Below are 55173 nucleotides of genomic sequence, written 5' to 3' on the forward strand. Positions count from 1 at the left end.
ATAAAAGCATTGATGACCTTGAATCCTTGACGGATAAACGCTGGGCTTATGATGCAAAAGATGAAGGTTGGTCGGATGTAATTGATTTTATCGAAGAAAAGAAATAACGGAGGAGATGATAATGCACTATATCGGAGAATTAACAACAGACGGTTACGGAATGGCTATTATTCCTATTGATTTGCTTACGGGATATCTTGCTTCAAAAAAATGCAGGGCGAAGAAGCTTTTAAGTTATCTGCAAAAGAACTTCGATCTTTTTCTGGAGCTTGTAGAAAAAGGCAAGCTTGTCCCATTTTATCGTATCAATTCTTTTGAGTATCATATATTCGCCTCTATAAATGAAGAGGCTGTCATACCTAAAGGATTTAAAGAAGTATGCAGGTTTGAAAAATTTTATCTTGAAGTGGGCGATTTAAATAAGATATGTTTTTCCTGCTTCGATGATTTGGACTATGATTTTGAAAACATTAAAAAAAATATTACAGAGCACACGGAATATATTAAAACCGGTCCGAAAGAAATTATGGAACCGTATAATTACCGTTTAGGTTTTGATATACCCAAAGGAAAATATGAATTCGACCTTATAGGCTTGGAAAAAATCGAGAAAACTGAAAGAGAAAGCAAAAACTACGGCTATGCCTTTGTGTTCAAAAAGAATGAAAATGCAGTAAATAATAATTTGACAAAATGTGATAATGAAGACGATACTTATAAATTTAATGTGCCGAGGGAGGAAAATATATGAATCAATTTCAGTTTAAAAGAGAGGTAATACTATGAAAGAAAAAAAATCAAATGGAGATGACAAGATTCTCAAACAGGATATGAGTCAAACTGCCGACCGTCCGGGTATGGTTTTTATGGTTCATTTACTTATGGAAGAAAAATGTGAAATGCCCGAAAAAGAGCATATACATAAAATTATGCGTGAACACTTAGGCGAAACGGATTGCTTTTGTTATGACGGTAATATGGCAGGTTTTGCTCCCCAAAAATATTCCGTGCACTATGAAAAGGAAAAACTAAATGTACCTCCGCAGCTCATTATTATGAACTGTTCTGAAATTGAAAAACCGATTATGGATGATGTTTCAGCAACACAATTATGGAATTGCCCGAACGGCGGTGAAATTCTGGAAACTTGTAAATATCAAGTAATGGCAACGGATATGTTGGCTGCCGGTTTAGATTATAAAGAAAGAGCGGAAATGCTGGTAAATTATGTTGAAGCATTAGTAAACATATATCCGTCTTGCAAAGCAGTAGTTTTTGAAATATCTAAAAAAATGCTAACGAGAGAAGATATTCTAAACTGTACTTTGCCCCAAGAAATGCGCTTCCTCCATTATGCAGTCAACATCCGTTTTTTTAATATTCAAGGAACAAACGATATGCTGGTCGATTCACTCGGTATGAGCACCTTATTTTTACCTGATGTTCAATATCATTTTCACGGCTTGAATCCGAATGATGTTGTAAACCACGCATATAATGTTTTATCCTACATTTATGATAATGATAATCCGATAGAAGACGGAAATACAATAGCAGGCCTTACGGACGGCAATATGAATTCAGATATAAAATGGAAAGTGCAATACGAAGATTCTCTCATACAGCCGATAAGAGAAGTCATAGACATTAATATGGGCGAATACGCTTCGGGAAATAGATAAGCAAGGATTTAAGTATGATAACAATCGGAAACATCGGAAGATTTGAATCTATACCGCAAATTTTAAATGATGTACTAAATGAAAACATTTCTGCATTAGAAGAACATCTATCAAAGGGATGGGAACTTAATAAAGAAATCAGAGTCGGCAAATACACCGCTCTCTCTCCTTTGGATTTTGCATTGATAATGGAAAAGTTTCAATCTATAAAATGGTTGACGGAAAAAGGAGCTACCCTCAATGCAAAGGAGCATCCAAGTTTTCTTCTCGCAGTGAGATATTGTAATGAAGAGGTAATAAGGTTTCTTGTTTCCCATGGTGCAAAGATAGATGTAGCGAACAACGTAGGTTCGGAAGCTTTTTTAGAAGCATACTATGGTAAACGCTTTGACAATTTTTCGATTATACAAGAACTTGGGCATACCGCAGCTAAATACGGCGGACAGCTCTTGCGTCACGCAGTTTCTGACCGTAATTATAAAGTTTTAGAATTTCTAATTGAACACGGAGCAGATATTAATTACAATAAGTCCGATATGGTATATTCCAGTCAATCGACTCCGTTGTGTGTAGCTGCAAGATATGTTGATTTGGAAATGTGTAAATTTTTAGTGAAGCATGGAGCGGACCTTACGATTGCCGAAAAAGACGGAATGCGTCCATATAGCATAGCTTTGGAAAAAGGCGATGAGGAAATGGCAGAATATTTTAAATCATTAGAGCCTCCTGAGTTTCATCAAATGCAAAATAAATTGGATGAATTAAAACTGTATAAATTGCCAAAGAAAATAATTGAATTTTTAACCGGTGAAAACCTACACTTTGATTTAGCGGATTCCGACTTTGGATATATTGACTTCTTCAAACTGATTGATACTATTCCGTTTAAATTCGGCAGACAAAAATTATTAAGACTTTCCCGCTCTCTCGGAGATTACAGTCATATTTATATTGTCTGGAACCCGAAAACAAAAAAGATTGCAAGCTATGATATGGAACATGGAGAGCTCATCGATTTGGCAGGCTTTGATGATTTTATAGAAGATATGACAAAGTATATGAACCGGATTTTTGAATAATAATTGATAAAAATATATCTGAAAAGGAGAATATAAGGAGACTATGGACAAAAGAATAATTGATAGAATCACTAAACTGGGCGGCAAATCTGCCTTTGAAAGCGAGAACTTGCTACGAAATATGGAAAGCATTAGCTTACCTAAGAGTTATCTTATGCAGGACTTTAGCGATTACTTAGAAAATGATTTACTCGATAGAATAAAGGCAGAAGGGATATTACCTGAATCGGAAATCCCATATCCAAGGATACAATACAAAACCAAAAAATTTACTCCTTTCACAAAAGGAACAGCCGACTATGATGAATACTCCGGGTTTATTCATAAAGAATATGTAAGCTCAGTAATTACTTGTAATGATTTAGAGTTTTTAATTATTGGCGAATCCAACTCTTATCCCAATTATTACTTTATATGCCTAAGCGATAAAGATATTAGCAATCCCAAAGTATACACTACAGATCACGAAGTATTCTTTAGAGAGATTGAAGAGCTTGGGCGTTTCTCTGACTTTCTTAATTTATTCGTATCTGAAGATGAGTATAAAGTAGAAATCAACAAGCTGAGAGAATAGAAAGACTATAAGAATAATTATGCGCAAAGATTGTGATGATGTAGATATAGCTTAAAAAACTAGCACAAAATTAAATAATGCGGTATAATATTTTACAGGGTTGCTATATGAATGAAAAACAATTTTCTACCCCTTACGGAGTAATTCATTATTGGAAAAATTCTTTTGATACCGGAAAAAAGACACTTGTATTTTTACCGGGATTAACTGCAACGCATATTCTATTTGATAAGCAAATTGAATTTTTTCAAGATAAATACAATGTATTAATCTGGGATGCTCCGGGACATGGAAATTCGAAACCATTTGAATTGAAATTCTCAATGGAAGATAAAGCGCGATATCTGCACGGCATTTTGGAAACGGAAAATATAATTAAACCAATATTGATTGGACAATCGATGGGAGGTTATGTAGCTCAGATGTTTATGGAATTATATCCCGGAGAAACAAGAGGTTTTATTTCCATTGATTCATGCAGTCTTAAACGAAAAACGGTTACATGGTTTGATATCCGGACGCTGCGGCATGTAGAGCCGATTTATCGTATGTACAAATGGGATAAGTTAATAAAAGCCGGAAGCAATGGTTGTGCAGAAAGTGAGTATGGCCGAACTCTTATGAAGGAAATGATGATGACCTTCGATAAAGATTGGTATTGTAAAGTAGCGGGGCACGGCTTCAAGATTTTAGCAGATGCTTTAGATTCAAAACGCAGATATGATATAGATTGCCCTGCAATTCTTCTTTGCGGAACTAAGGACAAGGCAGGTTCTGCTAAACGACACGATAAGAAGTGGACAAAATTGACCGGCTTACCTCTTATATGGATAGAAGGGGCCGGACATAATTCAAATACGGATAAGCCGGAAGAAGTTAATCAAATTATAGAAAATTTTGTTGACGGCTTGCAATAGACTAGAATAATTTAAGTTAAGCAAATTAAACTTATTGAGGTACAAATGGCATCAAGTAAAGAATATTTGGATTTTATTTTGGATCAGTTATCCGAATTAGAAGATATAAGCTATAGAGCGATGATGGGGGAATATATTTTATACTACAAAGGTAAGATTGTCGGCGGTATTTATGATGACAGATTACTTGTTAAACCTGTAAAATCTGCGATAGCCTATATGCCGAATGCCGGCTATGAGCTGCCGTATGACGGCGCAAAAGAAATGCTCTTAGTTGATGATGTAGACAGCAAAGGGTTTTTGACAGGTTTATTCAAAGCTATGTTTGATGAACGGCCTGCACCAAAACCTAAAAGGAAACAATAGGTTGGGAAGATTAATTTTTATTTTACTGCTTTCCGTTTCAGGACTTATTTTTTTAGCGGTTATCTTCGGAATGTATATTTATATGAAAAGAACCGTATCGGGCGGAAAATCACTAATGGAAGAACCGGTAAACGAACAGACAAATACTACAAAAATGAGGTTCAGTGAATTTTTGGTATATGCATCTGTCATACTTGGAGCGGTATTGTTTGTTTTACAGGTGATAAAAAAGGGAGGCTCCGGATTTTCTAATTTGGCAACAGCAATACTCTTACCTCCGGTTATGGCTCTCTTTAATGCACGGAAGCGTACCGGAAGAAGCCTTTTTATATTTATGGCTGTCGCAATATTTTCACTTTATATGTTTTTGGTATATATCATAATCAGCGTTCCGGTGAAAGCTCCGGTTTTTACGATTAACAATACAAAGATTACTATGGCACATACAACTGTTGCCGATATAGCCGCGGATGGATTCGATGTTTATGTAAAGCAGGATAATCCTTCCGGCAGGGATTATGAAAAACTGCTTTCTTGCGGTGCTTTTAAAAAATATCCCGTTGATCGGAGTATTCTTGTTGAAAAAGGATTCCGAAGAAATAATACTGCTATACCTTATGCTAATTATCTTCTTGTAAAAGACGGCGTTATAATCGGGAGCATCGGTCTTTACGGTCACAAAACAAAAGATACTGTATTGGAGGACTGTAAAATCATTCATTTTAAACTTGATGAATACTGCATTTCCGATGCAAGAGCAAATTCAATTCGTTATTGTCTTGATGATGTTGAGCTGCTCGTTCCATTGCAGCGAGAAACCTTGCAAAAAACATTCGATAAAAAACTGTGGTTAGTACCGCCGAGAAATACGAGAGACATAACTCAGCTGCACTACGGCATTAAATGGTCAACCGGAAGTGATCATCTTTTTTGGAATGAATACTTTGCTTATATTCATTTTAATGAAAGCAATGATATGACCGGCTTTGAGATTTCAACCGAAATAGCACGTGATTGGAATGAATGAGAGCGCTCAGTCATTATAATAAACCATGTATTTTATAATCTTACATCTCTTTTATATCATAGCTTTAACGCTGCGATAAATTCTTCTGCATCCATATCTCCTGTTTCAACAAAACCGAATGAGCTATATAGTTTACGTGCAACTTGATTTTCAGGTTCATAAGACAACCAACAATATTCAGCTTTTCCGCAAGGAAAAGTCTTAACAAAATCTAGAGCCAATTTAACTGCTTCTTTTCCAAATCCATTGTTTTGATACGCTTTATCAATCATCAGCCGCCAAAGATTATAATTCCCTTTTGCTATTTCAGGTGCATCAATCCAATAGTCATGAACATCAAAACCGATCATCAAAAATCCGACCGGTGTTTCATTGTCATATATCCCGAATGGAAATGCATAACCATTTGCGGTGATTGTAATATAGGCTTCAATGATGCTTATATCATTGGCAGCAACAAAGCTTTTCTGTGTTTCCGATACCTGCAGTTTCAGAATATCCCAAATGTTTTTCCCGTTTACTTTTTCCAAATGAAGCATAATATATCCTTTTTGACAAACTTTAGTTTTATCTTTCCATAAAATATGTAAATGCATGTTCTTCAATTTCGCCACATTTATTTAACAAGGTTCCTTTTTCGTCGTAGATTTTATATGATATTTGTTTACCGCCCAAAGAAGCCGCTCCATCTAATCCGAGAAGTAATGTATAATAAGCATCTGTCATAACCGAATCTATGAGTTTATATAAATCATCTTTACCGACTCCGGCTCGCATTAAATTCTTTACTTTTTTTGCAACTGCTGTGGAAGAACTTTCGCTAAAATATTCATTCAAAATAGTTTCTTTTTCTTTATAGCAAAGTTTTACAAATTCTTCTCCATTCATTTTTTAACTCCTACAAATTTAAAGTTTTTCTTTCCATATAAAACTTTTATTCTGCAATATTAATTCCTTTCTTGATAAGTTTTTTCTTTGCTTTTTCGGAAATATAAATAACGGTGCCGTCAATAAGTTTTAAGTTTGGAAACTGTGCCAACTCCTCATCAGAAATAGACTTAATATCAAATAGATTATCCTCGCCGTCCCATTGCGGAATAAGCTGCATATTAATTTCATTTCCGCCATCAAGAAACAGCTGTGTTACCTTTGGGGCCAATTCAGCAGGAATTTCCAATTGCTGAAACCAGCTTTTTACTTCAGGTATCATCTTATCGTAGTAATCATCGGGATCTATTTCTTTTTTTGCATAATCATTGCAAAAATCATATACATCAAATTTCGGTTTAAGCAGTTCTTGTTCATACATCAACTCTTGGATAACAGCAAGTTTAAAATTGAAGTTTGTAAATGTCAACACTTCACCTTCCGTCTTTGGCAGCGCCCATTTACCGCTTAACACCCTCGGCGGTTTATACCAAAAACTTATCTCCCGTATAGGTTCAGGTTCGGCACGTACCAAATCGGCTATCTCATCGGTTTTTGATTTTCTCAAACGCTCCTGAAAAGATATTGCATCCAGAACCGAGTTTAATTTACTCGACAATGAACAATTTATTTTCCAGTTTCCCACTTTCATTTCTAAAAATATATAAGCACCTCTCAATGTTTTTTGAGGTATAGCTTCCAAAATATTTTTACCGTTTATCGTAAAAATGCCGGGAAACACCTGCTTGGGATTTACATCGAAAAACGAAAATTTTACTTTTTTCTCCCATTCCTTATCTTCACATATTCTTATGTCTAGTTCGCTGATACGTCCTTTGGAAACAAAACTCTTTATTCCTATATTATCCCAGATATATATTTCCTCTAAATCATCTTTACTTATTGTTCCATCAGGCGGCTTACGCAATACTTTTCTATATTCACCGAATTTCTCCGCAAGAATATCTATTGATAGGTTTTCAATAAACTCATCATTAATATGCAAACCGTTTTTAGTTAAATTGATATGAAGTTTCTGTTGCGGCATAGCCGGCTGTTTATCCTGTTTGTTCGATTCCTTGCTTTTTATAATACTCATTTTATATCTCCTTAGCATATAATATTTCTTTCATAGCTCTATTGATACAATTTTGTCAGGGCTTATAATATATTGTTTTGAAATAGTCATAACTCGATCCTCTTCATCGGCAGATAGTGTAAAAGTAGTTAATATAAATATACAAAATGCAATTATTTGTTTCATTCTTTCCTTTATTACCGAGTGTTCACAATTTCAATCGTATTTTCAGATTGAAGCAGGCTGAACAGTTGTTTATAAGCACTTATAATTTTTTCTCTATTTTCTTTATCTGACAAACCTAAAATATAGCAATCGCTATTTGTGTCGATAAGATATAATACCTTGTCACTCATCGAAGCAAGCCTACGGAAAACTTCCGGCGGTTCAAATTCCGTATCTTTATCCAAGTGAAGCATATTCGCTTTTATCTTTTTTGCTAATAGATTGTAACCGTATACAATATCTCCCACATCCGCCTTCCAATCGAACATTGCCAAATAGTTCAAATCTATAAAATCGTTTATCAAAGAAACACAAATATTTTCTTGCTCCAATGCTGTATGGTATATTTTCTTGGCTTTTTGCGGAGATATGCCGAGTAATTTACAAAGCGATAAAAAAGTTTGTTCCGTATCGGCAGGTAAGCTTTTGTTCCGGCAAGCAAGTTTTTCTTTTTCCTCCCAAATACGTCTGTCTTCTTCTTCAAGTATTTTTATTTGTAGTTGTCCGTATTGCGTTAAAACCGTTTTTATATTCTCAATGATTTTTTTATCAAAAATAGGCTTGTTCTTTCCTATAAAATTGAACCACTCTTGTCCCTCATCGCCTGTGATGTCATAATCATAAGAAACAATTTCACAACGATCTCCGATTCTCACAACGGCAAAGATTTCATCTTCACAATAATCAACCATACAGATACTTTCGGGTATAAATGCTCTATGGCCGCCATTTTCGTAAAAGCGATTGGTGTATTTTGAGCTTTTGAGTGAAATACAATCAAAAATATTTTGTTCTTTAATTTGTGTCTCTATCATTTCTTTAGCTTGATTCGAAAACTTTGCGTTGTTTTCCAATATCTGCCGAAAGAGTTGTATATCAAATGCCGACCCGCCTATGAGTTTTTCGTCTTTGTAGTACACCCACGATACAGTTCGTCCGATATTTTTTCCGTTCATATTCCATTCCTTTTTTTATTCGTGCGGAGGGTTTAATACCCCGACGCTTGCGTCGGGGTTGTTGATTTATGAATTTATATTGCATAATGCTATTTCTTTTAGTCCTCTATCGTAAAACGAGGTAAGGCATATTTCGCCTGAGATGTTTTCGAGTTTGTGTTTGGACATTCCTCTTGGAAAGGTAATATCGGAATATTCACGTGTGTTGAGTGAAAAAACTTTTTGCTTGCCTTTCCAATCATCGGTTTTAAAAAGAGGAGTCATTATCACATATTGAGAATCCGTAAAGCATCCGTTGATACCTCCTTTTTTACCGTCTTTTTTTAAGTCATCTGATTCGATAAATTTTTTGATTACTTTCCCATCTTCGGAAATACTTGCAAGGGCATAATAATTCATTCCCCACTTATTAACCGATGTTTGGCTGTCGCCCGGAGTAAAGGCATAGATTTCTTTATCCGATATTTTAATGCTGTCTATTTTAGGTGCGTCTACGCATCTGTCATCTTGATGTGTAAATGCCTTTTTATCTATTGTAGAAAAACATTTCCATTCGGCAGATTTTGCAGCAGCATCAAATTCCAAAAGAGCAAAATATCTTGCGTCCCCGCAATAAAATTCATTTTCAAAGCAAACGGGAATTGTCTTGCTGTCGGATATATTTTGAAAACACCTCTGTTGAGCTTTTTCCGGTACAATGCTTCCTCTTAGCCGTGAATTATTTTTTATCGGAATTATTTCCGGAGAGAAATGAATGCCGGAGTAATACCGCACTTCTTTTGCCGAAATGATGAGTCCGAAACTTGCACCATATCGAAAAAGCACAGGATAATCTCTGCCTGATGTTTCCGCATATTCAATCGGAATCTTTTTTATGCCATCGGCAGAAAGCACAAGGAGGTAAAATTTACCCCAATCGCTCTTCTCGCCTGTAGTCAGAATTATAGCAGTTCCATCCGGCAACAAAACAGAGCCATGCACAAACGAAAGCTCACTATCCAATTCCCATTTTTTCAATAAACTTAATTTTAGGTTATTCATATTTTTATCTCCTTATTTGTTTCAATATACCTAATCCTTTCAGCCGATATTCTTCACCAATTAATCCTTATTTTTTCATATCCTAATTATATCATTTTTCCTTATTGTTTTTAAGGGGGAAAGATGAAAATCTGACAGTAGAAAAAATACCTTAAAAAGAGTATAATGGTATCAAATATGTAATGAAATGAGAATTGTGAACGGAGAGATGATAAATGGCAATAGACGGTGTAAAAATTATAGACAGTGACAGTGGGTATGATATTTACAATACCATGGAGAATATATACGAAGAAATTACCGCTGATAAAAAAGTGCGGTATAGTTACAACAAGAACATAGAGGAATAATTATGAATTACTATAATTGGAATGCAAAATGGGCAGGAAATTCTATTACAGAATTAAAAGATTATAAGGGAGAAGAAATTCTAAAATTATATTGCTATGGATTATCTGAAGAAAAATATCCCTTAAAAAAAGACAGGGACAATATTTTAAAAAGTTGGATAGATTATTTTAACAATACAAAAACAAACATTAAAAAACTATTAGTAACGGGTATTGTAAATCAGAAGTTATTGGAAGCGATATGTAATCAAACATCACTTGAAGAACTTGTTATATTTCAGGGCAATTTCTCGGATATACAGTGTATTGCAAAATTAAAAAACTTAAAGGCACTTTCAATATATGCTTCATCAAGAGTAAAAAGTTTGCAGCCCATAGGCGAAATGCAAAATTTAGAAGTGCTTATATTATCTAACTTTACCGGCGTAACGGATTATTCGCCATTAGACAAACTAAAAAATCTTAAACAACTGGGAATTCATAGTTCTATGGGAAATGTAATTAAAGTAGATTCTTTTGATTTTTTAAAAAGTCTTAAGAATATTAAAAATCTTCATACAACAGGATTTAGGCTATTGAACGGAGATTATTCGCCTGTTTTGGAACTTGAAAAATTAGAATTCCTATCTGTTAATATGCCTGCTCAGGACTACAAAATATGGAATGATAGGTTTGCAGAAAAGTTTAAAAATATTCCACAAAATAAACATCTTCATTAGTTCATACTGTAATAAAATTATTATACCCTTTAAAAAGATTTGTACAAATGGATATTCTCAGATTAGCATCTCTGGAACCTGCTGTTCGTCGGACTGAATATTTCCGTCAAAAAGTTTTATACATCGATCCGTACTTGCTCCGATTCCCGGGTCGTGAGTAACAATAACAATTGTCGTTCCGCTTTCATTTATTTTTTTAAAGAGGTTAAGAACCTGAGCTCCTGTTTTGCTGTCCAAAGCACCGGTCGGCTCATCGGCTAAGATAATGTGCGGTTTTGTTACCATTGCACGTGCAATGGCGACACGCTGCTTTTGACCGCCGGAAAGTTCGTTAGGACCGTGGGAAAGTCTATCGCCCATATCGACATGCTCCAAAGCTTCTTTTGCAAGTGCAATGCGTTTTGTTCTTTCCACACCCTGATAGCGTAACGGAAGCATAACGTTTTCTAAAACCGTCATATTTGGAAGCAAATGATACTGCTGAAACACAAAGCCGATCGTTTTATTACGCAGTACAGCAAGTTCTTTTTCCGTCATCTTTGCCGTTTCTTTTCCGCCGATTTCCAATATACCGCTTGTCGGACGGTCAAGACAGCCTATCATATTCATACAGGTAGACTTTCCCGAACCGGACGGACCCATTATCGAAACAAATTCTCCCTGATCTATACTGAAGCTTATGCCTCGCAGGGCATGCACGACGCTTTCACCCATTTCATATAATTTTGTAACGTTTTCCATACGGATAATAGTTTCGCCCATTTTTACATCTCCTTTTATTTAATCCTTACTTAAAAATCGCACAGCAGATTTGCGAGCCTTTTCTATTTTTACCGCATCTTCATTTTCAACAGTTATAGACGATATCCATTTTTTACCGAATAAACTCTGCGCCGACTCTATCATTACGCCGCATGCAAAAGGGTCTTTTTCCGCAGCGATTGCTTGTCTAAAAACATCTTTTACTTTCGGCAGTATTGTTTGACTATGCAGTCTGTTACATGATAATTGCCATAGCCCCGAAGCCGACCATGCACGGCAAAGGCTATCCTCATCGTGGAGCATTCTGTCATTAAAAATACCGATCTCTTGTGCTGTCCCAATCCACCCGACAGCTATCAGCACTTTGCGTCTCAGAACACAGTCCTTCGTATTTATATGCGAAACAAGTATCGGCACAAGACGCTTGCATGCAGCAGTATAAAAATCGCGATGTTTCGACCTCACAAGAATTTCGGCAATGAGATAGGCGGTGAATACCCGTATTTTTTCGGTTGAAGCTTTGTTTATAGCCGCAAAAAGAAAATCAATCCCCGCTAAATCGTGTTTATCGAAACTGTTATCCAAATGCAACGGATCATCTCGCTCCCAGTCTTTGCAAATCAATTTGTAATGATAAGCGAGCTGATTACTGCCGCCTAAATCGGCTATAAAACCGATACATTCGCTAAGAGGAAAACCGGTTCTTTGTAACTCGGCATACTTTTTTTGTAAATCTTCTTTTGTAAGATTTTGACGGCGTAACCGCTCCGCTTCAAGTTCTTGCAAAATCTTTTCCATTGAATTCGACATTAATCTATTCCTTTTTTAAAACCATGAAGAAAGTATTTTTGCTCTTACTGCAAATTCCGTATCTCTTAATTTAACAAATTCTTCACGATATATTTTTAATACCTCAAAAGAATAATAATAAAAACTGTAAAAAAGATCATCGGGAAAAACATTCTCATCTTCATACCTGAGATAATCATCATCTTCATTATAAACTTCAGACCATAAATATTCTTCTTCATTTAATTTTTAGTTTTATCTTTTGCCACGCCGTCTATAAGACGTAAAAAATCGATTGCGTTTTTTGAATTAATTATGGGTTTTCCGGTTTCTTTTTCTATTTCTTTTCGTGTATTTCCTGCGATGCTTCCGCCGCGTCGTGCCGTTTTTTTATTTTCTTCAAGCCCCTTAGGGTTAGTAGTATTGGTTAATTCGGTAACGGTAGCCTCTGCAAGCATATTAAGAACAAGTTCAAGTGTCGACATATTGTCTCTTAGATTTTCTTTTTTGAGGTTCTTAAAATCCTTATATTGTCTAACGGTCATACCGCTCCATGCTTTAGATATTTCATTTGTCAAAATAGCATATTCTCTGCCTTCTTTTACACCATGGTCTTGCCATGCATCGGTAAGTTCTTTTCTTACCTGAATAGCTTGCAAGCGCTGATTTATCCATTCCCTAGTATAGCCTTTTTTAAGATAGGTTTCTAAAGCTCTATCAATTGTCAATTCCGGATCTATGATTTCATCAACTCTTTCTTTTCCCACCTCGGCAAGCCACATCTTAAAGGGCTCCGCCTTAGGTGACGGAATAGATTGGATAATTCTAAATATGCCTTGCATATCGGCTGCATCGGTTTTATACATTTTCCCATCTTTGGGAGATTTCATTTTCAGTTGGTTACAGATTGTAACCAACTCATTTCCTTCATCTTTCAACCTTTTTTTTAAAACTTTCCAATAATTATTGGGATTAGGGCTATCCGTTAAGGCTCCCACAACATCCACAACACTAAAATACCACTCTTCTTTTTCGTTATCCCAAACGGAGCGTATTTTATTATCTTCAAATAACTTTACTTCGTTATCCACGATATCGTCCTCCTTAGCATCCGCCGCTTTTACAGCTTATATTTTTCAATCAGCTCCATCAGCACAGATGCGGTATCAATTTCTTCTGAAAGTAAATCGTCAAACTCTTCTTCAAGCTCATCCTGCCTGTCGCAAATCCATGATAAAAATTCTTTTGCTTTTTCATAGTTTTGATGAATAAAATAATATTCACCTAAAATACATTTCGCAGATGTAACACTGGCAAGATCATCATCGAGTTCGATTACCTTATTCAAAGTCTCCAATGCTTCATCATACAATTTTTTGTTTAGTTGAAAAAGACCCTTTTTTAGATATAATTCTCCATTCATATTTTATCTCCTATAATGTTTATTTTATCATTTTTTTACCGTTTTTGTAAGTGCTGTAATTATATTGTCCAGTGTTTCAGATACGGAATTAAAGCCGGCTTTTTTTGCAGCCTTAGGAGTTTTTTCCAATAAAAATAATACGGCTTCTTTTAAAGCTTCTGCATCCTTTAGTGAAATAAGATTTTCTTTTGCCACAGCATTCCCAAACGAGTCTGTAATAATTTTATCATCATTCAAAAGTGAATAACAATTGTGAATCATTATGCCGATATGAGAAAGTGTTATATAATCCCGTTTTTTCTGCATAAGCTCTATGATTACAGGCCAAACTTCGGAAGTTTTCTTTAAATACCAAAGCAGGCTTGTTGCAGCTTGCCGTACAGAGGCATCCTGATGCACTAAAAACAATTTTCCGAGCTCACAAGCCTTTATTTTGAATTCTGTGTTTTCTTTTTTTGCGATAAAGTTTTGAGAATCTTTTACCAAATAAGCTAAATCAATATAACGCTCACAATATGTTTTAATCAAAAATAAATATTCCCATAACAGTTTCGGATCTTTTTCTGATTTTACTATTTTAAAAAGCTTTGTGTAATTTGTAGTTTCAGAAAACCAATCTCTTATCGGATAGGTATTCTTCGTACCCGTTTCCAAACAAGAGGCTTGTCTTAAAAACTTTATCCCTTTTCTTCTCATGCTAATATCATTGCTTTGCGCTTGCAGCAATGCTTCATCTAATGCTTCTTTTGAATACTTTGTCATATCGTTACTCCATAGATAATTCAAAATAATACTTTGTAAATACTTTGAAAACGCTGTCAAAAAAATAAAGAGAAAAAATAACAATAATGGGAATGATGATAAGTTCAATGTAGTATACTTTAGCCGAAATTGTATTTTGTTGAAAAATTTTTATTTTTCTTGTGAGCTGACTAATAGCTAAAAACAAATTCGTTATTATAAACGATACTAAAAATCTATACCCCTCGATAACAATATCAAAAGAAAATTTAAGAGTTCCGGTAAAAACTCCTGTCTTTGGGAAATAGTACCCGATGATATACACCGCAATATTTAGCATGATGTAGTTCAAAAAAGTTTTAAGATATTTATTTTCAATTTTCGAAAACAAATCGGGAAGCCCGCCCCAAAGAGGAGCCAAATCATTATATCTTCTTTGTTTTATCAGTGTGAAAAATCTTGTGATTAACACTATATCGGCTGTAAAAATTAAAAGAGTAAAAATTACCATTACTGTTGTAGTTACAATTTTATTCATGTTAATTTCTAAAGATATGCGGAAAATTTACTGTGAAAACTTCCTGTTCTTTGGGAGAAAGATTCTCGAAATCTTTATTTATCCTTGCAAATATCTTTTTTGCAAATTCATTTTCAGAATCCTCGGCTAAGTGAGTAATCGTTAAAATAGTTGCGCCGTCCAAATAATTCGGAAACATTATTTATCCTAAAAATCCCGTGTCGTATCAAAAATTTCCAAGAGCTTTTCTTTATTGATAGATAGAGAAGGCGATATTAAATCTAAAAGTTCTGTAAGAGCACAATAGATATCCTCTCTTTCTACTGTTTCAATAAAATATTTGCGTTTGTCCATCTTATTAAAGGTTTCGGTGTATGTCCTAACCAAAGCTTCGGCAGTCCGTGCTGCTTCGAGCGGCGAGCTTTGTTCTAATTTGAGGATTTCAGCTCTTGTTTTTTTGTATAAATCGGCTGCTTTCTTGGCATTCGCTGCGGAAATATTTTCTTGTCCGTCCCATGAGCGGAACGGATTGTCAAGGTTCTGCGCCAACCATTCCGGTTTTCGCGGCTTTTGTATCCAAAGATCAAGCCCTTCTTCTTTTCTCTTTTTATAAAGCTGTTTAGCTTTTTTGGCTGCATTTTCCGGCAGGCTGCTCATCCAAAACCAATGTAAGTTAGGTAAACATTCCGGCTCCGGAATATCTTCGGCAGAAAAACCGAATAAATCAACCGTGGTAAAGCCCTCCAATTTTGTAAATTGGGATAGCATAGAAAGGTTAGAAAGAATACCGGGTTTGCCCCATAGCCGCAATTCCTTCAGCATCGGGTATGCTTCTAGAATCTCGGCTACATCAAGTTCTGTAATCTCTGAGCAATGCAGTTTGCCCAAGTCTTTTAGCCCCTGTATTTTAGGCACTATTTTAGTTGCTGTTAAAAGTAATAAAGCTCCGTTTTCAACAGCATGTATTTTACAGTTATTTGTTACTTCACCTAACAGAATAAGTTCTTCCAATTCGTTATTCAGATAAAGGTCTTCCACGCCGTTCATATCAATAGAAAGTTTGTGCAAATGCGCATTGGAAAAATCCAATTTTTTTTGCTGATGATTTTCAAGTACCAGCTCATCTAAAAACGGACATGATTGTAAATATTCATATAAACCGGTATGCCATTTTTTACATGCTAAATAGGATAAGCATGGAAAGACTTTTAATTCCAGCGCATTTTCAAAAGGAACATCATCATGTATGCGATGTTTGGAAACCGCTCTTTCTTTTCCGGCAAATATAATTTTTTCCTTACTGCTCTCCGCTTTTTTAAAAGCATCTCTTTGCTCTTTAGGAATCTCCTGCCATTTAAGTTGACGATATACTTCGTATCCGTTTCCCGAAGACCTTGCATAGGTATTTGTACTTTCATCGGTTAATGGCTGCATGTTACCGATTAACATATGGTTCGCAGGCACCATGACATCAACATTACAAAGATGCAGACCACGTTTCCAGTACATAAAGTCCTGATAAAGCGGCTTTAGTAAAGGTAATTCTTCCTCTTTGAGAGGCTGTTCACCCGACCAATCTAACCAGAGCAGCACTGCTTTCGGCTTTTTATCACCTTCCTCTATCTTGGTTATTTGGCACGCAGTATATTTTTTTAAATATGAATTATACACACAGTATACATCTCCGCTTTTAGCTTTCATAATTTATCCTTTTTTTTAATTATATCACAGTTTTTGTTCTTTGATAAGTCTATCTAAATATAATTTATCTGCGCTGATCCATTCAATGCTTTCTTTCCCATTCTTATAATTGCGATATTGGAATATCATCTCATCCCTTGTTTGAAATAATGCATTCACAGTCCAATTTTTTTCTAAATCACCTGTTTTACAATCAATAATAAGCTCATCAATTAATTCAAGTGTAGATAAATTAAATACATAGCACTTCCCTTCAGTGGTACAAAATATTCCAAAACTATCATTGATTTTCTGTACATTGGATAATGAATCTTCTTTAAATAAAGAATATGTCTTTTCAGCAATCGGCGTAAAATCCGAGGAAAAAATTTTAAAAAAAGCTGAATTGTAAAAATCAGCAAGCAAAGCATACTTATCGAAGCTAAACATATACGATAAGTTTTTAGGAAACTTATATATTATTTTCAGCTCATTTTGAGTTAATTCTATGCAATAATCTTGAGAGCCGTCCTGTCCTGCTGGAAAGGATACTACTATGCGATTTTCTTCATTTAAACTTGTAAAAGCTATATCTGAATCGCTCAATTCATCTTCCATTTTTATAGAAGCAATTTTGTTTGCAGCTTTATCGAATACCATTATGCGTACACAATTTTCGTCCAACCGTTTTGCAGCCCAAATAATCTTATTTGTATAAGGAGATTGATAGATAATGTCAGCGTCGCAGCTTATTATTTTTTCAATCTCGGCACTTGGTTTTCTGTTGATGTCCTCTAAAAAACAATCTTTAGTTTTGCTATAGAATTTAATATAAATCACAGTTTGTTCTTTCCTTAAAAATAATGGTTTAATTTTTTATCGGGGCTGTTGATTTGAAAAACCTGAAAAAGTATTAGGCAATGCATTTTCATAGACAAAACGGCTCAAATCATTTTCAATAAATAAGTTAAATGATTTATTTATAATATGTATTTGATTTTTCCCTATATCATGAAAATATACAGAAGCTTCATATGGCCTGATATATAACTCATCCCCATCACTATTCAACCACAATTCCCCCAATTTAATATATTCCTCCCGTAATTCTAACATATCAAAATCAATAAGAATACCTTCCATTTTTAATTGCGAAATACAATAAAAAAATGTAATCACATCACTATGTAATAATTTATAAAAGAATGATGAGGTTAATTTTTCTTCGGTTAAATTATTTTCCACAACATCACTTTTCAATAAGTGTTTTTTTATTACGGCAAACAAGTTAGGGTAACTTTGCTTCAATTTGGTAAATTTCAAGTCAAAATCAATAATATCAACTTTGTCACAGTTCAAGGAGATATCATCTATTTGCTTTCTCCATCCTTCCATATAATTGACTTGTGAATTTTCGTTATAAGATTGATTTATAGATTTTAAGTATTCACGAGCCGAATTTTGAGATATTAGTGCGGCACCCATTAAACCTTGTGACATCTTAGGTTTTATCTTTAAATACCACCGTGGCGACAAAAATTGTTTTGCAAATTTTTCATTTTGTTTCCACCAATCAATCCATTCTTCGGGTAGGAATAGTCCTTCCGATAAATGTTTTAGTCCGTTTATTATATTGTTCGTTTCCATAATGACTTCTACCGTCAGATTTTCATTTATAAAATCTCCAAGGTATCAATACAATTTTGGATATTTCAAAAGAGGTTTGTCTTGATTTATTTTATTTCTACATTTTTTATCAAGGTTTGTTTATTATAATCTTTTCCCGAGATTTTTTCTGTAATTTCGCCTATTGTAATATTGTCATCTACCTTTATTTCGCATGTAAATAAGACGGTATTTTCCCATTTTATATTTGCTTCAATAAATATTTTATAGATATCTTTTTCTACCGGTTCCCCGTTTTCATTTTTGATATCCCATTGCAATTGAATCTTTCCGGATTTAGGAGTCGCACTGCTTATTCCATCTATGTCGGCATCTTTTACGGCTTTTCTCCATGAAGGCAAACTTTCAGGTCTTTTTTTCCAACCTTTTCCTGCTGTAAAATCGGTAACAAATAAATTTTTTACGAGCATTCCGTTTTCGTTTTCGACCCATACAGCAAATTGATTACTCGCAAGTCTTAATTTTTTACTAAAATCAAAACTAATGCTTATGGTATTTTTCTGGATATTCAGTTCCTCTGCAGATATATTTACAGAAAAGGATGTAAATATAATTAAAATAGTCAATATTATTTTTTTCATGTTACACCTACCTTATTTTATTTATTATACATCAAAAAGCGGAATTTTGCAAACCTAGTAATTAAATAATATTAACTTTCCCAATCAATGGAAATAATTTTTGCATCTTCGCCGAATTTTACACAGAGTATTTCATCGCTTTCATCAGGTGCAATCATAAAATCCATTGTGATGTGCGGCTTTTCAGTGTCAATCCATAAGCCTACATTTGTTATCGTCATTTTACTTACAAACTCGGTAATATCACTCGGCAAATCTTCGAGTCCGCATTCTTCAATATGAAAATCAATATAGTAACTGTCATCTTTTAAATATGCTATAAGTGCTTTTCTTGCTTCTTTTATTTTATCGTCTATGCTCTCAAGAAACCGTGCATAAAAGTCGAGTATGCCGGTAGATGGTTCTACATTTTTTCCGAGCCAAAGCCATGTGTCTATCCCCTGAATCTCTTTTTCCCAAATTACTTCCACATCATCTGTTGCCTCAAGATTCAACTGACCGAAGTATTGATGTTCTATTTTTTTCATAGTTTAATCTCCTATTATTCAGTATATCAAAAAATTAGATTTTTTCTATGGACATATACACTGATAAATAATATACTATTCAATAATTATTATGTATCCATCGAAATATCGAACCAATCGCTTTCTTCGGAAATAAGCCATTCAAGTCCGCACCTTCGTTCCATTAAAACATCGGGATTTAAGTCTTTGATTTCCGTTTCGGGGCGGAGCCGCTTTTCTTCCGTTGCCCAATGATAACGATAGTGAAGATCAAGCATATCCAGTATTTCCTCTATCCCTCGTAACCTGCATTGTGCTTTAAACGCAGTTTTTCCATCTGTATCGCCGACCAGTTTTATCGCTCGCTCCACATCACAGATGTCATTAGGATACGAAATATCTTCGACCAAACCCAAAGCCCACAGAAGCGACCAATAAGCTTCATAAGTCCAACAGACATCGATGACATCCTGTTCACTGTATGTTCCGTCAAAAAGCCGTTTTTCTTTTTCCAAAAGGCAGTCCGATACTTCGTATTTTTCAAGCAAACTTAAAAAAAGCTCCTTCGATTCTTCATACCCTTGTTCATTATGAATGTCTTCGGCCAATTGAATCGACAAAAGACATGCGACGGCTCTGTCGCAGATTTCTTCAAGGCTTTTAAGCTTCGCCTCTTTTGATGATTCCCGCAAAGGCAGTTCTTCCATACAGGCAATGCCCATTCCCTTTATTTTTGCATTCGATTTTTCACGCCGATCTTCAGGTTTTATGTACATAATAATTCTCCTATAAAAACTTTTTGCAGCAAATATCAATTTGCGAAAAAAGTTTTTTCAAGTGTGTGCCGAAAAGCACACACATATAATAATGCGATGTTTTGTGCAAAGCACAAAACTCGTCAGATAAACAGTGAGGCTGAATTTCTGCCGAACTGTTTATCATATCTCCTTTATTTACCGGTACTATTATATCAAAAAAAGAGATTGTTGATAACCTGTAGAAAAAACACTATAAAAAATAGTATAATTTTAATACGCTTCGGATTAATCAACATACTCCGGCGCAGAGCATAGACGAGGAACATCAGTGGTTAAATCCTCCGAGCAAATAAAATTAGGAACAAAAAAGTTAGGAGAAAGTTATGCAACTAATTGACAAGATTAAACAGATAGAAAAGTATATATGTGAGCATTTTGAAGAATGGGATTTGGATGATCCTGTCGAAGAAGAATATCTGGACGACTATCAGGAAATTTCCGGAGCTTCAGAGGAAGAGCTATCAGTATTTGAGAAGAAGTTCAGTATAACCCTTCCGGAAGACTTCAAAGAACTTTACCGATATAAAAATGGAAGCAAATATTTAAGCATTTTTCCCTGCGTTATAGATGAAATAGAAATGCCGTTTAATCTGATGAGCTTACAGGCTGTAACAAACACAAAAGAACATTTTCAAAACAGAGATGCGCTCTTAACGGAATTTACGGATTATTTTACAAACGAAGATATTGAAAATATGAAGGACAGCAGGATTAAACCCTATCTCTTTAATAAAAAATGGATTCCCTTTGCAGAGTACTGTGACAGCTGCTTTTTGATGTTGGATTTTGATCCGGATACAACGGGAAAAGAAGGTCAGATTATCTGCTATATCCATGATCCTGATAAAGTGGTTTATACAGCGCCGAGTATTACGGAATTGATTGATGGGATAATTGCAGAAATTGATTAAAACAAGCTAACCTTATGATTTGAAAATAGTTGAAAGGAAAATGTCAAATGTTAAAAATAGGAAAATGATTTTATGGAGGAGAATTAAAATGGATAAACTACAATATATCAGAGAAAATGAGCAGTTAAATATTCTGCTTATGAATGAGTGTGATATTTATTTTTATAAGGAAACAGGAGATACTCAGTTTTTGGAAAATAATGAAGAATACTCTCTTGGATGTAAGTCATTTGCACAAGATGGCAGCGGAGGAGAATATGTTTTTCTTGAAGATGGAAGTATAGGTTTTATCGGAAGTGAAGGTGAAGTTGGGCGAGCGGCAGAAAGCTTAGATGACTTATTGACATTTTTAATCCATACCGGCTGTATTTCCGATTTTAGTTGTAAACATATTTATAAAAATAAAGAGCTGTTAAAAACTTATTGTAATGGATATATATCAAAAATACGGGAGAGATATAAGGCTCAAAATAAGGATTGGGACAAGGTGCGAAGCGATATTGCAAACAGTCTGTCGCTTGTTTTTTCTCCTGATAAATTAGAGAATATCACAATGAAATTTTATAAAGCAGCAACAAGAGAACCGATATTTTCCTGTAAGTATCTTGACGGTAAAGAAGAGTATATTTGTGATTCTATACTTTCGGATATTGTAGGAGTATGGACAATGGAGCTTGTGGGGATGAGCAGAGAAGAAATTGAAAATTACAATCAACAACCCTCCGCACGAATAAATAATACAGACAGAAGGCAGGGGTAAGGCAATAAACGATTAACAGACAAACCATTAGATATGTAAGAATTTTGGAGGAACTATGAACGAGATTGAGAAATATAGAATATTGAGTGCAGGAAAAGCATTTGGTCACCGTGCCCAAATTGCTTTGTTGTTGCTTGATAGCAGCACAGCCTATGAAGAACTTAAAGAGGAAGCGGCACAAACTTCAGTTGCCGGAAGTTACGGTTGTACCGGAGGTTTTCCATCCGAAATACTTGAAAGAATAATAACAGAATTGATATGCCGCGATACCCGTAATAGTTGGTATCTGCCAGACAATGTAAAATTTTGGGACAGGCGTTTCGGCAGTCTGTTTGAGACCAAGTTTTTTTGCTATGATGATGATGTAGAAACTTGGAGTAAGATACTTTACAAATTCTTTGTAAAACTCAAGTGGATGCCGAAAAGAGAAGATTATACTTCAACAAAAAGCTATAATAATGTTTGGGGATATTTTGCAGAACTTTTAGCGGTTGTAAAACAAAATAATAATCCCGAATTTGATAAGTATTATGAAATTGCAATCAAAAACGGAATGAATGCAGTGATTTTGGAAAGAAAATTAAAAGAGCTGTCTGAAATAAAACAGTCCTTCATCGGAGTTTAAATCAATGAAAGAAAAAACTTTGGTTACTCTTAAAGATGAAATATCTTTGGAATATCCGTTTTCTGATGACATGCCTATGGTTTACTTAGGCGAGATAGCTAATATGCCGGAACATGGAATTTTTATAGGTCAATCCGGAAAATGTTATTTTGGGTATCATATTTCAAATTTTAGAGAATTAAGCGAAGATGAGATATAAAAATATTAAGACAGAAAATAGTTGGAGAAGTTTACAATGAATAATCAGATGGATTTTGATTAGGGTGTAAATGATGACGAGAGTAAGGAATATAAGGATGATTTAAGTTTTTTGAATAGTATGAAAGAGTATAAACTTAGAGGTTATAACCGGATTAAAAGATTTATTATTGACATGATTATATTTTTGCTAAGAGATGCAATACCGATATTTGGAGCGGTTATGGCAATGTCGGCAGTTATTGGAGGAAAATAATGGAATTAATTGAATACATGCGGCTAAGAAATAAAATGACACAAAAAGAATGGGAAGACTCTTTTGAGAAAAAGGAAAAAGAGATTATTGTTCTAAGACACGAAGGCGGCGGCGGAAGTTTGAGAAACGGTTTTTGGGACTGGGCTGCTTATTTCTTAGCTTATGTGGACTGTGAAACAGGTGAACTGCATAAAGAAGAAGGGCGTATAGTATTTCCTGTCACAGATAAAGAAAATTTGCCATATCAATTTGAAGACGAAACCATTTACAAATTAAAGGTGCGTGCAAAGCTTCCTGAGGAAGTTCCAAACGGTGCACTACCGGCAAAAAAACATTTTTTAGTTGTGGAAGTTCTTGAAAAAAATGCGGCTTGTAAGGAATTGAAAGAAATACTTGCAGAGTATAGAAAACCTATAATTTTACAAGATGATATATTAGGTGAACTAATTTATGATAAACAAATTAAAAGTTTTCAAGGAAGTATTATTTGGCAGGATAGAAAAATAAATATTACATTAGATGTAGATAAGGATAATAAGGGTGAAATAACAAAGGCTAAAAAAGCTCTGAAAACAATGGTGTCAGAACAGGCAAAATGGGATGCAGACCTGCGTAGTTTTGCTGCAAAAAAGCTTACTAAACTCGCCTGCGAATGGGCAGAATCTGATGATGAAACTTCTGAAATTACAGAAGAAAGTTTTGCAAAAAGAATTAGCCTCAGTTCAATTTGTATGACATCAGGCGGTTCATTTTCTGCCTATTTTGATGATGACGACCTTTTCTTCGGACATAGCATAACAGTTTGCGGCAGCCCTAAGAAGGGGATTGTGTCAGCCGATATGGAAGGGTAAGAAAATATAAGGAGAAGAAAAATGGCAAAAAAAAGAGTGACCTTACCTAAAAATTTTGATGAACTGATTACAGCAGGAGATGTTGAAGCACTTAAAGCCGTCTATGATAAATGTGAGCTTACCGCTCATAACGGCAGATACAGCCTCAATACGGCGCTTCATTATGGCGGTGTTCCTGATGAACTTGTGATCTGGCTCGTAGAACAGGGCTTAGATGTAAATACACTCGATTATTATGGGCGTACACCATTATATAAACATGCCACTCTGGGCAGAGATACTGTAAAACTGCTGTATGAATTAGGAGGAGATATACAAAAACCTGATATATATGGGAGTACACCTCTGCATACGGCAGCAGGGTTTTTCCGACCTAAGATAGTAAGTTTTTTGATTGAAAAAGGTGCAGATATTAATGCAAAAGATGATATGGGACGAACTCCGCTAGCCGAAGCCCTTGCTACTTGCAGAAATATTAATATTGCACAGGCGGCAGAAATTGCAGAAATATTAATAAAGGCAGGTGCTGAGGTAACGACTGAAATGGCGGAAAGAGTTGAAATAATCGGTAAGGATTTTGAATTTCACAGAGAAAACTTTAATAAAGATTACTTGGCTGAAACAGAAGCGGGATTTGAGAAACTCTATACACTATTTGATGTAAAGCCTGCTCCAAAACGCAAGACACATGACGGCGTTTCTCCCATTATTGTAAAGACGGGTTCTTGGAGAGAACAATACGATGAACTCTGGGAGATGCTGATTCCTTCAACCGGAGCTGCAAAAACAGTACAGGGAGAAGTTATCCGTATAACAGGCAGGGTGCAGGATGAGCTATATCGAAATGGCGGAGTAAACTGGGATAAAGATTATAGAAATATGCTTAATTCTCTGCCAAATCATTTTGCTTCAGGTACACCGCTTTCTGAGGAAGAACTGAAAGAGACCAAAGAGCTGATTTCAAGCATACGTGCAAACGGTGAGGATGAAGAAGTTATAACAGAGCGTTTGCGTGAACTTTCGGTTCTCTGGGTGCTTTCAAATCCGACACCAATTCCTTTAGACAAAATAAATTATAACAGATGATTGAGAATATAAACTTATAAAAAATAGTTCTTTGAGTCGGCAAAATGAGCGGAGAAATCTCATACAAGTATTTTTTGTTCTCTTATAAATAAGCAATAGGAAAAGATGGAATAAGCCGTATTATCTTATTGAAAAACAAGAGAAAGAAAACAACTTTGATGCGAACATAAAAGGAGAATGTATATGAATATTTTTAAACCAATAGTCATTTTATTATGTATTGTGTGCAGTGTAATTTTTTTAAATGCCTGTTCTCATATTAAAGAAGATAGTGAAATTATAATCAAATATTTGGATAATAGATTTGGTAAGGATGCATACACCATTAAGAAAGATAAATATTATCGCCGCTGGCTTGTGACATTAAATGAATATCCCGATCTCATCATTTTTTATACTGTTTCCCGTGATCCTCTTTCCATGACATCACCATCTATAAAAACGAATTTTGATGAGATTTTCGGCGAGTATATCATTGAGGAATACAAAAAAAATTATGAACTTGGTAATGATGAGATTTTTTGGGAAATCCCTATAAATTTTATATACTATACGAAAATACATTCACTTGAAGAATTGAAAGTTCCTTATGATAGAGCGATGGAATTTATTGCATTCGTTTCTGAAAAACATCCGATGCTTATTGATGAGAGATTACTAAACATACGAATGGATATTGACGGCATCAGACTGAAAGGTGCAGCTGATGATGATAGCATGATATATCTTGATATATCTGAAGTAAAAAACGATGGACTTAGTATTGCGGCATACGAAGACATTTGTAAAGAACTAACTCCAAAGTTAAAAACGCATTCGGATAATCCGAATGGATTTACATTTCATGCAGATATTGGAAGGTCTTTTATTTTAGGCAGTGATACATTTGAAGATTGTTTCTTTAAAAATCTTATTTTAAAACAAGGAACGATTGAAGAATTAAAAAACATCATTTTGCAACCGGGGGAAATAAGTAAGGCTTATGTTTTTAAAAGTGATAATCAATATGAGTTTACAAATATAACTTTACAAGCTAAAAACTTATCGGATTCACCATGTTCTTTGCTTGAGGCAACGATTATCAAAGCAATTATAGATGATGCAAAAGAAATATATATCGAACCGGTATGGATTGATCTTGTTTTTGATAAACGGAGAGAATGGAAAGAACCTTATGAAATACTAGGAGTTGCTCCTCCAAAAACAGAGAAAGAGAATATGGAAGGTGTACAATATAAAAATATTAAGATTTTATTTGAAATGAATCAATATTACAAAGAAGTTAAAAGGATTACATTAACCTTTCTATAAGTAAGCAAAACTAAATAAGCAGCACTTGTTAAGAAATGTATTAGAATTGTGAACGGAGAGATGATAAATGGCAATAGACGGTGTAAAAATTATAGACAGTGACTATGGGTATGATAATGATTACTGAATGGATAGAAAGAATAAAGAGAAAACGCAATTGTAAAGCACATTTTGGGAGTGATAGCTTTCAAATGAAAGACTGTATAGTAGCTCCGGTCCATCTGATTCCGGAGGAGATTTATGATAATCAAGAGTTTGATTTCTATGTTAAAACAAAATATGATGTTTACCTGCTCCGTATTATAAATAATGAATCTAAGAGCGGGATTATTTATCCGGCAAAACTTAGCGGTATTATATATATTATAAGCAATTTACCTATTAGCAAAAACAATATAACCGAATCTATTCAAAAAACTCTAAATCGATTAGAGGAATATGGCTTTCCAAATTTAAAGAACTCAAAATGCAACATCGCATTTCAAATAGAGTGATAAATAGATAATGACGATAAGAGGCTCTTTCTATATTGAATTTTGGGGAGCATAATAGTATAATAATCATGATAAATGCTCCCCAAAGGAGAAAAGATAATGCCGACAAAATATATGGATATGAATCAATACTTGCAAGAAACTGCAATGCTGGATTTTTCAAATCCGGACATTCAAAAATTAATAGAAGTGAAACATTGGAAGGAACAAAATAAATTTGACTGCCTTAAAGCTATTTATAACTTTGTAAGAGATGATATCGCATTCGGGTATAATACAGATGATGGTATCAGCGCATCTAAAGTTCTTAAGGACGGATACGGTCAATGCAATACAAAAGGAACTCTCTTCATGGCTTTGTTGCGTGCCTGCGAAATTCCTTGTCGAGTTCATGGTTTTACCATAGACAAACAATTACAGAAAGGAGTGATGAGCGGATTTGTTTATAAAAATGCACCGCAGAATATATTTCACAGTTGGGTTGAAGTGTATTTTGAAGATAAGTGGTATGAACTTGAAGCCTTTATACTGGACCAAAAGTATTTATCAAAACTGCAAAAACAATTTGCAAGCTGCAACGGTTCTTTCTGCGGTTATGGTGTCGCGGTAAAAGATTTCCGGCATCCGATAATTGATTTTGACAGGAACAACACGTACATACAAAGCGAAGGAATTACTCAGGATTTTGGAGTATGGGATTCTCCGGATGAATTGTTGAAACATCATCATCAGGAAGTGTCAGGAATAAAAGCCTTTGCTTACAAACATTTAGGAAGGCATTTGATGAACTGCAATGTAAATAAAATAAGAGCGGGCGCTACTCTCTGACGTTTGATCTGACTTGATAAATAGAATTGGAATATGATATAATTTTATTCAAATCAATTTGAATAAAATTAATTTGAATCAAACTATTAATGAGGATATACATATGTTCATTGGAAGAGAAAAAGAATTATCATATCTAAATGAATTTTATCAAAAACCCGGAGTCGGAATGACTGTTATATACGGGCGCAGACGTATCGGTAAATCTACCCTTATTTCGGAATTTGTGAAAGATAAAAAGGTAATTTTTTATACAGCAACTAAAGTGGGCAAAGAAAGAAATCTGGAGTTATTCTCAAAACAGGTAACGGATGTATTTTTAGCCGGTATTGAAGATATAAGCTTTCGTACAATCGAGGCTGTGTTTGATTTTATTGAAAAAAATATGTCAGATGAAAAAATTTTGCTTGTAATAGACGAACTACCATACTGGGCAGAAAAAGATGAAGCGCTGCTTTCAGTATTGCAAAAGTATATTGATACCGTTTGGAAAAATAAAAACCTGAAAATCATTCTATGCGGTTCGGCCTTAAGCTTTATGGAAAATAAGGTGCTTAGTGAAAAAAGCCCCTTATTTGGAAGGCGTGATTCTCAGATAAAACTAGAGGCTTTTGACTATTTAGATTCAGCAAAATTTGTACCGGAGTATTCTTATGAGGATAAAGCAATCTGCTATGGAATTACCGGCGGTGTCGCAAAATATCTGTCAATAATTGATCCGGCAAAAACTCTTGATGAAAATATTGTAAGGTTATTTTTTCGGACAGACGGATACTTATATGACGAACCCAAAAACCTTCTGACACAGGAATTTGCAGACATAACATTGGTTAATAACATAATTGAGCAGATTGCCTCAGGTAAAAATACAGTCAATGTTATAGCTAACAAAATAAATGAAAAAGAGCCGACCATTCTCTATTCTATTGAAAAATTAATAAGTGTAGGATTGGTGGAAAAGAAAAAATGTATCACAGAGGAAAAGAATAAGAAAAAAACACAGTACGTTTTAAAAGACCATATGTTTAAGTTTTGGTATGAATTTATTCCAAAGGCAACCAGTGTAATAGAAATGGGACAGGGTGAACTGTATTATAAAAAAGCAGTAAAACCGATTTTAAATTCTTTTATGGGAACAGTATTTGAGGATATGTGCAGATATTATACCTTGAAACAAGGAATTCTTGGAAAATTTAATTGTTTTATTACAGCTGTTGGTACATGGTGGGGAACTGAAACTATCTTGAATAGTAATGAGGAAAAGATAGTTCAATCTGCTGATATTGACATAGTTGCATTATCAGAAATAGAAAAAAAAGCAGTCATAGGTGAGTGTAAATTTAAAAATGAAAAGGTCGATAAGGGAATATATGAAACTTTGATACGACGGGCAAATGTAATATCACCGACATTCGACATAATAACGTATATTTTGTTTTCACTGTCAGGTTATACAAAATGGTTTGATACTTTACAGGATGAAAAAGTGATATTAGTATCGCTTAAAGAAATGTATGAGCAGTAACAAAATTGATTGAGAGTTTATATGATGGAGCCGATGGATGAGGTGAAAGAGAGGTTTTAAAAATGGAAATAGGAAAGACCTACCTTGTTAAAAAAGATATTTTTAGTTTTAAGGCAGGAGAGCTTTGGACACTGAAAGATAAAGGCTATCAATTTTATTATGGTGAACATAACTTCGTATTTGCTGATAAAGAAAAACATAATAAGTTTTTAGTGTTGCGTGATGTAGATGATGAAGACATGAAAATATATTACCATTTAGAAGAGTATTTTGCAGAAATTACTTGAATAATACTAAGAAAGAGACAATAGAGCAGCTTGAATATATAGAGAATTTTATCACTGAAAAGCGGATAATGTATACGGAATAAAGCGTTAGAGATAATTGAAAAAGGAGTTGTAAATTATGAGAAGAATAACATTTCAATGCAATAAATATTCACCCGGTGTATTGTATATTATGGTGTTATTCGGAGTAACTCTTGGGCTTTTGACTTTTTATGCATTTCTTGTGTTTTCCGGTATTGAAAAAGGACCGGAACATGGACCGGTATATTTCAGAGAACATCCCATGCATGCTGTTTATTTGATATTCGGCTTAATTTCTATTGCTATGTCGCTGCCGGCATGGATTGCCGCAAAATGTTGGAGCCGCAAGGAGGAAGAAGCTCTGCTTGACCTATATGAAGATCATGCCGTTTTATATTGGAAAAATAAAGAATTACACATCAAAAAGGGAACGTTAAATATTAAGATTCCCAAACCGCAGCCTTATTGGTATAAAACTTACATATTAAAAATACCGGGACACAGAGTAGTTTTAGTCGGCTCCGTAAAAGAAACAAAAGAAAAGAGAAGAAGGCAGCTTTCTTTGGATATTGCAATAGAGGAACTGTCAGCTTACAAAAAAGTAAAAAGCCGTGTACATAATGTAGACAGGATGCAGAAATATTAACTCTTTTAAAATACACCCTATCGGGTATATAATTACCTCTGATTAAATAATTATACCTGTTAGGGTGTATTTATATACTAATTACTTGACATTATACCCTAAAGGGTGTATATTATTCTTATAATAACTTCAAAAGAGGCAATATGAATAGGATAGCGGAATTCATTAAGACCAGCAGAAAATCTGCCGGTTTGACACAAGAAGATTTTGCGATGAGAGCCGGTCTTGGACTTCGCTTTGTCCGTGAATTAGAGCAAGGAAAAGAAACCGTACGCATGGATAAAGTGAATGTTGCACTGGCGATGTTCGGTATGGAGGCCGTCCCGGGAAAAAAGGAAGGAATATAAATGAAAAACATATTCAGAACTGCGGATGTCTATGTATATAATAACTTTGCCGGAAAACTGAGCGAGACTGATGAAGGATATTCTTTTTCTTACGATAAAACCTATATAGCAAGAGCAGATAATCATCCGGTTTCATTGACACTTCCGATACGTGAAGAACCTTATAAATCAAAAACATTATTTTCTTTTTTTGACGGACTGATTCCTGAAGGCTGGCTTCTTGATATTGTAAGCCGTAATTGGAAGATAGATACTAAGGACAGATTTGCATTGCTTTTAGTTGCTTGTAAAGACCCTATCGGAAACGTCAGTATCAGAGAGGAAAAGATATGAACTGTCTGTGTTGCGGAAAGCCGATAAAAGACAATAATGAAAGCAGCGGCTGGCATAAAACATGTATAAAAAAATTTTTCACAACAGCCGTTATTCCGGAAATTGAAATAACAGATTCAGTGCTGGAAGAACTTGCAAAAGAAAGCACCAATAAAGGCTATACTATTCCGGGGGTTCAGAAAAAACTTTCATTACATCTTTCAAAGGAAGTTTATCCCAGATTGACTGTTGTGAATTACCCGACGGGATATATTTTAAAACCTCAAGTAAAAGAATTTCGTGCATTGCCGGAGGCTGAACATATTGTTATGTCTATGGCAGATAAAGCTAAGATTAGAACCGTTCCTCACGCTCTTGTAAAAAGCAAAGACTCTTATGCGTATATTACAAAAAGAATCGATCGCGTTTTTTCAAAAGATTCCAATGTAAAGCTGTTTGCAATGGAAGATTTTTGTCAGCTTGATTTAAGATTGACTCAAGATAAATATAAAGGATCTTACGAACGGTGCGGAAATATAATTAAAAAGTATTCGTCCCGTTCAGGTCTTGATATGAGCGAACTATTTTATCGGCTGGTATTTTCGTTTATTGTTGGAAATTCCGATATGCATTTAAAGAATTTTTCCTTGATTGAATCGGAATCGGGCTCAGGAGAATATCATCTTTCCCCTGCATATGATTTGCTTCCGGTAAATGTAATTATGCCTGAAGACAAAGAAGAATTTGCTCTGCCGATAAATGGAAAGAAAAGAAATATTCATCGTAAAGATTTTCTTATCTTTGCAGCCGGTTGTGGAATAGCAAAACTTGCAGCAGAGAAAATGATCGAACAATTAGTATCTATGACGCCTGTTTTTATTGAAATGTGCCGTAATTCTCTAATGCCTCAAGATATGAAAGAAGCCTTTATAGAATTAGTCGATAAAAGAGTATCAGCTCTGAGGTAGATTGGGATATGGTAAAGTTTGTAATTTTTTACTTGACACAAGACTATTCTAGAACTATAATATAATTATGAAAACATCATTAACGGAAGAATTAATATTAGGAATTCTTGCAGAGCATTCAGCGCATGGATACAATATTGAGAAAATTATTGAAATGCGAGGTATGAGAAAGTGGACTGATATAGGTTTTTCATCAATATATTATGTACTGGATAAACTTGAGAAGAAAGGCTTGGCTTTCAGTAAAAGAACCAGAGGAAAAGAGAAAAAGGAATTCTCAATAACAAAACAGGGCTTAAATGTATTAAAAGAGGAAACAAAGAAACGCATTGAAGAACGAATGCCGTCAAATACTCATTTTATGACAGGACTGGCAAATAGCTCTATATTAAATAATGCCGAAACCTTGCAATCATTAATTAAAAGAAAAATACAATTAGAACAGGATTTAGCGGATCTTAAAGAAAAGATAAATAAAGAAAACTCACCCTCTCTTCCTGCTACACGATTATTTCATTTAAGTGAAAAGTTAATTTTATCGGAACTTGAATGGTTAAATAAAGAAATAGGAGAACTGAAAAAATGAAATTAAATATTAAACCTTTTATAGGACAGCATTGCGAATCAACCGCAACAGGAACTCTTCTAAATCAGCTTGGAGTAGAATTGAGCGAACCTATGCTATTCGGACTTGGAGAAGGACTGGGATTTATTATATGGAAAATGAAATCTATGAATATACCTTTTATAGGAGGAAGAATTAAACCTGATTTATTAACACAAAATATAGTAAAAAATCTGGGATTAAGACTTGATGTCAAGGAAACATCTTCAAAAAGTAAAGCTTGGAAATCTGTAAAAGAATTATTGGATAAAGGAAAAGCAGTCGGCTTAAAATTAGATTGTTATCATTTAGAATACTTTACAAATCCAATTCACTTTGCAGGGCATTATGTTGCCATAATCGGTTATGATGATAAAAATGCATTCTTAGTTGATACTGCTCAGCAAGGATGTGAAGTGAGCAGTTCGCTAAAGAGTTTAGAACTAGCACGAAATGCAAAAGGCTCTATGTCATCAAAAAACTTGTTTTATGTAATTGAAAAAGATAATAAACCGATACCTATCAAAAAAGCCGTAATGACAGCCATACACAATAATGCAGCAATATATTTAAATCCTCCGATAAAGAATTTAACATATAAGGGAATTTACCGGGCAAGCGAAGAGATCATCAAATGGTTTGACAGTTCAAAAACTATTGAAGAAGATTTTGGAATGACTGCCATGCTCATGGAAAAGGCGGGAACAGGAGGCGCTCTATTTAGAAATTTATATCGTGATTTTCTAAAAGAAGCATACACCTTAACAAACAATGATAATATTAAAACAGCTTACGTATCATTTGTAACAATTGCTAAAAATTGGTCGGAAGTTATTGTATTATTAAAAAAAACATCTGAAATCAAAGAAAGGAAATATATTTTGAAAGCCTCAGAAAAGATGAAAGAGATTTCAGTAAAAGAAAAAGAAGTAATGCAGTTATTAGCAAATGCATAATTCAAAAAAATTATATATCCGATAGTTGGAGCAAAAGAAACATACGCATGGATAAGGTGAATGTTGCATTGGCGATGTTCGGTATGGAGGCCGTCCCGGGAAAAAGGAAGGTGGAACTTCGGCAACCAAATAAGATTGCCTCGTTAACTTCCGCACTTAAAATTCCGGAATGAAACCATCATAGTTATCAGCTTTTCCGATTAAAGGGCCCTTTGCTCCCATGGTAAATGCAATGTTGCTGCTTCGGATAGAAAGTAAGTACATTCCGTGTTTTATGTCAAGAAAATCCATCATCTCTTTTGTCAAATGAATACTTCCGGTTTCGGATATATCAATCCAACAATAGGAGCGTCCTTTGTATTTGATGAACTCACCGCAGCCGGATGTGTAGTTTTGCAGGTTTGGGTTATCAGTTAAAATATGCCCAAGTGTTGAAGGCTCAAGCAAGCCTTTTCGGGTGATACAAAATCCGCCTGTCTTCTTGCTGCCTGTAAAAAGATAGATTTTTGTATCGGCGGTAATGTTGTATTCTTTTATTGCCTGAGCTGGCAGCTGAACGGTTCCATCTTGCCTTATAAGCGATTTCCCAAAAACAAACTTTCCGCCTTTAGTCATTTGCGGCATACAGCCTCCTTTTATGCTATTTTCAGGTATATTCCGACCAGATTATGTCATCATAAAATCTTTAATATACATTACACATACTCCGCAAACTCCGGATAAGTCATCTCTAAAACTTTAGTTTTCATTTGAGCATATTGCTCATAGGACCTAAGCATCTCCTATATACTTTATTATATCACAAATATACATTTTTGTATCGACTTATTATCGGAATTCCTGAATGAAACCGTCATAGCTATCCTCGTAATTATCGAATCATTTATAACCTACTGCCGCCGTGCAATTTATATTAAAAATGTATAAAATCAGTTTTCTTTTGATACCCATATCATTAGAATATTACAAAGCGCATTATATAAGGATGAAATGATGAAAAAACTCATTAAGACTAAATCACTGGCCTGCGATGAATAAAGTGTGGCCCGGATATGACTATACCGAGCACAACTTTTTGATTTTTTATCTGGATGAAGAAAGTGATGTAAAAGAGGCAAAGCTTTTGAATATCAATGAAAACAGAGCCTTAAAAAAGACGGAATACGAGAACATTACTCCTCCGAATCCGGAAAGTTATGATCAGATACAATTCCAAGGTAAACCGTCTATTGTTATGAACGTAGATGACGATGTTATGCAAGCAGAAAATTCCGTCAATGAATTATACAAAACCGCAACGCATGAAATGGTACATTTTTATTATCAAAAAGATGTGCAAGCGTCGGCAGAATCGAGCAGAAGTCAAATCTATCCCATAGAAGATACTCCGAGAATTCTTCGAAGGATGCTCTATACACGATTGATACAGGCATTTGAAAATCCTGACAAGCAAGATGAATATTTGGGCAAGGCAAAATTCCGGCTGGATAAATACAATGATGAATTTAAGAGTGAGGCTGACAGCATCAGAGCGACGGATATTGCGGAGGCTACGGCACGCTATAAGGAAAATCTTGGCATGTTTATCGGAAAGAATTTATCTAAAGAAGATGTAAGAAAAGAAGCGGACAAGTATATAAGAAAAGAGCAAATTTTTATAGCTGCCGACAGGGAAAGGTATTCCGGAAGTATTGCTTGAAAATACAACCCCTATTTCCGATAAACCGGACAAGAAGATTGTAGATAAAATTACAAAAGAGGTTGACAGTACAAATAAAGCTGCAAAAGATAAGCTGAAGGATATAATTGCAGCTAAAGATAATACCGGTATCCCGTTGCTCCATTTGGATATTTCCCAAGTTTCCAAAAGCTTTTATGCAGAAAGTATGTTTAAATATAAAGATCTTTCCGTAATGGCAGGCTACAGCAGCAAATTTAATATAAACGGTAAAAGTATCGAAATTAAAAATACGGCAATTATCAGCGGATATGAAGAAGTAAAGCAGTATTTAAGGATACCTTTAACGATGAAATATGATATTAAAGACGGCATTCTGACCATTGATTCGGATCATTTAAAGGCTGACGGTATTTCAGTTAAGGCATCTAAAGAAGACGGACGAACAATTTATACTGTAGCGGCACAAGACTAAAGATAAAGAGTAATTTCCATGATTATAACGGGGTTGTTTGAAAACTGAAGTTTTTCAACAGCCTCCTTTTTTTGGTTATAATGCAGTCATATTACAAAATATGATTGTTGATAACAGGTTGAAAAACATCTTAAAAATGCTATAATTGTTAACAAAGGCTTAACTGTCTTAACGATATTTATAACTGTGTAAGAAAAATAAGGAAGGACTGAAAACTCATAGAATACCGGAGGTGTAAAATGGAAATATTACAGACAGAGATCGGCAGAGTATATGCGGATATAGTCGGAAAAACGGAAGCAGACAGATCCGTGTATTCCATATTGAGTGTGCCCTATGCACAGGGAAAAAGATTTGAATATGCAAAAATCCTTGATAAAAAAGACTATTCACCTGAAACAATAATTAACCGGACTGAAACACTATGCTTTCCGCAGAGAAAATACCCGCTATTTTTAAATGTTTTTATGAAACACCATATGCTGCGCATAGATAAAATGAATATACCCGTTACCGATGAAAATAAGGCAGCCGTTAGTACAATTCAAAAGGACTGGATACAGTTTATTAAATTCGGCAAGATAGATGGCCGTCCGCTTTTTAACGGAACCGGAGAAATTACGGAATATGATAAAGAGATCAAAAACATACCGTTTCCGCATGAAAATCTTATTCATCATATTCAAAAGAGCGGTATTGCCGATAAGCTCAGAAAAGAATATATACAGAACCGCAGATAAGTTTCAGTAAAACAGAGGCATTGGACAAGAAAACCTGCTATATGATATTATAAAATAATATTATAAAACATCCGGTAGTAAATCGGAATTCACGGAGGAAAAAATGAAAAAGCTTTTAATCGTAACAGGACACACGCACGCGAAAGATTCTGTCGGCAATAAAAAGATTGTCGCTCTTTTGCAAGAAAAATATCCGGATGCGGAATTCGATGATTTGAACGTACTCTATCCGGATTATGCCATTGATATTGCTGCAGAAAAAGAAAAACTGTTACGGGCGGACATGATTATTATTCAATCGCCCTTATTTTGGTATTCGATGACATCGTTGATAATGCGCTGGCTGGAAGAAGTTTTTGAACACGGATGGGCGTACGGAAGCAAGGGGCACGCACTTGACGGCAAAAAGATTATTATCGGCATTACCGCAGGCTCTACAAATGATGACTATGCTCCGGGCGGAAAGATGGGTATCTCGGTAGATGAAATTCTAAAGCCGTATAAAAAAACATTCGACTTTTGCAGAATGAACTATGCGGGAGCCGTTTTTACCGGCGGAATGCTTAACACGGGAAACAGTACATCGGAAGAAAAGGCTGCAATGGAAAAACTTGCAGAAAGGCATTATGAAAAAATTGTACAGCTCATAGAGTGCTGAGCAGGAACTTGTGCAGAACTTTGCCCCTGAAATAAAGACATTGAACAGAGCAGATGAATTGAGCCATAGTGAAACTCTGGCTGTGCTGAAGGAACAATATGCCGGCTATCTTTTTGCAAAAGCCGGAGAGGGCGTGTATAGTTGCTGATTGCACAGTACAAACAGCAGATATTGTGCACATCTTTGAGTTTAAGCTGAGCGGTACCGGCAGGGCGGAAGATGCGATCGCACAATAAACTGTATTGTGATTCCAGTATTCAAACTCTTTCAACATTTTATCTCCACACCTTCTAATTCTGCCTGTTTGGTTTCTATTTCTGATTTTATTTTTTGCAGATTTACTTTATTAGCTATAATGGTATCCTCTCTTTCTAATTTTGGGCAACAAAAAAACAGTAAATCACTTTAACTTACTGTTTAACGAATTACTATGTTGTGGCATTTTATTTAATTGTTAAGTTAGACAAACTGAGATTTATTAATCAATTCTATAGATTATTTCTCCTGTATTATAAATATTAATTATTCCACTCACAGGTTCTTTTCCTTCTTGCCAAAGCCATCCAGAATATATCGTACAATATCCATTATACCCTTCTGTTAGAATTTCAAATTCAGCGCTTGAATACTGTTCTACATACTCAGTTAAACTAATTGCTTTTCCTGAAAAATCTCCTTCATAAACTGTTTTATCAAAAATTAGTATATTGCAATCATCAATATCAATTTCTGTAAAATCAATTTCACCTGTATAAATGATTTCCTGTTCTTTTGTGTATTGAAATATCTTATCTAACTTTAATCTTAATACACCTTCTTGGTATTCAATATTTATAATGCGGCTATCGTGTAAACTAACTGGAATATTACTTCTTCTATTTCTTGTTAACTCTTTGCTCATACCATCCTCACAACTTCTAATTTGTCTATACTTACAAACAATGATTAAATATTCTTTTTAAACCAGTTATCTAAAAAATCCATTTGTTCATCTGTATGAAACCAATGTTCCCCATCTCTCATTATTGTCAGATTTGCATTTATTTTATTAGCAAAATTTGTCATTGTATTTACTGATGTTATATTGTCTTTATCCGCAAAAAGAATATTAGTAGGGATATCCCAGTTGATAGGATTATTTCTAATATAGGTTAAATATTCCCATGACAAAAGTTCTCCAAAGGATGTTTCAATTTCTTTTTTTAGCATAAGTTCATCTTCTGAAATATTTTCCCATTTCATCATATCTAAAATCAATCTTTCCATATCTACAATAGGAGAAAACAACATTGCCTTTTCGATAGGTTTATCTGATAAAGATATTAATGAGAAAAATGCACCTACAGTATTGGCGATTAGATAAATTTTATTATATTTAGGAATAATTGAATTAAAATAATTGCTAAACTCAATTTTTGCATCCCAGGGTTTGTCTGATTTATAATCAAATCCAATTATATCAAAACTATCATCGAAAAATTGTTTATAGTGATTAGCTTCTTCTACATTACCACCTTTACCATGAACATATATAACAACATTTTTCATTCAAATTCCCTCTACAAACTCCAATTTATCAGCCAATAAATTTCCCCGCCAACTTATACACTTGCTTTATTTCTTTATTTTCTAATTTCCAGTTATTGAGTTCAGCAAATGAACTCACCGCCCTTATCTTCAAATTTTGCTCTCTAAATATCTGCCGATATTATACCATTTTTTAGGCCGATTTTTCTACTGGCAGATTTTTCCCCTCAGGTTAGCGATGGTAGCTATGCCTAAGAATGTGCGTCCTTGCACATTCTTAGGCTTCGAGTTTAGGCGCTAGCCTAAACTCGCTTCTGATTCACATCACGGACATCCTTGTCCGTACAGAAACTAGGTGGAGGAATGGAGCGGCAGCGGAACAGCGGACGTAGCGACCCGAACGCAGTGAGGGGAACCCCCGTATAATTATTTATGTACCTTCCAGCTTGCAGCTTCGCGCCTCTCGCCGATAAAGTTTCGGTATATGCCGTCCTGCTCCATCAGTTCGGCATGTGTGCCCTGCTGCACAATCTTGCCGTGGTCTACGACGATAATCTGATCGGCTCTCTCTACGGTTTTCAGCCGATGAGCAATCATGATGACGGTCTTTTCGGCGGTGAGCGCGTGGATGGCGTGCATCAGTTCGTTTTCATTTTCGGGATCGACGTTGGCGGTTGCCTCATCCAAAAAGATGACCGGCGCATTTTTCATCATAGCGCGGGCAATGGAGATGCGCTGCTTTTCTCCGCCGGAAAGACTTGCGCCACCTTCACCGACAACCGTGTCGTATCCGTGGGGAAGGCTTGAGATAAAGTCATGGCAGCAGGCCTTTTTTGCCGCAGCGATCACATCCTCCATCGGAGCGCCGGGCTGACCAAAGCGGATATTGTTGGCGATGGTGTCGTGGAATAAATAAACCGATTGGAACACAAAGCTGAAATTCGCCATCAAGGAATCCATATCGTAATCCTTCACATCCCGGCCGCCCAGCATAACGGTTCCCCCGTCTACATCCCAGAACCGTGCAAGCAGATTTACCAAGGTGGTTTTTCCTCCGCCGGAAGGACCGACAATCGCCGTCGTGGTCTTTTCAGGAATATGCAATGAAATGCCGTCGATGATCTTTCGCTTCTCATACGAAAATGCGATATCCTGCGCAACAATATCACGCACTGCCGGTTCAATCGTTTCTCCGGATATATCCATCTGCGGCGTGTTCAGAATTTCCTGCGCCCGGTCAACACTCATATCAACTACGCGGAGCAGTGACGAATATTGTCCTGCCGTTTCCAGACTGGTATAGATGATAAATGCTGAGATTACCATGACAACAGCATTCAGCGCGTCCATGCTTCCGGCACAATAAAATACGCATGAAAAAGCTACCATTGCCACACCGGTAAGCTTGGTGATAAAACTCTGCAATGCTATGCGGGGAACCAGTGTCATTTCCATGTCGATATTGATCTTACTGTTTTCCGCGATGGCCTCATTTAATTCCCTGCTCTTAACTCCCGTCAATCGGTAAGCCTTAACCTCGGTCATCCCTTGCAGGTATTCCAGAACTTTTTCTACGAGCCTTTCATCTGCGCGTATCTTTTTTCCCGACACCTTCTCGGAAGTAATCCGGAGACGGCTGTTTGCAAAAAGAAACAGCGAAAAACCGCAGAGCAGCACACAGGCGATTCTCCAGTCGAAGAAAAACAGCATGACGACAATAAGCGAGGTTGTAAGCAAGCCGTCGCAGACAAGCATTACCACACGAGCCGCGATATTTTCAAGGCTTTCCATTATATTAGTTGTAACAGACGTAATCTGCCCGAGGCTGTTGGCGTTAAAGTATCCCATCTGAAGATACCGCATGTGCTCCGCAATCTCCACCCGTTTTTTCGCACAAGCGTCATAGCCCCCTTCGGTCTGCAACATAACAGCCTTTGATTTTAGCAATCCCGATCCGGCAATGCTGATCAGCATAATCCCTAACGAGAGTAGGATATCTTTTGTGTCTACCGTTCCTTTCATCAGCGCCCGAATCATCACCGCAATCGCCGGAATCTTTAGCGCCTCAAACAGAGCCTGAATAACATTGAGCCTAATGGAAGTGATGAATTTCCGGCGGTTTTCTTCACCGCAGAACGTAAAAAACTTTCTAATAACTTTAAGCATGATCTTTCACCTCTATATGTGCATTCCACATCGTTTCATATAACCCGTGATGAGACAAAAGCTCATCATGGGTTCCGCTGTCTGCAACGGCACCGTCTTTAATGACATAGATACAATCGGCAGCGGTAATCGTAGAAAGCCGGTGCGCAATCACGATGAGCGTCTTGCCCTCCGTCAGCTTAGAGATAGAGCGCTGAATGACCGCCTCGTTTTCAGGATCGGTGTAGGCGGTTGCCTCATCCAAAATGATAATGGGCGCCGCTTTCAGCATTGCTCTGGCAATGGAGATACGCTGCCGCTCGCCGCCGGAAAGATGCCCGCCGGAAGTGCCTACCACGGTATCGTAACCGTGCTCCAGCTCCGAAATGAATTCATGGCAACCGCTGCGTCTTGCCGCTTCTTCCACTTCCGCATCAGTTGCATCCGCCCGTCCGATGCGGATATTTTCCCTGACCGTCATGTTGAATAGATAATTGTCCTGCGAGACAAAGGCTATCTTATCCGAATAGGCCTCTTGCGGAATTTCACGAATGTCCGTATTCCCCAGCAAAATTGAGCCGCTGCTCACATCCCAAAGCGAAGCGATAAGGCGCGCAATGGTACTCTTTCCGCTGCCGGAAGGACCGACCAGCGCAATAAAGCTGCCCTCCGGGATTTCCATCGAAATGCCGTGAAGCACTTCCTTTTCCTTATACGAAAAATGAACATCTTGCAGTTTCAATGTGTTTTCTTTTGGAATAGCTCCGTCTAACGGGCGCTCCATTTCCGGCGCGTTCAGAATACTTTGAACTTCACCGAAGATGGTTCCCATGGTTCGAAAGTCGTCCGAATAACTCATCAAGGTTATAAGCGGTGTGATGATGCCGACAGACAGAATAATGATAGTTACCAGATTCTGCGGAGAAAGAGATCCTCCTTTTACCAAAAGACCGCCGATGGGGAGCACGGAAACCATTGTGGCGGGCATGATTACCATGGCGAATGTAAAGCTTAGAATGCAGGAGCGCATCCAATCGATATAGCTGTGAGCGGCTTCATACGCGTCATGCACGAAGCGGTCGTAGGAACTTTTTGTATTTCCGAAAACCTTGATGACTTGAATACCGCCGATATATTCAACCGCCGTATCATTGAGCGCCTTTGTGGCTGTAACCGTGCGTTGATAAAATTGAGGACTGCCCTTCATCATAAGACCGTAACAGAAAAAGCCCACCGGTATCGTTGTAAGAGAAGCCAGCCCCATACGCCAATCGATAGTAAAAATGTAGATCAAAATGATGACGGGGATCAGTAAATTTGCGGTGAACTCCGGAACGATATGCGCCAGTGTTGTTTCAATGCTGTCGATACGTTCGATGAGTATATTTTTGAGCGCCCCGGAACTTTGCTCCAGCACCGCACCCAGCGGCATTCTTGTCAGTTTTTCCGTGCAGCGTTTTCGGATTTCCCCGAGCACTGCAAACGTTGCCCTATGACTTGTCGATGTGCTGAGCGCATGAAACAGTACACGGCAAAACCAAAACGCTGCAATAATCAGACAACGTATCAGATAATACGAAAGGTCTTTGTTTCCACCCATCAAACCGTGTACGATGCCGGCAACAACAAAATACGGTGCGATGGAAAAGGCCACACCGATGACTGCGAGGATAACACTTAGAACATATTGTCCTTTGTGTTCCCCTGTTTGTCCCAACGCCCACGCGATAGGCGAAGGACTTTTTTCTTTTTCCTTCATAAGCAAACTTCCTTTTGTTAGCTAACAAACAATAGTTAGTATTAGCTAACATTTATATAAAGTCATCGCCCATTTTTATAAACAAAGACAGGCGGTGAGCCTTTATCCTAATTCAATTATGCAAGTTATTAAAACCCAAACAACTGCTTCCAACCCGGAACAAAGAATGCCTCCACAGCTTTCAGACAATGTAATGCTTCTTCCAAACTGTAATTATGGATAACCGGTTCAAAAAGAGCGGTCGTATATGCTGAAAGCAGAAGATGCAGCTCCTTTGAATCTATGTCTTTCACGGCGTATCCTTGCGTTTTCAGCAACGGCATGTATTTTAAAAGCTGCCCTTGCTGTTTCTCTGTAAGATCGTGGAGAAAATTCTCGTATTTGCTCCCCTGCGATTTTGCCAGCAATAGATGGTATTCTTCCATGTTCGGATAGACAATTTCGCGCATCATGTCTATTTCGGAATCCCGCCACTGGATGTGCTCCTTGTGATTCACTGCACCCACGTAACGGGCAACATGAGCATCCAGCCAAGCATTTATGCGGTCCACTGCAGGAGCGACAATTTGATCGAAGAGATCTTCTTTATCTACACAATGCCGATATATTCCCGCAGCCGTCATACCGCAGCGTTTGCTGATACTTCGCATGGAGGACTTATCAAAGCCCTTCTCCATAAATTCGGCTTTTGCTGCAGCCATAATTTTTATATGATTGGCGGTTTTGTCCCTCGGCATAAATCTCCTCTTTTTGTATACAGCGTTAGCTAACGGATGTAAAAATACAACCAATCGGCAGGGTTGTCAAGAGGTGAGGAAAGTTATGTAGGTCAAAGTGCCTGAAGAATAGAAAACCGCCGGTCTTTCAAGGGTATACCTAAAATTATCCTTAAATAAAATCAAGAAAAATGATAAAATAAAGTGTAGTAAATTAAAAATGAGGCTTTGCATTAAAATGAAAAACGCTGTTATATATATCCACGGAAGAGGCGGTTCCGCCGACGAAGCCCGTTATTATAAAAAATTTTTTAATGACGATTATGAAATCATCGGTTTCGATTATAAGGCGGAATTGCCGTGGCAGGCGAAAGAGGAATTTCAAAATTATTTCGACTCCCTTATTCCGAAATATACCGAAATCTTATTGATCGCAAACAGCATAGGAGCGTATTTTTCACTGCTGTCTTTATCTGAAAAGCCGATCAAAAAAGCGCTGTTTATTTCGCCCGTTGTCGATATGGAAAATGTAATCTTACATATGATGAAAAGAGCAAACATATCCGAAGACGAACTGAGAACAAAAAAAGTAATAAGCACTTCTTTCGGCGAAGTCTTATCGTGGGAATATCTTTGTTACGTCAGAAAAAATCTTATTACATGGAATATTCCTACCGCAATTCTTTGCGGCAAAAAAGACGATATAACCCCTTTGCAAACAATGACCTCGTTTGCACATAACATACACGCGGATTTAACGGTTTTTGATAGAGGCGAACATCGGTTTCACACGGAAGAACAAATGAATTTTCTGGATACATGGCTGAAAAGGAATTGGTGTCCAAATACCGATTGACTATGATGAATGGTATGATGATTGCGCATGGAAAAAAATACTATCAATGTTATAACTGATGTACAGCAAGCAAAGACAAATAGAAAAGTTATTGCAATATAGATACATTTCGGCTAAAATATAATCGGAATACAAATCAGCCGAGAGGAGATCGAATGAACTATATTTCAAGGAATTTGGAAGAGGTTGTTTTAGAAGTAACAAAGGAATATCCGGTAGTGCTTGTAACCGGTCCCAGACAGGTTGGGAAAACTACCATGTTACAAAAGCTCATGGAAGGAACAGACAGGGGGTATGTGTCTTTGGATGATTTAAATGAAAGAAATTAAAAAATCATCAAATCCGGGATCAGAGCTGGTTAAGGTATTCGGACTACTGGATAAAGCATCAATGATTCACTCTAAAGGTGCTGTAATATGTATGAAACCGGAGTTGTCAGCTATTGACAGGGACAACTATATCGTGCCGGTGTGGATGATTTAGAAAGAAAAATATAATGGATGAACAATTATTTAAAATCTTGAAAAAGATTTATAAATGGTAGAATAAAATATAATGATATATACATTGGTAAAAAGGAGATAACAAATGCTAAAGATCGGAAAAAATTATACGTTTGAAGATGACTGGAGCGGCAGGCAGAGTTGTCTGATGTATTTTAAAGAGGATGATTTTGCATCATGGTCAGTGGATATCGGATTTGCTAAAGGTAATTTTAAGGGTGAAACAATAGCAGCTTCTATTTGCATAAATCCGATAGACACAAATAAAAACTCGGTACAAGAATTAGCCGGAGAAGTTTTCTCTATAACAACAATTGAGGAAAGCGATAACAGAGAAGATTCATTTTACATTTATGAACATGAACCGATGGTTTCATACAAGTTAGAAGTTCTTGAAATAAGGAATAGTAAGGCTCATATCAAATGCAACGGAATCTTAATCGTGGATGGATATGCTGAACCCTATGAACAGGAAGAATTTAAAATCGACAGTTGGATACCTGTTATTGAATCGGTTCAGGACTGGGAAAAATTCGGATTATAAGAAAATTATTGAAGAAGAGGAACAGATGAATTTTGAGATAATCGGGATGACAGTATAAATCAGTTTGCAGCTGAAGATTAGAATCGGAATATAATTGACAACCTGTCAGGACAACCTGTTTTTGGGCATTGACTATGTATCCCTAATGATGTATCATCTTTCAGTGATGATTGCATTGTCTAAAATAAGCTTTCGTTTTTATGAGCCGGTATATATGAGTTGGGAGATATTGACAGATGAGTAAATTTATTTGTAAAAGCTCTATTTTCCCTGTTAATGCAAATGTGATATGGGAAAAATTGCAAAGTTTGGAATCGTTACAATATGTGGCAGCTCCTTTTGCAGCCTTTAAATTGATTGATGGTGAAAAAAATATACAATGGGAATGCGGAAAAACATTTCGATTGAATTTTAAACTCTTTGGCGTAATTCCGTTCGGTATCCATTCAATTTATATATGCACTTTAGATAAAGAAACATTAACAATATATTCTAATGAGAGTAATCCCCATGTACCGATATGGAATCATAGAATTCAATTGGAGCCCATTGATGACAATCGTACAAAGTATACTGATTGCATAGAAATTGAATCGGGTTGGAAAACAGGCATAATATGTATTTGGGCGAAAGCATTTTATGCACACAGACAAAGAAAGTGGAAGAAATTGCTCACAAAATTTAAAAATACTGAACTATAAAAACTGAAATAATAGAGCATAACTAATGAAAACATATCAGGATATAAATAAAGAAACTATAGATAGATGGGTTGAAGATACAAACGGTTTCGGAAGGCTTCATAAACTGAACATTAAAACATATATTGCGACTAAATCGGTAAAATTGTAGAGCGGAATAAATAACAATTTGTGAGGAGAGACAGCAATATGCTTCATTTAGAAAAAATAAATGGAAAAAATGTTTGGGATATTATTAAATTAAGCGTGGCAGAGTCACAAAAAGAATTCGTTGCAGCTAATGATGTAAGTATCATTGAAGCATACGTTACAATCACGGCAAATGGTTATGCCTTTCCGTTCGGGATATATGACAATGAAACACCTGTCGGGTTTTTGATGATTGGCTTTGATATTCATGACGAGTGGAATGACACACCTGAAATTGCAAGAGGAAATTATAATCTGTGGCGGTTAATGATTGATCAAACTTATCAGAACAAAGGATTCGGTAAACAAGCCGTTAAACTGGCTCTAGATTTTATTAAGACTTTCCCTTGCGGAAAAGCGGAATATTGCTTGCTGTCTTATGAACCTGAAAATACAGCTGCTCGTCAGTTATACCATTCATTCGGTTTTATTGAAAACGGTGATATGGATGGTAGTGAAATTATTGCTGTGTTAAAACTTTAAGACAAACTCAATGAATTAAACCCATTCAAACTGCCTAAAAGGATGGTTAATTTTTTGCAAAGTGATAAATTATACTTGAAATTACTCATAAAAAGATATACTATAAATTAAATCCGGAAACTGATGTTTCCTCCAAAAAAAATTTTTATTAGAGGTAAATTATGAAAATTCTATATGAAAAAACACCGCATTTTGATGAAAGCTTTTTAAAGGTCTCGGATATACACAGTATTTATTATGCCCAATACGGTAACCCTAAGGGAAAACCTGTAGTTTTTTTACACGGAGGCCCGGGAGGAGGCTGTATTCCGGTTGCAAGCCAGTATTTTGATCCCGAATTTTACCGAATAGTCTTATTTGACCAGCGAGGAGCGGGAAAAAGTTTACCGCCTTGCGAGATGAAAGAAAATACATCGGAAAACCTGATTGAAGATATCGAAAAACTTCGCTGCCATCTAGGTATTAACAAATGGATGGTTTTCGGCGGAAGCTGGGGCAGCACTCTTGCTCTAATCTATTCCATCGCCCACCCCGATAAGGTTGTATCTATAATCCTAAGAGGAATCTTTTTAGGAACTCAAGCAGAAATAAATTGGATTTATGAAGAAGGAGGCGCATCGAAGTTCTTCCCTGAAGATTTTGAAGCCTATCAAAATTTTATTCCGCAAGAAGAAAGAAGCTCTTTATTAAGGGCGTACTCAAAACGTCTTTTCGGTGAAGACTCAAACTTGTCCCTTGAAGCGGCCCATAAGTGGAGCCGCTGGGAATCTGCCCTCGTGAGGCTATTCCCCGCTGTCTATAACATGAGTGATGAGGAAGCCCTTGCTATGGCTAAGGCGGAATGCCATTACTTTTTACACAAGTGTTTTTTTAAAGACGATAATTACATCCTAAACAGCTGCGATAAGATTAAAGACCTTCCATGCACTATAGTGCAAGGAAGATATGATATGGACTGTCCGCCTTTTTCAGCTTATAAACTGCATAAAAAATTACCTAAATCGAATTTAAACATTGTCTTATTCGGAGGACACTCCAGTATGGAACCGGGACTGGTAGACGGCCTTGTAAGGGCAGCAGAAGATCATAAAAAATTCTTTTAGATTTTATTCTTTATGAATCATCACTTGCAAGACGGCATTAAGACCTTTGAAGGCCCATACGAAATAAGAGCTTATAATGATAAGAACATAATCGGTTTTAACCGTGTTTATAAAAAAAAATTGGAGGACAATAAAGAAGACAAGAGCCTTTCGGATGAAGAGAATTTAAGAGGTGAAATTACAGTCTATATACCCAAAAAGAAAGGAACATATCCTCTTATCTTAATCAGCCATGGTTGGGCTAATTATAAATACGGTCTTTTACCCATAGGGCGGCATCTCGCATCATACGGATATGCCGCAGCTCTTTTTACTTCAAAGAAAAAGGCCGTCCCAAAGGATTGGATTCCAACCTTTACTGCTGTTCAAAACTTGATGAAGAACAAAAATGAAGATGCCTCTCATGATTTATGCGGCTTAATCGATATAAATAACATAGGCATTGTAGCCCATTCGATGAGCGGGCCCGCATCTTTTTATTATGCCGGTCTTAGGCCTGAGGTTAAGGCTATAAGCGCAATCCATCCTTATAATGGAGCATCACCTATGGTTGAAGCCATAGCAAGCTCCAACGAAGAATTAGGCGACGAATTCCCAAAAACTAAAAGTGCCGTTTTATTTTTAACTTCAGAAATCGATAGATCAGCTTATCCCGAAAAAACCTACCGCTTTTTCAAAAACTTAAATAAAGATGCCCCTGCATGTTTTCTTTCATTTAAAAACATAAAACATAATGGAGCTCTGGATATTTTTAAAACACCTTTATCCGGAGGTTATGATGAAGAAGCATTTAAACTTTATTCCCGCCTTTCAGTATTATGGTTCGACGCATTTTTAAAAGGTAAAAAAGAAAATTTAAAGCATTTTCAAATAGATGATGAATGTTTTAAAGATATTAAGAACTTACTTTACACCGAAATACATAGAGAACACGAAGCCTATCCAAGCTATGATTCGCGTAATTTAGAGTAAAAATAAAAAGCTGCCTCTAAAGGCAGCTTTTTTAACCGCTAATCAGTCACGGGGTGCATATTCATATGTGTCATCATCATCCTTAATTTCGGTATCATATGGCATAATAATAGCCGCTATTATGTAAACAATAACTCCTGAACCCACAACAAAGGCAAATATAATCCACAGCAGCCTGATTAAAACGGGGTCAACACCCAAATATTCGGCAATACCCGCACAAACGCCTAAAATTTTTTTATTGTGTGATGATTTGTATAATCGTTTTTTCATTTTGTCCTCTTAAAATTTTAAATTTATTTTACCTCAGCCTTGGCACTTACGGTTCTATTTCTTTCTTCCCAAGGAGATGAAACCCTATTTGTATCGGATACAACAAAAAAACAGGCGGTTATCTTATCAAACCAATCGGAATTGGAATCATCCTTACGCAGGATATATCGGCATTCCTTTCCATCCTTTGAAAAAGCCCTGCATCCGTTTACAGGATTTCCCGATGCATCTATCATAGAACCTGAATCCTTGTAGTATTTTTCTCCCGGCACATCAAACCAAAAATATCCGTTTTTTACACGTTCATCATTTACCGAAAAGAAAATTTCAATCGAATCGGAATCCTTTGAAACCGACTTAATTACAGGAACAGAAAGGGCTGCTATTTCATTTTTTGATGAGGACTGAGGAACAATCATTTTTATATCTTCAGTTCCGGTTTCAGCGGAAGTAAGGCTTTCTTCTTCAGCTTTAGCTTCATCGGTTTTATCTTGAGCCTTCTTTTCAAAACCGGTTATATCCAATACCTGCTCATACTTATTTCCATTCACATCCGTAAGAGAGAATTTCCATTTTCCGAGAGCTACAGAACCGGTTCCTTCACCGCATTGAAGCCGTTTTACGGATGCAATCTTAGCCTTATCATCTATTTCGGTAATCTTGTCAAGCTGTGAAGAATTTAATGCCCACATATCTATAGGGGATTCTACAACCAGCTTTTTAACATCGGCAGTATTAAATGAACCGTTATAGTTAATAAAAAAGCTTATAAACATCTCTCCGTTGCCTTTAAGCGTTCCGTTCCATATTGAAGTATCCAATCTTTCTATCATCCATGTAACAGAACTAACGGATATTTTTCCGGGTCCGGACGGAGTATCAGAAGCTTGTTTCGGAGTCGATTTACAGCCTAAAACAAAGACTGCGCATAAAATTGCGATAAATATTTTTGAGTAGAGTTTTTGCATTTTCAATTCCTCCTCTTTCTATTATACACTTATAATTGTAAAAATACAACTACAGTATAAGATAATTTTAAGCCTTTATGTTCAGAGACCTTTGTTCTTCATTTATAAACTGATGAGTATAAAGCTCATAATAATGGCCTTTTTGCTTCATAAGCTCATCATGGCTGCCGTACTCAATCATCTTTCCGCCTTCAATAACGATTATCTTATCCGCATTTCTGATTGTCGACAATCTATGAGCCACAACAAAGGAAGTACGCCCCGATAAAACGGTAGTGATGGCTTTTTGAATTTTTTGTTCCGTTTCGGTATCGATAGAAGAAGTCGCTTCATCTAAAACAAAGAGGCGAGGGTTTCTTACCAAGGTGCGGGCAAAAGAAATAAGCTGCTTTTGTCCTGTAGATAGGAGGCTCCCGCCCTCGCCTACCTCCGTATCATAACCTTTTTCCATCTTAATTATAAAATCATGAGCATCTACCAGCTTTGCAGCTTCGATAATTTCTTCATCGCTTGCATTAAGTTTTCCGTACCTGATATTTTCTGCAATCGTTCCCGAAAAAAGATGAGGCGACTGAAGCACGTAGCCTAGGTTTTCGTGAATCCAGCTTTCGCTCATATCGGTATAGTCTATGCCGTCCACAAGGATGCGGCCGCTTTTGGGCTCATAAAACCTGCAAAAAAGATTAACGATGGTAGACTTTCCGGCACCCGTAGCTCCAACCAAGGCTATTGTTTGCCCCGCTTTAACTTCAAGGTTAAAACCGCTTAATACGGGTTCTCCCTCCTTGTACCAAAAGGAAACATTTTCAAACTTTACGGCACCTTTAATAGGCGGCTTTTTTTCGTTTGTAGGGCAAAGAGCCGTACCGTATTTTTTAACAACCTCCTCCTTGTCCTTAATTTCAGACTCTTCTTCGAGGAGGCCGAAGATGCGTTCAGCGGCAGCTTGAGCCGAAATAAATTCGGCAAAAAGATCGGCGGCTTCAGCCAAGGGTGCATTAAACTGAGTAACATAAGAAAAAAAGGCAACCAGCAAGCCCATCGTAATAGCCCCCGAAACAACCGAAATTCCGCCATATAAAACCATTAAGCCCGTTCCGACGGCACCGATTAATTGAACAGTAGGCATAAGAACGGAAGAGATTAAGATACCTTTTATAGAGGCGGTTTTCATCTCTTCGGTTTTAGATAAGAATTCTTTTGCGTTAAGTTCTTCACGAACCAAGGTCTTAGTTGTCTTAGCTCCTTGAATGTCTTCATTATAGGATGCCGTCAATTGAGAATTTATCTTACGCACCCGCCTTTGAGCCTTTAAAATTTTTCCTCGAAGATAAATACTAAAAATGACAATTACGGGAAGGGTCAATAAGCCTATGAGGGCAAGCCGAGGACTGTCTCCAATCATAGCAACTATTACAGCTGTCATCATACAAAAACCCCAGAAGAGGTCTGTTGCCCCCCATGCGACAATGCCGGATAATTTATTTATATCGGAGGACATTCTTGACATAAGCCAGCCGACGGCAGTTTTATCGTAAAAAGAAAGAGAAAGAGACTGCAATTTTGTAAAACACTTTGTTCTTAGGCGGTGACACATTTTTATTTCCAAATGGCCGACAAATTTTATAAAGAAAAAAGTGGCGGCCGCAGAAATCAGCAAAAACACTACCGTAAAGATAATTACAGCATTAAAATTACTTAAATCACGTCCCTCCACAAAGGTATCTATTACATACTTCGTCATCTTAGGCTGAACAACATCCAAAGCTCCTGTCAATCCGCCCAAAAGAACGCCCGGAATCAAAAGCTCTTTAAAATAGCCGAATTCTTTTAGAACCTTTTTCCATACTCCGCTTTTAAATTTTTCATCATAGTTATCTATATCTAAATCTTCCATAATTTAATTTCCTTATTGTGCTGCAGCACTTTGAATATCGTAAATCCTTTTGTATAAACCTTCTTGAGCTATCAGCTGTTCATGAGTTCCCTCTTGGCTTATCTTTCCGTTTTCTAAAACAATAATATTATCCGCATCACAAATAGTTGAAATTCTATGCGAAATTATAATCATTGTTTTGTTCCCTTTTTCTTCCTTTAGAGCGGAACGGATGCTGATATCCGTTTGGGTGTCTACAGCCGAAAGGGAGTCATCAAAAATAATAACGGGAGAATCTTTGATGAGGGTTCTGGCAATTGCAAGCCTTTGTTTTTGTCCTCCCGAAAGAGAGACGCCCCGTTCTCCGACCAAGGTCTCATAACCTTTTTCAAACTTATTTATTTCTTCATCTAAAAAAGCGACCTTTGAGAAATGGCGGGCAAAAGAATCGGAAACATCGGGCACGGCTAATTTGAGGTTTTCCATAATTGTTCTGCCGTATAAAAACGGCTCCTGTAAAATCAGCCCCACCTGAGACCTTATCCAACCCTTGTCTATAGTGTTTAATTCTTTTCCTTCCATTTTGATAGAGCCTGAATCATATTCATAAAGGCGGGCAAGTAAATGCACAAGGGAGCTTTTTCCCGATCCTGTAGGCCCTAGGATTGCAACAGTTTGTCCGCTTTTGATATTAAAAGAAACATTGTCGAGTATCTTTTGATTTTGTGTTTCAGGATAAGAAAATGAAACGGAATCAAAGCTAATGTTTCCTTTAATTTCGGGTTTTTCGTTTGTCGGGAAAATATCTTCAGCCTTTTCATTTAAAATAGTTTCAATGCGTCCTGCAGAAACAAAGGATTTTCCTATATTGCTTATGATACGTCCTAAACGGCGGACAGGCCAGATTAACATTCCCGTATAAGAAATAAAGGCTACTAAATCTCCTGAACTTATATCGCCTCTGTAGGCCAATAGACTTCCGTAAAGAATTATCCCAAAAACTTGGGCTATCGAAAGAGAATCAGAGAATGACCAAAAAGCGGCAAAGCTGTTATTTATCTTCAAATTCTGATTGCGGTACCTTTCGCTCCGCTTAATAAATTTTTCTATTTCGTATTGATGGCGGGTAAAGGCTTTTACGACTCTTATGCCGGTTAAATTTTCCTGTATTGCAGTAGTCATTGAGGCTTCATATTCCGTTGCTTTTTTAAATTGCCTCTGAATTCTTCTAAAAAATATGGCCGATGAAAAAAAAGTCAAAGGCATAATGCAAAAGGAAATAAGCATTAGACTCGTATTTAATTGAGCCATCAAGTAAATGGTATAAATTATCAAAAAGACGGAACTTACCGTATCCATTATCTGGGAATACAAGGCCAAGCGGATGGTTTCAACATCCGAAGTACACCTTTGAATCAGGTCTCCGGTTTCTGCCTTAGAATGATAGGAGTAAGGAAGAAGCTGGATATGATTGTAAAGTCTATTTCTGAGAGTCTTTATTGAACGCTCCGTTGCGACACTGGCTATGTTTATTCTGCCGAATGTAAAAAGGCCCCTTATAAGTGAAAAAAAGACTATCAGGGCAGCCATTACAAGTAAGCCTCTTGTTCCGCTTAAGTGGTCTTTAAACAAGGCAACAAGCTGAGATATTAAACCTTTCGGCAAGGCAGCTCCTCCTATTACCGAGTCTATTGTAATTCTGATAAGCTGAGGCTGCATGGCAACGATTACTTGTGAAAACAACGTAAAAATAAGGGCAAGTATATAAAGCCGGCTTTGCCCTTTTGCATAAGATAAAAGTCTTTTTAAATTTTGCATAATTTGATACTCTAATTCACTTGATTTTAACACAAAAGAAGAATTTATTCTATACAAATTCCCCCATAATCCATGGGAAATTAATTGCTAGACATAAATATTGAAAAATGCTAAAATACCGCGTAAGTAAAAATTGTTAGCCCAATTTAAACATACGGAAAAGATTAAGGAGATAAAATTATGAGTTTTGTAGATGAAATGAAAAGAAAGGCAAAAATGTATGCTAACCGCCTTGTTTTGCCTGAAGGTACTGAAGAAAGGACTCTTAAAGCAGCCCGATCTATCGTAGATGAAAAATTGGTATCGGAGCTTTTTTTAATCGGTTCCGATGAGGCTGTTTCTGCAGCGGCTTCTAAAGCAGGTGTAAAACTTGACGGAATTAAAATAATAGATCCGAAAAAATCGGAATGGCTCGATTCCTTTGCCGAAAGCTATTACGAAAAAAGAAAGGCTAAGGGAATGACCCTTGAACAAGCTAAGATAGAAATGAGTGCAGAGCTGGGTTTTGCAGCTATGATGCTGGTTCAAGATAAGGCGGATGCAATGGTTGCAGGAGCCTTAAACACAACAGCCGATGTACTACGTGCCGGTTTAAAAGTTATCGGAACTCTTCCGGGAATGAAAACCGCTTCTTCTTGCTTTTTGATGGATACAAAAAATCCCAAACTTGGGGCAAACGGAGTCTTTATATTTTCGGACTGTGCCGTAATTCCGACTCCCAGTTCGGAACAGTTGGCCGACATTGCCTGCTCCGCAGCTATTAGCTGCCGAACCTTTGCCGGAGTTGAGCCTGTTGTTGCAATGCTCTCCTTTTCAACAAAGGGCTCCGGCGGAGACAAGGATGAAAATATTTTACGCGTCCGCGAAGCCGTAAAAATCTTACAGGAAAGAAAACCGGATTTTGTCTTTGACGGAGAAATCCAGTTGGACTGTGCTATAGTTCCTTCAGTTATGCAAAAGAAAGCAGCCGACTCTCCGGTAAAAGGACAGGCCAATACCCTTATCTTCCCGGATCTTGGAGCCGGAAACATCGGATATAAGCTGGTACAAAGGATTGCCGGAGCAGAAGCTCTCGGCCCCTTCCTTCAGGGTTTTGCAAAACCCATATCCGACCTTTCCAGAGGATGCTCGGTAGACGACATAATCACCACCTCGGCCGTAACATTGGTTCAAGCCGGAAGAAAATAAACTTATGGCTAAGTCTGTAAATGCGCTTATAAATGAAGCCATTGAAGCCGGAAAAAAACGCGACTATAAGACTTCAATTTTAATTTTAGAAAAACTTGCTGCAGAAGGCTTAGCCGAAGTATCTTCCCCCTTTTACGGCGAAAAACAGGGAAATCCCGAAATATATTTATACCTTTCAAGGGCTTGGGCTGCCGTAAACAATTACGGCAGAGCCATAGCCTACGGTAAGGCCTATATTAAAAGATGCTCATCGGATTCGGCATTCGATCATTCGAATTTACCTATGGGCTTCTTTTTTTTGGGCCGCTCCTATTTAGCTGCAGGGCAGTATGACAGAGCCGCTTACTGCCTTGAAAAGAGCTTAAAGCTCAATCCTCAGCCGGTTGAAACAAGGGCAATGCTCGGCTCTGCCTATCTAAAATGGAAAAAGCCCCGCCTTGCCAGAAAGACCTTTGAAGAAGCCCTAAAATTTGCCCCCTCAAATGCAAAACTTAATGCCGGATATTTAAATTCTCTTTTTGTTGAAGGAATTTATGAATTAAGAAACGGCAATGCAAACATGGCACGCCAA

The 55173-nt window shown here is 36.5% G+C and carries 72 protein-coding genes and 1 pseudogene (2 of these 73 only partly in view); 43 read left to right on the forward strand and 30 right to left on the reverse strand.

From position 1 onward, the window contains the following. The 8 genes from JO40_RS02830 to JO40_RS02865 form a co-directional block, all read left to right on the forward strand. Positions 1–107: the final stretch of a hypothetical protein gene (locus tag JO40_RS02830; protein WP_044977808.1), read on the forward strand. It extends 433 nt beyond the left edge of the window; 107 of the gene's 540 nt are visible here — the last part of the coding sequence; its start codon lies off the left edge, out of view; it ends in the stop codon at positions 105–107. Positions 108–121: 14 nt separating this feature from the next. Further along, on the forward strand, positions 122–751 hold the full coding sequence (locus JO40_RS02835) for a hypothetical protein (protein WP_044977809.1): 630 nt from the start codon (positions 122–124) through the stop codon (positions 749–751). 31 nt (positions 752–782) lie between these two features. Next, a complete protein-coding gene (locus JO40_RS02840) occupies positions 783–1682 on the forward strand; it encodes a DUF4261 domain-containing protein (RefSeq protein ID WP_044977810.1) in 900 nt (299 codons plus the stop codon). A gap of 14 nt (positions 1683–1696) precedes the next feature. Beyond that, a complete protein-coding gene (locus JO40_RS02845) occupies positions 1697–2761 on the forward strand; it encodes an ankyrin repeat domain-containing protein (RefSeq protein WP_044977811.1) in 1065 nt (354 codons plus the stop codon). 43 nt (positions 2762–2804) lie between these two features. Next, positions 2805–3335, forward strand: a complete 531-nt coding sequence (locus JO40_RS02850) for a hypothetical protein (protein ID WP_044977812.1) — start codon at positions 2805–2807, stop codon at positions 3333–3335. A gap of 107 nt (positions 3336–3442) precedes the next feature. Further along, positions 3443–4252, forward strand: a complete 810-nt coding sequence (locus JO40_RS02855; RefSeq protein WP_044977813.1) for an alpha/beta fold hydrolase — start codon at positions 3443–3445, stop codon at positions 4250–4252. 45 nt (positions 4253–4297) lie between these two features. Continuing rightward, positions 4298–4618: a TfoX/Sxy family protein gene (locus JO40_RS02860; protein WP_044977814.1), complete on the forward strand. Its 321-nt coding sequence runs from the start codon at positions 4298–4300 to the stop codon at positions 4616–4618. Further along, positions 4581–5645: a hypothetical protein gene (locus JO40_RS02865; protein WP_044977815.1), complete on the forward strand. Its 1065-nt coding sequence runs from the start codon at positions 4581–4583 to the stop codon at positions 5643–5645. Before JO40_RS02860 ends, JO40_RS02865 begins: the two co-directional genes overlap by 38 nt. Before the next feature lie 56 nt (positions 5646–5701). Here JO40_RS02865 and JO40_RS02870 read toward each other — a convergent pair whose 3' ends face one another. From JO40_RS02870 to JO40_RS02890, 5 genes are all read right to left on the reverse strand, one after another. After that, positions 5702–6184 carry a GNAT family N-acetyltransferase gene (locus JO40_RS02870; protein WP_044979683.1) on the reverse strand — a complete coding sequence of 161 codons (483 nt, stop codon included), beginning with the start codon at positions 6182–6184 and terminating at the stop codon, positions 5702–5704. Between the two features lie 28 nt (positions 6185–6212). Beyond that, positions 6213–6533 carry a hypothetical protein gene (locus tag JO40_RS02875; RefSeq protein WP_044977816.1) on the reverse strand — a complete coding sequence of 107 codons (321 nt, stop codon included), beginning with the start codon at positions 6531–6533 and terminating at the stop codon, positions 6213–6215. A gap of 46 nt (positions 6534–6579) precedes the next feature. Further along, on the reverse strand, positions 6580–7671 hold the full coding sequence (locus JO40_RS02880; RefSeq protein WP_044977817.1) for a DUF6892 domain-containing protein: 1092 nt from the start codon (positions 7669–7671) through the stop codon (positions 6580–6582). Positions 7672–7847: 176 nt separating this feature from the next. Next, entirely contained in the window at positions 7848–8831 is a 984-nt protein-coding gene (locus JO40_RS02885) for a DUF6630 family protein (protein ID WP_044977818.1), read from the reverse strand. A 66-nt stretch (positions 8832–8897) separates the two neighbouring features. Next, on the reverse strand, positions 8898–9872 hold the full coding sequence (locus tag JO40_RS02890) for a hypothetical protein (protein ID WP_044977819.1): 975 nt from the start codon (positions 9870–9872) through the stop codon (positions 8898–8900). A 215-nt stretch (positions 9873–10087) separates the two neighbouring features. Between JO40_RS02890 and JO40_RS14995 the strand changes: the two genes are divergently transcribed. Then, positions 10088–10222: a hypothetical protein gene (locus tag JO40_RS14995; RefSeq protein ID WP_255805129.1), complete on the forward strand. Its 135-nt coding sequence runs from the start codon at positions 10088–10090 to the stop codon at positions 10220–10222. Positions 10223–10224: 2 nt separating this feature from the next. Continuing rightward, on the forward strand, positions 10225–10941 hold the full coding sequence (locus JO40_RS02895) for a leucine-rich repeat domain-containing protein (protein WP_044977820.1): 717 nt from the start codon (positions 10225–10227) through the stop codon (positions 10939–10941). A 57-nt stretch (positions 10942–10998) separates the two neighbouring features. Here JO40_RS02895 and JO40_RS02900 read toward each other — a convergent pair whose 3' ends face one another. The 15 genes and pseudogenes from JO40_RS02900 to JO40_RS13935 all read right to left on the reverse strand — a co-directional run bounded on the left by JO40_RS02900 (position 10999) and on the right by JO40_RS13935 (position 20568). Next, entirely contained in the window at positions 10999–11703 is a 705-nt protein-coding gene (locus tag JO40_RS02900; protein ID WP_044977821.1) for an ABC transporter ATP-binding protein, read from the reverse strand. An 18-nt stretch (positions 11704–11721) separates the two neighbouring features. Continuing rightward, on the reverse strand, positions 11722–12513 hold the full coding sequence (locus JO40_RS02905) for a HEAT repeat domain-containing protein (RefSeq protein WP_044977822.1): 792 nt from the start codon (positions 12511–12513) through the stop codon (positions 11722–11724). Between the two features lie 15 nt (positions 12514–12528). Then, a pseudogene (locus JO40_RS15150) lies at positions 12529–12732 on the reverse strand (hypothetical protein); the annotation flags it as partial. Between the two features lie 2 nt (positions 12733–12734). After that, positions 12735–13583 (reverse strand): BRO-N domain-containing protein, encoded by an 849-nt coding sequence (locus JO40_RS02910; protein ID WP_044977823.1) that lies wholly within the window; start codon positions 13581–13583, stop codon positions 12735–12737. Between the two features lie 29 nt (positions 13584–13612). Next, positions 13613–13915, reverse strand: coding sequence for a tetratricopeptide repeat protein (locus tag JO40_RS02915; protein WP_044977824.1), 303 nt, complete (start codon positions 13913–13915; stop codon positions 13613–13615). Between the two features lie 27 nt (positions 13916–13942). Further along, positions 13943–14677: a hypothetical protein gene (locus JO40_RS02920; protein ID WP_044977825.1), complete on the reverse strand. Its 735-nt coding sequence runs from the start codon at positions 14675–14677 to the stop codon at positions 13943–13945. A 4-nt stretch (positions 14678–14681) separates the two neighbouring features. Then, positions 14682–15194 (reverse strand): hypothetical protein, encoded by a 513-nt coding sequence (locus tag JO40_RS02925; protein WP_044977826.1) that lies wholly within the window; start codon positions 15192–15194, stop codon positions 14682–14684. A gap of 1 nt (position 15195) precedes the next feature. Beyond that, positions 15196–15372, reverse strand: coding sequence for a hypothetical protein (locus JO40_RS14040; RefSeq protein WP_170225377.1), 177 nt, complete (start codon positions 15370–15372; stop codon positions 15196–15198). Positions 15373–15380: 8 nt separating this feature from the next. Continuing rightward, the gene (locus JO40_RS02930; protein ID WP_044977827.1) at positions 15381–16874 is read right to left on the reverse strand and encodes a gliding motility protein; all 1494 of its coding nucleotides are present in this window, start codon (positions 16872–16874) and stop codon (positions 15381–15383) included. A gap of 24 nt (positions 16875–16898) precedes the next feature. Further along, complete coding sequence (locus JO40_RS02935; protein WP_044977828.1) at positions 16899–17693, reverse strand: hypothetical protein; 795 nt, start codon at positions 17691–17693, stop codon at positions 16899–16901. A 36-nt stretch (positions 17694–17729) separates the two neighbouring features. After that, complete coding sequence (locus JO40_RS02940) at positions 17730–18500, reverse strand: hypothetical protein (RefSeq protein ID WP_044977829.1); 771 nt, start codon at positions 18498–18500, stop codon at positions 17730–17732. An 86-nt stretch (positions 18501–18586) separates the two neighbouring features. Beyond that, the gene (locus tag JO40_RS02945; RefSeq protein ID WP_044977830.1) at positions 18587–19120 is read right to left on the reverse strand and encodes a DUF2271 domain-containing protein; all 534 of its coding nucleotides are present in this window, start codon (positions 19118–19120) and stop codon (positions 18587–18589) included. A gap of 71 nt (positions 19121–19191) precedes the next feature. After that, positions 19192–19647, reverse strand: a complete 456-nt coding sequence (locus JO40_RS02950) for a DUF2004 domain-containing protein (protein WP_044977831.1) — start codon at positions 19645–19647, stop codon at positions 19192–19194. 89 nt (positions 19648–19736) lie between these two features. Next, on the reverse strand, positions 19737–20402 hold the full coding sequence (locus JO40_RS02955) for a DUF4272 domain-containing protein (RefSeq protein ID WP_044977833.1): 666 nt from the start codon (positions 20400–20402) through the stop codon (positions 19737–19739). Positions 20403–20412: 10 nt separating this feature from the next. Beyond that, positions 20413–20568: a hypothetical protein gene (locus JO40_RS13935; protein WP_162472560.1), complete on the reverse strand. Its 156-nt coding sequence runs from the start codon at positions 20566–20568 to the stop codon at positions 20413–20415. A gap of 199 nt (positions 20569–20767) precedes the next feature. Between JO40_RS13935 and JO40_RS02960 the strand changes: the two genes are divergently transcribed. The 17 genes from JO40_RS02960 (at position 20768) to JO40_RS03040 (ending at position 33430) form a co-directional block, all read left to right on the forward strand. Then, a complete protein-coding gene (locus tag JO40_RS02960; protein WP_044977834.1) occupies positions 20768–21355 on the forward strand; it encodes an SMI1/KNR4 family protein in 588 nt (195 codons plus the stop codon). 88 nt (positions 21356–21443) lie between these two features. Beyond that, complete coding sequence (locus tag JO40_RS02965; RefSeq protein WP_044977835.1) at positions 21444–22115, forward strand: hypothetical protein; 672 nt, start codon at positions 21444–21446, stop codon at positions 22113–22115. Between the two features lie 55 nt (positions 22116–22170). Further along, a complete protein-coding gene (locus JO40_RS02970) occupies positions 22171–22740 on the forward strand; it encodes a hypothetical protein (protein WP_044977836.1) in 570 nt (189 codons plus the stop codon). Between the two features lie 4 nt (positions 22741–22744). Then, the gene (locus tag JO40_RS02975; RefSeq protein ID WP_044977837.1) at positions 22745–22939 is read left to right on the forward strand and encodes a hypothetical protein; all 195 of its coding nucleotides are present in this window, start codon (positions 22745–22747) and stop codon (positions 22937–22939) included. Positions 22940–23193: 254 nt separating this feature from the next. Then, positions 23194–24045 (forward strand): DUF2262 domain-containing protein, encoded by an 852-nt coding sequence (locus JO40_RS02980; RefSeq protein ID WP_044977838.1) that lies wholly within the window; start codon positions 23194–23196, stop codon positions 24043–24045. A 21-nt stretch (positions 24046–24066) separates the two neighbouring features. Next, positions 24067–25131 (forward strand): ankyrin repeat domain-containing protein, encoded by a 1065-nt coding sequence (locus JO40_RS02985; RefSeq protein ID WP_044977839.1) that lies wholly within the window; start codon positions 24067–24069, stop codon positions 25129–25131. 183 nt (positions 25132–25314) lie between these two features. Continuing rightward, positions 25315–26442: a hypothetical protein gene (locus JO40_RS02990; protein WP_044977840.1), complete on the forward strand. Its 1128-nt coding sequence runs from the start codon at positions 25315–25317 to the stop codon at positions 26440–26442. A gap of 104 nt (positions 26443–26546) precedes the next feature. After that, a complete protein-coding gene (locus JO40_RS02995) occupies positions 26547–26936 on the forward strand; it encodes a hypothetical protein (protein WP_044977841.1) in 390 nt (129 codons plus the stop codon). 99 nt (positions 26937–27035) lie between these two features. Further along, positions 27036–27764, forward strand: coding sequence for a transglutaminase-like domain-containing protein (locus tag JO40_RS03000; RefSeq protein WP_201771189.1), 729 nt, complete (start codon positions 27036–27038; stop codon positions 27762–27764). A 103-nt stretch (positions 27765–27867) separates the two neighbouring features. Then, positions 27868–29289, forward strand: a complete 1422-nt coding sequence (locus JO40_RS03005) for an ATP-binding protein (protein WP_044977843.1) — start codon at positions 27868–27870, stop codon at positions 29287–29289. A 62-nt stretch (positions 29290–29351) separates the two neighbouring features. Further along, positions 29352–29576: a hypothetical protein gene (locus JO40_RS03010; protein ID WP_044977844.1), complete on the forward strand. Its 225-nt coding sequence runs from the start codon at positions 29352–29354 to the stop codon at positions 29574–29576. A 118-nt stretch (positions 29577–29694) separates the two neighbouring features. Then, positions 29695–30243 carry a hypothetical protein gene (locus JO40_RS03015; protein WP_044977845.1) on the forward strand — a complete coding sequence of 183 codons (549 nt, stop codon included), beginning with the start codon at positions 29695–29697 and terminating at the stop codon, positions 30241–30243. A 143-nt stretch (positions 30244–30386) separates the two neighbouring features. Next, the gene (locus tag JO40_RS03020; protein ID WP_044977847.1) at positions 30387–30590 is read left to right on the forward strand and encodes a type II toxin-antitoxin system Y4mF family antitoxin; all 204 of its coding nucleotides are present in this window, start codon (positions 30387–30389) and stop codon (positions 30588–30590) included. Next, positions 30591–30923, forward strand: coding sequence for a HipA N-terminal domain-containing protein (locus tag JO40_RS03025; RefSeq protein WP_044977848.1), 333 nt, complete (start codon positions 30591–30593; stop codon positions 30921–30923). After that, positions 30920–31870 (forward strand): HipA domain-containing protein, encoded by a 951-nt coding sequence (locus tag JO40_RS03030; protein ID WP_044977850.1) that lies wholly within the window; start codon positions 30920–30922, stop codon positions 31868–31870. The genes JO40_RS03025 and JO40_RS03030 overlap by 4 nt, the downstream gene beginning before the upstream one ends. 67 nt (positions 31871–31937) lie before the next feature. Next, entirely contained in the window at positions 31938–32456 is a 519-nt protein-coding gene (locus JO40_RS03035; protein WP_002672603.1) for a PadR family transcriptional regulator, read from the forward strand. After that, complete coding sequence (locus JO40_RS03040; protein WP_044977852.1) at positions 32453–33430, forward strand: BtrH N-terminal domain-containing protein; 978 nt, start codon at positions 32453–32455, stop codon at positions 33428–33430. The genes JO40_RS03035 and JO40_RS03040 overlap by 4 nt, the downstream gene beginning before the upstream one ends. A 156-nt stretch (positions 33431–33586) precedes the next feature. Here JO40_RS03040 and JO40_RS03045 read toward each other — a convergent pair whose 3' ends face one another. Then, the gene (locus JO40_RS03045) at positions 33587–34054 is read right to left on the reverse strand and encodes a hypothetical protein (RefSeq protein ID WP_044977855.1); all 468 of its coding nucleotides are present in this window, start codon (positions 34052–34054) and stop codon (positions 33587–33589) included. Between the two features lie 406 nt (positions 34055–34460). On the opposite strand from JO40_RS03045, the gene JO40_RS14125 reads away from it, so the two are divergent. The 5 genes from JO40_RS14125 to JO40_RS13415 all read left to right on the forward strand — a co-directional run bounded on the left by JO40_RS14125 (position 34461) and on the right by JO40_RS13415 (position 37129). Further along, positions 34461–35129: a hypothetical protein gene (locus JO40_RS14125; protein ID WP_049992333.1), complete on the forward strand. Its 669-nt coding sequence runs from the start codon at positions 34461–34463 to the stop codon at positions 35127–35129. Beyond that, complete coding sequence (locus tag JO40_RS14130; protein ID WP_049992334.1) at positions 35122–35583, forward strand: hypothetical protein; 462 nt, start codon at positions 35122–35124, stop codon at positions 35581–35583. Before JO40_RS14125 ends, JO40_RS14130 begins: the two co-directional genes overlap by 8 nt. A 239-nt stretch (positions 35584–35822) precedes the next feature. Further along, a complete protein-coding gene (locus JO40_RS03055) occupies positions 35823–36323 on the forward strand; it encodes a hypothetical protein (protein ID WP_044977857.1) in 501 nt (166 codons plus the stop codon). Positions 36324–36426: 103 nt separating this feature from the next. Further along, on the forward strand, positions 36427–36981 hold the full coding sequence (locus tag JO40_RS03060; protein ID WP_044977859.1) for an NAD(P)H-dependent oxidoreductase: 555 nt from the start codon (positions 36427–36429) through the stop codon (positions 36979–36981). A gap of 10 nt (positions 36982–36991) precedes the next feature. Further along, positions 36992–37129, forward strand: a complete 138-nt coding sequence (locus JO40_RS13415) for a hypothetical protein (RefSeq protein ID WP_175575939.1) — start codon at positions 36992–36994, stop codon at positions 37127–37129. Between the two features lie 330 nt (positions 37130–37459). Here JO40_RS13415 and JO40_RS03065 read toward each other — a convergent pair whose 3' ends face one another. From JO40_RS03065 to JO40_RS03085, 5 genes are all read right to left on the reverse strand, one after another. Continuing rightward, a complete protein-coding gene (locus JO40_RS03065; RefSeq protein ID WP_044977861.1) occupies positions 37460–37882 on the reverse strand; it encodes a hypothetical protein in 423 nt (140 codons plus the stop codon). 44 nt (positions 37883–37926) lie between these two features. Beyond that, on the reverse strand, positions 37927–38529 hold the full coding sequence (locus JO40_RS03070; protein ID WP_044977863.1) for an alpha/beta hydrolase family protein: 603 nt from the start codon (positions 38527–38529) through the stop codon (positions 37927–37929). A gap of 405 nt (positions 38530–38934) precedes the next feature. Next, positions 38935–40674, reverse strand: a complete 1740-nt coding sequence (locus tag JO40_RS03075; RefSeq protein WP_044977865.1) for an ABC transporter ATP-binding protein — start codon at positions 40672–40674, stop codon at positions 38935–38937. After that, positions 40667–42412, reverse strand: coding sequence for an ABC transporter ATP-binding protein (locus JO40_RS03080; RefSeq protein ID WP_044977867.1), 1746 nt, complete (start codon positions 42410–42412; stop codon positions 40667–40669). Before JO40_RS03080 ends, JO40_RS03075 begins: the two co-directional genes overlap by 8 nt. Positions 42413–42540: 128 nt before the next feature. Then, positions 42541–43149, reverse strand: a complete 609-nt coding sequence (locus JO40_RS03085; protein ID WP_044977869.1) for a TetR/AcrR family transcriptional regulator — start codon at positions 43147–43149, stop codon at positions 42541–42543. 217 nt (positions 43150–43366) lie between these two features. On the opposite strand from JO40_RS03085, the gene JO40_RS03090 reads away from it, so the two are divergent. The 9 genes from JO40_RS03090 to JO40_RS03115 all read left to right on the forward strand — a co-directional run bounded on the left by JO40_RS03090 (position 43367) and on the right by JO40_RS03115 (position 48479). Continuing rightward, positions 43367–43984 carry an alpha/beta hydrolase gene (locus JO40_RS03090; protein WP_044977870.1) on the forward strand — a complete coding sequence of 206 codons (618 nt, stop codon included), beginning with the start codon at positions 43367–43369 and terminating at the stop codon, positions 43982–43984. Positions 43985–44139: 155 nt separating this feature from the next. Further along, entirely contained in the window at positions 44140–44313 is a 174-nt protein-coding gene (locus tag JO40_RS13425; RefSeq protein WP_245608976.1) for an AAA family ATPase, read from the forward strand. Then, on the forward strand, positions 44300–44467 hold the full coding sequence (locus tag JO40_RS13840) for a hypothetical protein (RefSeq protein ID WP_158506565.1): 168 nt from the start codon (positions 44300–44302) through the stop codon (positions 44465–44467). Before JO40_RS13425 ends, JO40_RS13840 begins: the two co-directional genes overlap by 14 nt. 105 nt (positions 44468–44572) lie before the next feature. Then, positions 44573–45031, forward strand: a complete 459-nt coding sequence (locus JO40_RS03095) for a hypothetical protein (protein ID WP_044977872.1) — start codon at positions 44573–44575, stop codon at positions 45029–45031. Positions 45032–45267: 236 nt separating this feature from the next. Next, complete coding sequence (locus tag JO40_RS03100) at positions 45268–45732, forward strand: hypothetical protein (protein WP_044977874.1); 465 nt, start codon at positions 45268–45270, stop codon at positions 45730–45732. A 25-nt stretch (positions 45733–45757) separates the two neighbouring features. Next, positions 45758–45883: a hypothetical protein gene (locus JO40_RS15000; RefSeq protein WP_255817493.1), complete on the forward strand. Its 126-nt coding sequence runs from the start codon at positions 45758–45760 to the stop codon at positions 45881–45883. 38 nt (positions 45884–45921) lie between these two features. Then, positions 45922–46404, forward strand: coding sequence for a GNAT family N-acetyltransferase (locus JO40_RS03105; protein WP_044977876.1), 483 nt, complete (start codon positions 45922–45924; stop codon positions 46402–46404). A 161-nt stretch (positions 46405–46565) separates the two neighbouring features. Next, entirely contained in the window at positions 46566–47507 is a 942-nt protein-coding gene (gene pip, locus JO40_RS03110) for a prolyl aminopeptidase (RefSeq protein ID WP_044977878.1), read from the forward strand. A 12-nt stretch (positions 47508–47519) separates the two neighbouring features. Further along, positions 47520–48479 (forward strand): dienelactone hydrolase family protein, encoded by a 960-nt coding sequence (locus JO40_RS03115; RefSeq protein WP_044977880.1) that lies wholly within the window; start codon positions 47520–47522, stop codon positions 48477–48479. 42 nt (positions 48480–48521) lie between these two features. On the opposite strand, the gene JO40_RS03120 is transcribed toward JO40_RS03115, so the two are convergent. From JO40_RS03120 to JO40_RS03135, 4 genes are all read right to left on the reverse strand, one after another. Then, positions 48522–48752, reverse strand: coding sequence for a PspC domain-containing protein (locus JO40_RS03120; protein WP_044977882.1), 231 nt, complete (start codon positions 48750–48752; stop codon positions 48522–48524). 23 nt (positions 48753–48775) lie between these two features. Further along, a complete protein-coding gene (locus JO40_RS13945) occupies positions 48776–49720 on the reverse strand; it encodes a hypothetical protein (protein ID WP_044977884.1) in 945 nt (314 codons plus the stop codon). A 67-nt stretch (positions 49721–49787) separates the two neighbouring features. Beyond that, positions 49788–51617, reverse strand: a complete 1830-nt coding sequence (locus JO40_RS03130; RefSeq protein WP_044977885.1) for an ABC transporter ATP-binding protein — start codon at positions 51615–51617, stop codon at positions 49788–49790. Between the two features lie 12 nt (positions 51618–51629). After that, positions 51630–53414 carry an ABC transporter ATP-binding protein gene (locus tag JO40_RS03135; protein ID WP_044977887.1) on the reverse strand — a complete coding sequence of 595 codons (1785 nt, stop codon included), beginning with the start codon at positions 53412–53414 and terminating at the stop codon, positions 51630–51632. A gap of 180 nt (positions 53415–53594) precedes the next feature. Between JO40_RS03135 and pta the strand changes: the two genes are divergently transcribed. Next, complete coding sequence (gene pta, locus JO40_RS03140; RefSeq protein WP_044977890.1) at positions 53595–54602, forward strand: phosphate acetyltransferase; 1008 nt, start codon at positions 53595–53597, stop codon at positions 54600–54602. 4 nt (positions 54603–54606) lie between these two features. After that, on the forward strand, positions 54607–55173 hold the 5' portion of the coding sequence (locus JO40_RS03145) for a tetratricopeptide repeat protein (protein ID WP_044977892.1). The gene runs 1317 nt beyond the window's last position; 567 of the gene's 1884 nt are visible here — the first part of the coding sequence; its start codon is at positions 54607–54609; the stop codon falls past the right edge of the window.

It is taken from the genome of Treponema putidum (genome assembly GCF_000755145.1).
Lineage (GTDB): Bacteria > Spirochaetota > Spirochaetia > Treponematales > Treponemataceae > Treponema_B > Treponema_B putidum.

What these genes read in the sequence shown, in the direction of transcription:
- JO40_RS03025 (WP_044977848.1), top strand. Translation starts at nt 30,591, where the DNA reads ATGAAAAACATATTCAGAACTGCGGATGTCTATGTATATAATAACTTT.
- JO40_RS15000 (WP_255817493.1), top strand. Translation starts at nt 45,758, where the DNA reads ATGAAAACATATCAGGATATAAATAAAGAAACTATAGATAGATGGGTT.
- JO40_RS13935 (WP_162472560.1), bottom strand. Translation starts at nt 20,568, where the DNA reads ATGATAAACAGTTCGGCAGAAATTCAGCCTCACTGTTTATCTGACGAG.
- JO40_RS02855 (WP_044977813.1), top strand. Translation starts at nt 3,443, where the DNA reads ATGAATGAAAAACAATTTTCTACCCCTTACGGAGTAATTCATTATTGG.
- pta (WP_044977890.1), top strand. Translation starts at nt 53,595, where the DNA reads ATGAGTTTTGTAGATGAAATGAAAAGAAAGGCAAAAATGTATGCTAAC.
- JO40_RS02915 (WP_044977824.1), bottom strand. Translation starts at nt 13,915, where the DNA reads ATGAATGGAGAATTATATCTAAAAAAGGGTCTTTTTCAACTAAACAAA.
- JO40_RS03090 (WP_044977870.1), top strand. Translation starts at nt 43,367, where the DNA reads ATGAAAAACGCTGTTATATATATCCACGGAAGAGGCGGTTCCGCCGAC.
- JO40_RS02870 (WP_044979683.1), bottom strand. Translation starts at nt 6,184, where the DNA reads ATGCTTCATTTGGAAAAAGTAAACGGGAAAAACATTTGGGATATTCTG.
- JO40_RS02835 (WP_044977809.1), top strand. Translation starts at nt 122, where the DNA reads ATGCACTATATCGGAGAATTAACAACAGACGGTTACGGAATGGCTATT.
- JO40_RS14040 (WP_170225377.1), bottom strand. Translation starts at nt 15,372, where the DNA reads ATGTTTCCGAATTATTTGGACGGCGCAACTATTTTAACGATTACTCAC.
- JO40_RS03055 (WP_044977857.1), top strand. Translation starts at nt 35,823, where the DNA reads ATGGAAATATTACAGACAGAGATCGGCAGAGTATATGCGGATATAGTC.
- JO40_RS03130 (WP_044977885.1), bottom strand. Translation starts at nt 51,617, where the DNA reads ATGGAAGATTTAGATATAGATAACTATGATGAAAAATTTAAAAGCGGA.
- JO40_RS13840 (WP_158506565.1), top strand. Translation starts at nt 44,300, where the DNA reads ATGAAAGAAATTAAAAAATCATCAAATCCGGGATCAGAGCTGGTTAAG.
- JO40_RS02955 (WP_044977833.1), bottom strand. Translation starts at nt 20,402, where the DNA reads ATGTACATAAAACCTGAAGATCGGCGTGAAAAATCGAATGCAAAAATA.
- JO40_RS03070 (WP_044977863.1), bottom strand. Translation starts at nt 38,529, where the DNA reads ATGAAAAATGTTGTTATATATGTTCATGGTAAAGGTGGTAATGTAGAA.
- JO40_RS14995 (WP_255805129.1), top strand. Translation starts at nt 10,088, where the DNA reads ATGGCAATAGACGGTGTAAAAATTATAGACAGTGACAGTGGGTATGAT.
- JO40_RS02950 (WP_044977831.1), bottom strand. Translation starts at nt 19,647, where the DNA reads ATGAAAAAAATAGAACATCAATACTTCGGTCAGTTGAATCTTGAGGCA.
- JO40_RS03040 (WP_044977852.1), top strand. Translation starts at nt 32,453, where the DNA reads ATGAAATTAAATATTAAACCTTTTATAGGACAGCATTGCGAATCAACC.
- JO40_RS02840 (WP_044977810.1), top strand. Translation starts at nt 783, where the DNA reads ATGAAAGAAAAAAAATCAAATGGAGATGACAAGATTCTCAAACAGGAT.
- JO40_RS02940 (WP_044977829.1), bottom strand. Translation starts at nt 18,500, where the DNA reads ATGGAAACGAACAATATAATAAACGGACTAAAACATTTATCGGAAGGA.
- JO40_RS03015 (WP_044977845.1), top strand. Translation starts at nt 29,695, where the DNA reads ATGAGAAGAATAACATTTCAATGCAATAAATATTCACCCGGTGTATTG.
- JO40_RS02885 (WP_044977818.1), bottom strand. Translation starts at nt 8,831, where the DNA reads ATGAACGGAAAAAATATCGGACGAACTGTATCGTGGGTGTACTACAAA.
- JO40_RS02945 (WP_044977830.1), bottom strand. Translation starts at nt 19,120, where the DNA reads ATGAAAAAAATAATATTGACTATTTTAATTATATTTACATCCTTTTCT.
- JO40_RS02895 (WP_044977820.1), top strand. Translation starts at nt 10,225, where the DNA reads ATGAATTACTATAATTGGAATGCAAAATGGGCAGGAAATTCTATTACA.
- JO40_RS02975 (WP_044977837.1), top strand. Translation starts at nt 22,745, where the DNA reads ATGAAAGAAAAAACTTTGGTTACTCTTAAAGATGAAATATCTTTGGAA.
- JO40_RS02965 (WP_044977835.1), top strand. Translation starts at nt 21,444, where the DNA reads ATGGATAAACTACAATATATCAGAGAAAATGAGCAGTTAAATATTCTG.
- JO40_RS13945 (WP_044977884.1), bottom strand. Translation starts at nt 49,720, where the DNA reads ATGCAAAAACTCTACTCAAAAATATTTATCGCAATTTTATGCGCAGTC.
- JO40_RS02970 (WP_044977836.1), top strand. Translation starts at nt 22,171, where the DNA reads ATGAACGAGATTGAGAAATATAGAATATTGAGTGCAGGAAAAGCATTT.
- JO40_RS02905 (WP_044977822.1), bottom strand. Translation starts at nt 12,513, where the DNA reads ATGTCGAATTCAATGGAAAAGATTTTGCAAGAACTTGAAGCGGAGCGG.
- JO40_RS03115 (WP_044977880.1), top strand. Translation starts at nt 47,520, where the DNA reads ATGAATCATCACTTGCAAGACGGCATTAAGACCTTTGAAGGCCCATAC.
- JO40_RS02980 (WP_044977838.1), top strand. Translation starts at nt 23,194, where the DNA reads ATGGAATTAATTGAATACATGCGGCTAAGAAATAAAATGACACAAAAA.
- JO40_RS02985 (WP_044977839.1), top strand. Translation starts at nt 24,067, where the DNA reads ATGGCAAAAAAAAGAGTGACCTTACCTAAAAATTTTGATGAACTGATT.
- JO40_RS13425 (WP_245608976.1), top strand. Translation starts at nt 44,140, where the DNA reads ATGAACTATATTTCAAGGAATTTGGAAGAGGTTGTTTTAGAAGTAACA.
- JO40_RS02845 (WP_044977811.1), top strand. Translation starts at nt 1,697, where the DNA reads ATGATAACAATCGGAAACATCGGAAGATTTGAATCTATACCGCAAATT.
- JO40_RS02925 (WP_044977826.1), bottom strand. Translation starts at nt 15,194, where the DNA reads ATGAATAAAATTGTAACTACAACAGTAATGGTAATTTTTACTCTTTTA.
- JO40_RS03135 (WP_044977887.1), bottom strand. Translation starts at nt 53,414, where the DNA reads ATGCAAAATTTAAAAAGACTTTTATCTTATGCAAAAGGGCAAAGCCGG.
- JO40_RS03030 (WP_044977850.1), top strand. Translation starts at nt 30,920, where the DNA reads ATGAACTGTCTGTGTTGCGGAAAGCCGATAAAAGACAATAATGAAAGC.
- JO40_RS02850 (WP_044977812.1), top strand. Translation starts at nt 2,805, where the DNA reads ATGGACAAAAGAATAATTGATAGAATCACTAAACTGGGCGGCAAATCT.
- JO40_RS02865 (WP_044977815.1), top strand. Translation starts at nt 4,581, where the DNA reads ATGAACGGCCTGCACCAAAACCTAAAAGGAAACAATAGGTTGGGAAGA.
- JO40_RS14125 (WP_049992333.1), top strand. Translation starts at nt 34,461, where the DNA reads ATGAATAAAGTGTGGCCCGGATATGACTATACCGAGCACAACTTTTTG.
- JO40_RS03065 (WP_044977861.1), bottom strand. Translation starts at nt 37,882, where the DNA reads ATGAGCAAAGAGTTAACAAGAAATAGAAGAAGTAATATTCCAGTTAGT.
- JO40_RS03085 (WP_044977869.1), bottom strand. Translation starts at nt 43,149, where the DNA reads ATGCCGAGGGACAAAACCGCCAATCATATAAAAATTATGGCTGCAGCA.
- JO40_RS02875 (WP_044977816.1), bottom strand. Translation starts at nt 6,533, where the DNA reads ATGAATGGAGAAGAATTTGTAAAACTTTGCTATAAAGAAAAAGAAACT.
- JO40_RS03095 (WP_044977872.1), top strand. Translation starts at nt 44,573, where the DNA reads ATGCTAAAGATCGGAAAAAATTATACGTTTGAAGATGACTGGAGCGGC.
- JO40_RS03000 (WP_201771189.1), top strand. Translation starts at nt 27,036, where the DNA reads ATGCCGACAAAATATATGGATATGAATCAATACTTGCAAGAAACTGCA.
- JO40_RS02880 (WP_044977817.1), bottom strand. Translation starts at nt 7,671, where the DNA reads ATGAGTATTATAAAAAGCAAGGAATCGAACAAACAGGATAAACAGCCG.
- JO40_RS02920 (WP_044977825.1), bottom strand. Translation starts at nt 14,677, where the DNA reads ATGACAAAGTATTCAAAAGAAGCATTAGATGAAGCATTGCTGCAAGCG.
- JO40_RS03080 (WP_044977867.1), bottom strand. Translation starts at nt 42,412, where the DNA reads ATGAAGGAAAAAGAAAAAAGTCCTTCGCCTATCGCGTGGGCGTTGGGA.
- JO40_RS02890 (WP_044977819.1), bottom strand. Translation starts at nt 9,872, where the DNA reads ATGAATAACCTAAAATTAAGTTTATTGAAAAAATGGGAATTGGATAGT.
- JO40_RS02900 (WP_044977821.1), bottom strand. Translation starts at nt 11,703, where the DNA reads ATGGGCGAAACTATTATCCGTATGGAAAACGTTACAAAATTATATGAA.
- JO40_RS03010 (WP_044977844.1), top strand. Translation starts at nt 29,352, where the DNA reads ATGGAAATAGGAAAGACCTACCTTGTTAAAAAAGATATTTTTAGTTTT.
- pip (WP_044977878.1), top strand. Translation starts at nt 46,566, where the DNA reads ATGAAAATTCTATATGAAAAAACACCGCATTTTGATGAAAGCTTTTTA.
- JO40_RS02995 (WP_044977841.1), top strand. Translation starts at nt 26,547, where the DNA reads ATGGGTATGATAATGATTACTGAATGGATAGAAAGAATAAAGAGAAAA.
- JO40_RS03075 (WP_044977865.1), bottom strand. Translation starts at nt 40,674, where the DNA reads ATGCTTAAAGTTATTAGAAAGTTTTTTACGTTCTGCGGTGAAGAAAAC.
- JO40_RS02860 (WP_044977814.1), top strand. Translation starts at nt 4,298, where the DNA reads ATGGCATCAAGTAAAGAATATTTGGATTTTATTTTGGATCAGTTATCC.
- JO40_RS03005 (WP_044977843.1), top strand. Translation starts at nt 27,868, where the DNA reads ATGTTCATTGGAAGAGAAAAAGAATTATCATATCTAAATGAATTTTAT.
- JO40_RS03105 (WP_044977876.1), top strand. Translation starts at nt 45,922, where the DNA reads ATGCTTCATTTAGAAAAAATAAATGGAAAAAATGTTTGGGATATTATT.
- JO40_RS02990 (WP_044977840.1), top strand. Translation starts at nt 25,315, where the DNA reads ATGAATATTTTTAAACCAATAGTCATTTTATTATGTATTGTGTGCAGT.
- JO40_RS03045 (WP_044977855.1), bottom strand. Translation starts at nt 34,054, where the DNA reads ATGCCGCAAATGACTAAAGGCGGAAAGTTTGTTTTTGGGAAATCGCTT.
- JO40_RS02960 (WP_044977834.1), top strand. Translation starts at nt 20,768, where the DNA reads ATGCAACTAATTGACAAGATTAAACAGATAGAAAAGTATATATGTGAG.
- JO40_RS03120 (WP_044977882.1), bottom strand. Translation starts at nt 48,752, where the DNA reads ATGAAAAAACGATTATACAAATCATCACACAATAAAAAAATTTTAGGC.
- JO40_RS03100 (WP_044977874.1), top strand. Translation starts at nt 45,268, where the DNA reads ATGAGTAAATTTATTTGTAAAAGCTCTATTTTCCCTGTTAATGCAAAT.
- JO40_RS03060 (WP_044977859.1), top strand. Translation starts at nt 36,427, where the DNA reads ATGAAAAAGCTTTTAATCGTAACAGGACACACGCACGCGAAAGATTCT.
- JO40_RS03020 (WP_044977847.1), top strand. Translation starts at nt 30,387, where the DNA reads ATGAATAGGATAGCGGAATTCATTAAGACCAGCAGAAAATCTGCCGGT.
- JO40_RS02930 (WP_044977827.1), bottom strand. Translation starts at nt 16,874, where the DNA reads ATGAAAGCTAAAAGCGGAGATGTATACTGTGTGTATAATTCATATTTA.
- JO40_RS03035 (WP_002672603.1), top strand. Translation starts at nt 31,938, where the DNA reads ATGAAAACATCATTAACGGAAGAATTAATATTAGGAATTCTTGCAGAG.